General features: G+C 53.4%; 61 protein-coding genes (2 of these 61 cut by a window edge). 4 read left to right on the top strand and 57 right to left on the bottom strand.

Annotation, left to right across the window (positions count from 1 at the left end; translation table 11 throughout):
- Together bshA and bshB1 are read right to left on the bottom strand one after the other, a co-directional pair.
- Window positions 1-1000: the 5' portion of an N-acetyl-alpha-D-glucosaminyl L-malate synthase BshA gene (gene bshA / locus KNP74_RS07480; protein ID WP_214763917.1), read on the bottom strand. Its footprint begins 122 nt before the window's first position; only the first 1000 of its 1122 coding nucleotides appear in the window; its start codon is at window positions 998-1000; the stop codon falls past the left edge of the window.
- Window positions 997-1680 carry a bacillithiol biosynthesis deacetylase BshB1 gene (gene bshB1 / locus KNP74_RS07475; protein WP_138859555.1) on the bottom strand — a complete coding sequence of 228 codons (684 nt, stop codon included), beginning with the start codon at window positions 1678-1680 and terminating at the stop codon, window positions 997-999. The genes bshA and bshB1 overlap by 4 nt, the downstream gene beginning before the upstream one ends.
- A gap of 111 nt (window positions 1681-1791) precedes the next feature.
- Here bshB1 and KNP74_RS07470 point away from each other — a divergent pair, with 111 nt between their 5' ends.
- Window positions 1792-2667 carry a YitT family protein gene (locus KNP74_RS07470; RefSeq protein WP_138859556.1) on the top strand — a complete coding sequence of 292 codons (876 nt, stop codon included), beginning with the start codon at window positions 1792-1794 and terminating at the stop codon, window positions 2665-2667.
- Between the two features lie 46 nt (window positions 2668-2713).
- Here the strand turns inward: KNP74_RS07470 and KNP74_RS07465 are convergent, their stop codons facing one another.
- From KNP74_RS07465 to prsW, 27 genes are all read right to left on the bottom strand, one after another.
- Entirely contained in the window at window positions 2714-3181 is a 468-nt protein-coding gene (locus KNP74_RS07465) for a GreA/GreB family elongation factor (RefSeq protein ID WP_214763914.1), read from the bottom strand.
- Between the two features lie 59 nt (window positions 3182-3240).
- On the bottom strand, window positions 3241-3924 hold the full coding sequence (locus KNP74_RS07460) for a zinc metallopeptidase (protein ID WP_138859558.1): 684 nt from the start codon (window positions 3922-3924) through the stop codon (window positions 3241-3243).
- A 38-nt stretch (window positions 3925-3962) separates the two neighbouring features.
- Window positions 3963-4577, bottom strand: a complete 615-nt coding sequence (locus KNP74_RS07455) for a DUF1405 domain-containing protein (protein ID WP_214763912.1) — start codon at window positions 4575-4577, stop codon at window positions 3963-3965.
- 98 nt (window positions 4578-4675) lie between these two features.
- Window positions 4676-5470, bottom strand: coding sequence for a menaquinol-cytochrome c reductase cytochrome b/c subunit (locus KNP74_RS07450; RefSeq protein ID WP_021067210.1), 795 nt, complete (start codon window positions 5468-5470; stop codon window positions 4676-4678).
- 33 nt (window positions 5471-5503) lie between these two features.
- Window positions 5504-6175: a menaquinol-cytochrome c reductase cytochrome b subunit gene (gene qcrB / locus KNP74_RS07445; RefSeq protein ID WP_021067209.1), complete on the bottom strand. Its 672-nt coding sequence runs from the start codon at window positions 6173-6175 to the stop codon at window positions 5504-5506.
- A gap of 15 nt (window positions 6176-6190) precedes the next feature.
- Window positions 6191-6694, bottom strand: a complete 504-nt coding sequence (locus KNP74_RS07440; RefSeq protein ID WP_021067208.1) for a QcrA and Rieske domain-containing protein — start codon at window positions 6692-6694, stop codon at window positions 6191-6193.
- A gap of 110 nt (window positions 6695-6804) precedes the next feature.
- Window positions 6805-7245: a DUF2487 family protein gene (locus KNP74_RS07435; protein WP_214707512.1), complete on the bottom strand. Its 441-nt coding sequence runs from the start codon at window positions 7243-7245 to the stop codon at window positions 6805-6807.
- 165 nt (window positions 7246-7410) lie between these two features.
- Window positions 7411-7944, bottom strand: coding sequence for a ReoY family proteolytic degradation factor (locus KNP74_RS07430; protein WP_034777333.1), 534 nt, complete (start codon window positions 7942-7944; stop codon window positions 7411-7413).
- Between the two features lie 24 nt (window positions 7945-7968).
- On the bottom strand, window positions 7969-9240 hold the full coding sequence (locus KNP74_RS07425; protein ID WP_214763910.1) for a tetratricopeptide repeat protein: 1272 nt from the start codon (window positions 9238-9240) through the stop codon (window positions 7969-7971).
- A gap of 36 nt (window positions 9241-9276) precedes the next feature.
- Window positions 9277-10527, bottom strand: coding sequence for a 3-phosphoshikimate 1-carboxyvinyltransferase (aroA, locus tag KNP74_RS07420; protein ID WP_214763908.1), 1251 nt, complete (start codon window positions 10525-10527; stop codon window positions 9277-9279).
- 1 nt (window position 10528) lies between these two features.
- Window positions 10529-11575: a 3-dehydroquinate synthase gene (locus tag KNP74_RS07415; protein ID WP_214763907.1), complete on the bottom strand. Its 1047-nt coding sequence runs from the start codon at window positions 11573-11575 to the stop codon at window positions 10529-10531.
- On the bottom strand, window positions 11569-12729 hold the full coding sequence (gene aroC, locus KNP74_RS07410) for a chorismate synthase (protein WP_138859563.1): 1161 nt from the start codon (window positions 12727-12729) through the stop codon (window positions 11569-11571). The genes KNP74_RS07415 and aroC overlap by 7 nt, the downstream gene beginning before the upstream one ends.
- Window positions 12730-12739: 10 nt before the next feature.
- Entirely contained in the window at window positions 12740-13519 is a 780-nt protein-coding gene (locus KNP74_RS07405; protein ID WP_138860315.1) for a CheR family methyltransferase, read from the bottom strand.
- A 117-nt stretch (window positions 13520-13636) separates the two neighbouring features.
- Window positions 13637-14053 (bottom strand): nucleoside-diphosphate kinase, encoded by a 417-nt coding sequence (ndk, locus tag KNP74_RS07400; protein WP_034777324.1) that lies wholly within the window; start codon window positions 14051-14053, stop codon window positions 13637-13639.
- Between the two features lie 91 nt (window positions 14054-14144).
- Window positions 14145-15080: a polyprenyl synthetase family protein gene (locus tag KNP74_RS07395; RefSeq protein WP_251130110.1), complete on the bottom strand. Its 936-nt coding sequence runs from the start codon at window positions 15078-15080 to the stop codon at window positions 14145-14147.
- 30 nt (window positions 15081-15110) lie between these two features.
- On the bottom strand, window positions 15111-15812 hold the full coding sequence (locus KNP74_RS07390; RefSeq protein ID WP_034777322.1) for a demethylmenaquinone methyltransferase: 702 nt from the start codon (window positions 15810-15812) through the stop codon (window positions 15111-15113).
- A 20-nt stretch (window positions 15813-15832) separates the two neighbouring features.
- Complete coding sequence (locus KNP74_RS07385) at window positions 15833-16405, bottom strand: heptaprenyl diphosphate synthase component 1 (protein WP_214763905.1); 573 nt, start codon at window positions 16403-16405, stop codon at window positions 15833-15835.
- A 127-nt stretch (window positions 16406-16532) separates the two neighbouring features.
- Window positions 16533-16805 carry an HU family DNA-binding protein gene (locus KNP74_RS07380; protein ID WP_021067196.1) on the bottom strand — a complete coding sequence of 91 codons (273 nt, stop codon included), beginning with the start codon at window positions 16803-16805 and terminating at the stop codon, window positions 16533-16535.
- A 109-nt stretch (window positions 16806-16914) separates the two neighbouring features.
- A complete protein-coding gene (locus KNP74_RS07375) occupies window positions 16915-17625 on the bottom strand; it encodes a hypothetical protein (RefSeq protein WP_214763904.1) in 711 nt (236 codons plus the stop codon).
- A gap of 3 nt (window positions 17626-17628) precedes the next feature.
- Window positions 17629-17871, bottom strand: coding sequence for a DUF2768 domain-containing protein (locus KNP74_RS07370; protein WP_251127498.1), 243 nt, complete (start codon window positions 17869-17871; stop codon window positions 17629-17631).
- A gap of 38 nt (window positions 17872-17909) precedes the next feature.
- Complete coding sequence (locus tag KNP74_RS07365) at window positions 17910-18953, bottom strand: NAD(P)H-dependent glycerol-3-phosphate dehydrogenase (RefSeq protein WP_214763903.1); 1044 nt, start codon at window positions 18951-18953, stop codon at window positions 17910-17912.
- 17 nt (window positions 18954-18970) lie between these two features.
- The gene (gene der, locus KNP74_RS07360; protein WP_214763901.1) at window positions 18971-20281 is read right to left on the bottom strand and encodes a ribosome biogenesis GTPase Der; all 1311 of its coding nucleotides are present in this window, start codon (window positions 20279-20281) and stop codon (window positions 18971-18973) included.
- Between the two features lie 129 nt (window positions 20282-20410).
- Complete coding sequence (gene rpsA / locus KNP74_RS07355) at window positions 20411-21559, bottom strand: 30S ribosomal protein S1 (RefSeq protein ID WP_034777315.1); 1149 nt, start codon at window positions 21557-21559, stop codon at window positions 20411-20413.
- A gap of 140 nt (window positions 21560-21699) precedes the next feature.
- A complete protein-coding gene (locus tag KNP74_RS07350) occupies window positions 21700-22323 on the bottom strand; it encodes a lysophospholipid acyltransferase family protein (RefSeq protein WP_034777314.1) in 624 nt (207 codons plus the stop codon).
- The gene (gene cmk / locus KNP74_RS07345) at window positions 22320-22997 is read right to left on the bottom strand and encodes a (d)CMP kinase (protein ID WP_138860316.1); all 678 of its coding nucleotides are present in this window, start codon (window positions 22995-22997) and stop codon (window positions 22320-22322) included. The genes KNP74_RS07350 and cmk overlap by 4 nt, the downstream gene beginning before the upstream one ends.
- 74 nt (window positions 22998-23071) lie before the next feature.
- Window positions 23072-23737: a flagellar brake protein gene (locus tag KNP74_RS07340; protein ID WP_138859568.1), complete on the bottom strand. Its 666-nt coding sequence runs from the start codon at window positions 23735-23737 to the stop codon at window positions 23072-23074.
- A 20-nt stretch (window positions 23738-23757) separates the two neighbouring features.
- On the bottom strand, window positions 23758-24414 hold the full coding sequence (gene prsW, locus KNP74_RS07335) for a glutamic-type intramembrane protease PrsW (RefSeq protein ID WP_034777310.1): 657 nt from the start codon (window positions 24412-24414) through the stop codon (window positions 23758-23760).
- Between the two features lie 108 nt (window positions 24415-24522).
- Between prsW and KNP74_RS07330 the strand changes: the two genes are divergently transcribed.
- Window positions 24523-25494: an asparaginase gene (locus tag KNP74_RS07330; protein WP_021067186.1), complete on the top strand. Its 972-nt coding sequence runs from the start codon at window positions 24523-24525 to the stop codon at window positions 25492-25494.
- A 36-nt stretch (window positions 25495-25530) separates the two neighbouring features.
- Window positions 25531-26538, top strand: a complete 1008-nt coding sequence (locus KNP74_RS07325; protein ID WP_214763900.1) for a YpdA family putative bacillithiol disulfide reductase — start codon at window positions 25531-25533, stop codon at window positions 26536-26538.
- A gap of 54 nt (window positions 26539-26592) precedes the next feature.
- Here KNP74_RS07325 and KNP74_RS07320 read toward each other — a convergent pair whose 3' ends face one another.
- From KNP74_RS07320 to KNP74_RS07290, 7 genes are all read right to left on the bottom strand, one after another.
- Complete coding sequence (locus tag KNP74_RS07320) at window positions 26593-27861, bottom strand: Glu/Leu/Phe/Val family dehydrogenase (RefSeq protein WP_021067184.1); 1269 nt, start codon at window positions 27859-27861, stop codon at window positions 26593-26595.
- A gap of 151 nt (window positions 27862-28012) precedes the next feature.
- Complete coding sequence (locus tag KNP74_RS07315; protein WP_034777306.1) at window positions 28013-28930, bottom strand: D-alanine--D-alanine ligase; 918 nt, start codon at window positions 28928-28930, stop codon at window positions 28013-28015.
- A gap of 96 nt (window positions 28931-29026) precedes the next feature.
- The gene (locus tag KNP74_RS07310) at window positions 29027-29608 is read right to left on the bottom strand and encodes an adaptor protein MecA (protein WP_034777305.1); all 582 of its coding nucleotides are present in this window, start codon (window positions 29606-29608) and stop codon (window positions 29027-29029) included.
- A 61-nt stretch (window positions 29609-29669) separates the two neighbouring features.
- A complete protein-coding gene (locus KNP74_RS15105) occupies window positions 29670-30527 on the bottom strand; it encodes a MerR family transcriptional regulator (RefSeq protein WP_138859571.1) in 858 nt (285 codons plus the stop codon).
- A gap of 164 nt (window positions 30528-30691) precedes the next feature.
- A complete protein-coding gene (locus tag KNP74_RS07300) occupies window positions 30692-30895 on the bottom strand; it encodes a hypothetical protein (RefSeq protein WP_034777302.1) in 204 nt (67 codons plus the stop codon).
- Between the two features lie 41 nt (window positions 30896-30936).
- The gene (locus KNP74_RS07295; RefSeq protein ID WP_214763899.1) at window positions 30937-32364 is read right to left on the bottom strand and encodes a RecQ family ATP-dependent DNA helicase; all 1428 of its coding nucleotides are present in this window, start codon (window positions 32362-32364) and stop codon (window positions 30937-30939) included.
- Window positions 32348-33370 carry a YpbB family protein gene (locus tag KNP74_RS07290; RefSeq protein ID WP_232939409.1) on the bottom strand — a complete coding sequence of 341 codons (1023 nt, stop codon included), beginning with the start codon at window positions 33368-33370 and terminating at the stop codon, window positions 32348-32350. The genes KNP74_RS07295 and KNP74_RS07290 overlap by 17 nt, the downstream gene beginning before the upstream one ends.
- A 143-nt stretch (window positions 33371-33513) precedes the next feature.
- Between KNP74_RS07290 and KNP74_RS07285 the strand changes: the two genes are divergently transcribed.
- Window positions 33514-33762 carry a ferredoxin gene (locus KNP74_RS07285; RefSeq protein WP_021067177.1) on the top strand — a complete coding sequence of 83 codons (249 nt, stop codon included), beginning with the start codon at window positions 33514-33516 and terminating at the stop codon, window positions 33760-33762.
- 37 nt (window positions 33763-33799) lie between these two features.
- Here the strand turns inward: KNP74_RS07285 and KNP74_RS07280 are convergent, their stop codons facing one another.
- The 21 genes from KNP74_RS07280 to nusA form a co-directional block, all read right to left on the bottom strand.
- Complete coding sequence (locus KNP74_RS07280) at window positions 33800-34597, bottom strand: thermonuclease family protein (protein WP_214763898.1); 798 nt, start codon at window positions 34595-34597, stop codon at window positions 33800-33802.
- A 91-nt stretch (window positions 34598-34688) separates the two neighbouring features.
- On the bottom strand, window positions 34689-35648 hold the full coding sequence (locus KNP74_RS07275) for an ABC transporter permease (RefSeq protein WP_034777299.1): 960 nt from the start codon (window positions 35646-35648) through the stop codon (window positions 34689-34691).
- On the bottom strand, window positions 35645-36709 hold the full coding sequence (locus KNP74_RS07270) for an ABC transporter permease (RefSeq protein WP_138859573.1): 1065 nt from the start codon (window positions 36707-36709) through the stop codon (window positions 35645-35647). Before KNP74_RS07270 ends, KNP74_RS07275 begins: the two co-directional genes overlap by 4 nt.
- On the bottom strand, window positions 36706-38232 hold the full coding sequence (locus tag KNP74_RS07265; protein ID WP_138859574.1) for an ABC transporter ATP-binding protein: 1527 nt from the start codon (window positions 38230-38232) through the stop codon (window positions 36706-36708). Before KNP74_RS07265 ends, KNP74_RS07270 begins: the two co-directional genes overlap by 4 nt.
- Window positions 38233-38293: 61 nt before the next feature.
- Complete coding sequence (locus tag KNP74_RS07260) at window positions 38294-39379, bottom strand: BMP family lipoprotein (protein WP_214763897.1); 1086 nt, start codon at window positions 39377-39379, stop codon at window positions 38294-38296.
- Between the two features lie 128 nt (window positions 39380-39507).
- On the bottom strand, window positions 39508-40227 hold the full coding sequence (locus KNP74_RS07255; RefSeq protein ID WP_034777294.1) for a GntR family transcriptional regulator: 720 nt from the start codon (window positions 40225-40227) through the stop codon (window positions 39508-39510).
- Window positions 40228-40629: 402 nt separating this feature from the next.
- Window positions 40630-42807 (bottom strand): DNA translocase FtsK, encoded by a 2178-nt coding sequence (locus tag KNP74_RS15100; protein WP_214763896.1) that lies wholly within the window; start codon window positions 42805-42807, stop codon window positions 40630-40632.
- Between the two features lie 62 nt (window positions 42808-42869).
- On the bottom strand, window positions 42870-44537 hold the full coding sequence (locus KNP74_RS07245) for a ribonuclease J (RefSeq protein ID WP_034777292.1): 1668 nt from the start codon (window positions 44535-44537) through the stop codon (window positions 42870-42872).
- 95 nt (window positions 44538-44632) lie between these two features.
- A complete protein-coding gene (locus KNP74_RS07240; RefSeq protein WP_138859577.1) occupies window positions 44633-45286 on the bottom strand; it encodes a M15 family metallopeptidase in 654 nt (217 codons plus the stop codon).
- A complete protein-coding gene (locus KNP74_RS07235; protein WP_034777290.1) occupies window positions 45283-46536 on the bottom strand; it encodes a lipid II:glycine glycyltransferase FemX in 1254 nt (417 codons plus the stop codon). Before KNP74_RS07235 ends, KNP74_RS07240 begins: the two co-directional genes overlap by 4 nt.
- A gap of 3 nt (window positions 46537-46539) precedes the next feature.
- Complete coding sequence (locus tag KNP74_RS07230; protein ID WP_232939398.1) at window positions 46540-48000, bottom strand: UDP-N-acetylmuramoyl-L-alanyl-D-glutamate--2,6-diaminopimelate ligase; 1461 nt, start codon at window positions 47998-48000, stop codon at window positions 46540-46542.
- A gap of 83 nt (window positions 48001-48083) precedes the next feature.
- Window positions 48084-49301, bottom strand: a complete 1218-nt coding sequence (locus KNP74_RS07225; RefSeq protein WP_138859579.1) for a M16 family metallopeptidase — start codon at window positions 49299-49301, stop codon at window positions 48084-48086.
- Between the two features lie 50 nt (window positions 49302-49351).
- A complete protein-coding gene (pnp, locus tag KNP74_RS07220) occupies window positions 49352-51568 on the bottom strand; it encodes a polyribonucleotide nucleotidyltransferase (protein ID WP_138859580.1) in 2217 nt (738 codons plus the stop codon).
- A 132-nt stretch (window positions 51569-51700) separates the two neighbouring features.
- Window positions 51701-51970: a 30S ribosomal protein S15 gene (gene rpsO / locus KNP74_RS07215; RefSeq protein WP_015881433.1), complete on the bottom strand. Its 270-nt coding sequence runs from the start codon at window positions 51968-51970 to the stop codon at window positions 51701-51703.
- 124 nt (window positions 51971-52094) lie between these two features.
- A complete protein-coding gene (locus tag KNP74_RS07210; protein WP_034777286.1) occupies window positions 52095-53021 on the bottom strand; it encodes a bifunctional riboflavin kinase/FAD synthetase in 927 nt (308 codons plus the stop codon).
- 15 nt (window positions 53022-53036) lie between these two features.
- Window positions 53037-53945 (bottom strand): tRNA pseudouridine(55) synthase TruB, encoded by a 909-nt coding sequence (truB, locus tag KNP74_RS07205; protein ID WP_214763895.1) that lies wholly within the window; start codon window positions 53943-53945, stop codon window positions 53037-53039.
- 48 nt (window positions 53946-53993) lie between these two features.
- Window positions 53994-54344, bottom strand: a complete 351-nt coding sequence (rbfA, locus tag KNP74_RS07200) for a 30S ribosome-binding factor RbfA (RefSeq protein ID WP_034777282.1) — start codon at window positions 54342-54344, stop codon at window positions 53994-53996.
- Between the two features lie 18 nt (window positions 54345-54362).
- Window positions 54363-56597: a translation initiation factor IF-2 gene (infB, locus tag KNP74_RS07195; protein WP_138859583.1), complete on the bottom strand. Its 2235-nt coding sequence runs from the start codon at window positions 56595-56597 to the stop codon at window positions 54363-54365.
- 21 nt (window positions 56598-56618) lie between these two features.
- Window positions 56619-56915, bottom strand: a complete 297-nt coding sequence (locus tag KNP74_RS07190; protein WP_021067159.1) for a YlxQ family RNA-binding protein — start codon at window positions 56913-56915, stop codon at window positions 56619-56621.
- The gene (gene rnpM, locus KNP74_RS07185; RefSeq protein ID WP_167491800.1) at window positions 56912-57190 is read right to left on the bottom strand and encodes an RNase P modulator RnpM; all 279 of its coding nucleotides are present in this window, start codon (window positions 57188-57190) and stop codon (window positions 56912-56914) included. Before rnpM ends, KNP74_RS07190 begins: the two co-directional genes overlap by 4 nt.
- Window positions 57187-57671: the end of a transcription termination factor NusA gene (gene nusA, locus KNP74_RS07180; RefSeq protein ID WP_214763893.1), read on the bottom strand. Its footprint extends 682 nt past the window's final position; only the last 485 of its 1167 coding nucleotides appear in the window; its start codon lies off the right edge, out of view — the gene reads right to left on this strand; it ends in the stop codon at window positions 57187-57189. Before nusA ends, rnpM begins: the two co-directional genes overlap by 4 nt.

The raw sequence follows: 57671 nt of genomic DNA, 5'->3' as shown, positions 1-57671 counted from the left end.
AGATCGCTTCGAGCGCTTTCGTCGCCGCGGGCGCGTCGCCGCGTTTGACGACGAACCCTTCTACGCCGTCGGTGATGACTTCCGGCAATCCGCCCGCATCGCTGACGACCGACGGCACACCCGTCGCCATCGCCTCGAGGGCGACGAGGCCGAACGCCTCTTTATCCGACAACAGGATATGGACGTCGCACATCGATAGAAGTGCCGCCACTTGCTCTTGCTTCCCGGCGAAGATGACTTGCTCTTCGAGCCCCATCTCGCTCACGAGACGGCGCATCGCTCCCATGAGCGGACCGTCACCGACGAGGAGCAGTTTTTTGTGCGGCACGTTCATCTGCTGGAACGATTCGAGCACGAGGTCGATTCGCTTCACTTGACGGAAGTTTGAGATATGGATGACGACCCGGTCCTGTTCCGATAAACCGTATCGTTCGCGAAGCGATGTATCGGCCTGTGGTTGATAGACGGCCTCATCGATAAAGTTATGGATGACGTCAATCGACAAATCGGACCCGATCCGCTCGAGCGTCTCTTGTTTCAAGCTGTTCGAGACGGCCGTGATCGCGTTCGATTGGCGCAACCCATAAAGGATGGCCGGCTTGAGTTCTTCGTCTTCCCCAAGCACGGTGATATCGGTCCCGTGGAGCGTCGACACGATTGACGTCTTCGTCCCGGCCATCTCGCGCCCGAGGGCGGCACAGACAGCGTGCGGCACCGCGTAGTGGGCATGAATGACATCAAGGCCGAACGCCTGGATGACGCTCGCGATTTTCGAGGCGAGCGTGATGTCGTACGGCGGATAGCGGAACACCGAGTACTGGTTGATCTCGACTTGGTGGAACGTGATATTCGGATGGTAGGCGTTCAGTCGGAACGGGATGCTCGACGTGATGAAATGAACGTCATGCCCCCGGTCGGCGAGTTTCATGCCGAGCTCGGTGGCGAGTATGCCTGAACCTCCGACCGACGGATAACAAAGGACCCCGATGCGTAGTTTCATGCGAGCTCACCCGCCTTCGTGACAACGTACGGACGGGTCGTCATGAGCCCTTCGGCGTACTCCGTTCCGATCAAACTGCCGAAATGCCGTTCCCGTGCCAACACCCGATCGAGATAGGCGTCCGTGAGCGGTGTCGCCACACCGTCGACCGGTGTGAACTGACTGGCATAAGCCCGTAAAGCGTTTAGTTTATGTTCGATCGTCGCCGTGATGTCGATGCAGACGTCAGGCGTCGTATGGGCGTTGATCATATATTGATAGACGCTCGCCGGTCGATACGCGGCGACGTCCGGCATAAATTTACGGATTCCCGCGTTAAAGAGCGCCTCCTCGACGAGTCGGGCGCAAGCCCCGTGGTCAGGATGGCGGTCGACGCCGTATGGATAGAAGACATGTGTCGGACGTTCGGTCCGAATCAAACGGACGAGCGCCTCGACTTGTTCATTGTCCCCTGTCAAACCCCGGTCCGGAAAACCGAGGTTCACACGCCGGATGCCGAGCACACGGTCGGCCATCTCGGCTTCTTTCCCCCGGGTGACGACGTCCCCGTTCGATGACAGTTCGGCTCTCGTCAAATCGACGTATAGGACCTCGACCCCGTCCTCGGTCCATTGGGCGGTCATACCGGCGATGCCGATCTCAATGTCGTCCGGATGGGCCCCAATTGCTACTATTTTCATAAAATCACCTCTTCTGTGAAAAGTATATCGGACTCCGTCTCGATTGTCATATGTTCAGGGTAGGCAATCGAGAGGTTTTTCGAGTACGCTACTAGATGGGAGGTGAACCAGATGACGGTACAATTACCGATTCGGTTTCGCAATATATTCTTCATTTTGATTGGTTCCTTTATTTTCGCGTTCGGCGTCTACCACTTCAACGTCCAGAACAACTTGGCGGAAGGCGGCTTCACAGGCATCACCTTGATTCTGCGGGGCTTATTCGATTGGTCGCCATCGATCACGAACTTGGCGCTCAACATCCCGCTCTTCTTCGTCAGCTATAAGCTGCTCGGGCGGACGACGTTCATCTACACGCTCATCGGGACGTTCAGCTTCTCGCTCTGGTACGCCCTCATTGCCAAGTACTCAAACCTCGTCATCGATTTGACGGACGACATGGTGCTCGCGAGTTTGTTCGCCGGCCTGTTCATCGGTGTCGGTCTTGGGATCATCTTCAATAACGGCGGTACGACCGGAGGCGTCGACATCATTGCCCGGCTCGTGCAACGTTACGTCGGCTGGTCAATCGGCAAGACGTTCCTCGTGTTCGACTTTTTCGTCATCGTCCTCAGTTTGACGTATCTCGATATTCGCGAGGCGATGTATACGCTCCTCGCCGTCTATATCGGGGCCCGCGTCATCGACTCGATGCAGGAAGGGACGTATGCCGGGAAAGCCGCTATGATTATCAGCGACCATCGCACGGCCATCGCCGACGGCATCCACGCCACGATGAACCGCGGGACGACCCGTCTTCTCGCCAAAGGCGGCTATTCGAACAAGGAACTTGAAGTCCTCTACGTCGTCGTCGGGCGGAACGAAGTGAACCGGTTGAAAACGATCGTCAAACAGATCGACCCGCACGCCTTCGTCACGTTCCACCACGTCTATGAGGTCGGTGGTGAAGGCTTCACGTTCGATGAGAACCGGATTCCTTTGAAATAAGTCACGACGCACAACGCCCCGTTCGAATGAACGGGGCGTTGTTTCATTATCGTTCGATGCGGACAATCTCAAACGTGAGCGTGCCGCCCGGTGAAGCGATGGAGACGGTTTGACCGACGGTAGCTCCCATCAAACCACTGCCGAGCGGTGATGTCGCGGAGATCGACCCGTTTGCCAGATCAGCCTCGAGCTCGCCGACGATTTGGTACGTCTCGGTGTCACCATCCGGCAGTTCTCGCAACGTCACCGTGTCGCCGAATCCAACCTCTCCGGCAGTCGCTTCCTCTTCCACGACGACGGCATCGGCGAGCGTCCGCTCTAGTTCGCTGATTTTCGTCTCGATCCGCTCTTGTTCACGCACTGCGTCGAAATACGTCACATCTTCTCGAAAGTCACAAAATTTCCGGGCCGCCTTGACACGTTCGAGCGCTTCACGCCGACCCTCGATGCGAAGCGTCTCGAGTTGTTCGATCAGACGCAGACGACCCGCCCTCGTCAACTGTGGTTTTGACATCTCGGTCCCCTTTCCAAACATGATAAAAAAAGTCCCGTCGCGAGACGGGACCGTTGATTCTACTCATCACGTGGCATGAAGACGATGAGTGCCAAGCGGATCAATTCGGCGACGGCGACGAGCGTTGCCGCCACGTACGTCCATGCTGCCGCGTTGAGCACTTTGCGCGCACCCGACTCTTCGGTTGCCGTGACGATTCCGTGGCTCGTCAGTTCAGCCATGGCCCGTTTCGAGGCATCGAATTCGACTGGGAGTGTGACGAGTTGGAACACGACCGCCCCGAGCATCATGATGACACCGAGTTGGGCGAGGCCCATCGCGCCGAGCAAGAAACCACCTAAGAGAAGCGGGAACGACAAGTTCGACGTGATGTTCACGACCGGGACAAGACGGTGGCGGACACGCATCATCTTATAGTCGGTCGCATCTTGAATGACGTGGCCGATCTCGTGGGCCGCAATCGCAGCCGATGAAATCGTCGAGCCTTGATACACTTCACGTGAGAGACGGACGACTTTATTGACCGGATCGTAATGGTCACTCATCAGTCCGTCGACCATCTCGATGCGGACGTTGTTGACGCCGTTTTGTTTCATGATGAAGTCAGCGACTTGGGCGCCGGTGACGCCGCTTTGAATCGGTTGTTGAAGAAATTTTTTGTACGTACTTTTCACTCGCATCTGGGCCCATAATGGGATGAGCATAATCAGTGCAAGATAGAAAATATAGCCACCTAATGACATGTTCTCTATCACCTCTGCGTGTATTTGATACCCTGATTTTACATTCTTATGAACTTATTATCAAGTGAAGTGCGCAGGATGAGGTGGTATCCCATAAAAAAACATATTCCCGTCAACCAGAACGAACCGTAGCCGATCCAGGCGATATGCTCGGCGAGCGACGGATAGCGCGGCCATTGGCCGAGCACATAATCGACGACGTCGTTGTGGACGACCCAGATGAGCGTCAAAACGAACGAACGAACCGTCCATGTCATGAACGGTGCATACAACAGCGCCTGGAACGCCATCGCTCCGTGCGACACCATCAGCATGACGGCCATGAGCACGGTGAACGTCTCCGCATCAGGACCGAGCTCTCGTAAGAACAAGATGTTCATGATGACGGCCCATACCCCGTATTTGATGAGCGTCACGAAGGCGAGCGTCTCCATGAGGGGCGACTTCTTCCCGGCAATCCATAGACCGAGCACGACCGTGAAGAAAAGCGAGGCCGTCGGACTGTCCGGCACGAACGGCCAATAAAGGAGCGGCGTGTCACGGAGCTGGGGCTCATACCAGATGTACCCGTAAATCGAGCCGAACAAGTTGATGATGAACAAGAGCACTAAGACGATTCGATGAGTGAGAATCGGTCGTAACATATGTATCATGCGTGTATTCCATCCTTTTTTCTCTATTGTAGCGCAACGGAGACGAAGTAAAAAGAAGCGTGACCCGTTAAACGGGCCACGCTTCTTGAACCAATCGATTATTGGTTGTTTTCGCCGCCTTCACCGTATGACGCGATGAATTCAGACATGGCTTGGAGGTCTTCATCCGAACCGTCCCATTGACCGGCTGGCATCGTACCGACACCGTTGACTGCGATATCCGCGATCTCTTCGGCCGTATACTGTGTGCCGACGAGTGCTGGAGCTGCTGCCCCGCCTTCGAGGTTTTGTCCGTGACAGTTCACACATGACTGAGCCGAGTAAATCTCGTAGCCAGGTGCGGCCGTATCGATTTCAGGGCCTTCGCCCGGAACTTCCAAAATCCCTTGTTCATGAACTTGATCCCAGTGTGTCGTTTGAACCGATTCCCACGTCAAGTAGAAAATCGACAACACGCCGAGCAACATGAAGCTGATGGCGACCGGACGTTTCGCCGGACGGCGTTCAAGTCCTTGGTCGAGCCATGGTGCGATCAAGAGCGCCGTGAAGGCGACCCCTGGCAAGATGACCGTCCCAAGAAGGATCCAGTCCCCTGCTGCGAATTGGTATTTGAGCAATTGATACAAGAACAAGAAATACCAGTCCGGTAACGGAATGTAAGACGTGTTCGTTGGATCGGCGATGTTTTGGAGCGGTGGTGCCTCGACGATCGTCAAGGCGATGAATCCGATCAAGAAGACCGAACCGACCATCCACTCTTTCAACAAGAAGTTCGGCCAGAACGCCTCAGTGCGTCCTGGGTATTCAGAATAGTCTTTTGCAATATTTTGTTTCCGATTCGAGATTCCTACTCGAGAGTCGGTTACAAATTTCATCCCTTTACCGCGATGCATATCGTTTCTCCCCCTTTATATCTTCGAATCGGCTTATAGCGGTCCTGAAATCCCTTGTTTACGAATCATCAAGAAGTGGGCTCCGAGGAGTCCGAACAAGGCCGCCGGTAAGAAGAAGACGTGAATGGCGAAGAAGTTCGTGAGCGTCCGTGCGCCGACGATCTCACCACCGGCGAGAAGCGTCTTGGCAATGCCACCAATGACCGGGACACTCTCGGCAATTTGAAGCGTAACTTTCGTCGCGAACAACGCTTTCATATCCCACGGCAACAAGTACCCTGTAAGACCGAGCGCCAAGACGACGAAGAACAAGAGAACACCGACGACCCAGTTGAGTTCGCGCGGTTTCTTATACGATCCGGTAAAGAATACGCGGAGCGTATGTAAGAACAACATGACGATGGCGACCGATGCGCCCCAGTGGTGCATCCCACGAACGATTTGTCCATGTGCGATCTCGTTTTGTAAATAGTACACCGACGCGTGCGCGTTGATGATGTCTGGTACGTAGTACATCGTCAAGAACATCCCTGACAGAATTTGAATCACGATCGTGAAGAACGTCAGACCGCCGAAGCAATAAACAAATGCTGAAAAGTGATGGGCAGGGTTGACGTGTTCTGGAACTTCATGGTCAGCGATGTCGCGCCATAACGGCGTGATGTCGACGCGTTCATCGACCCAATCATAAATTTTTTGTAACATCGACTATTCCCCCTCTCACAACTGTGCGACTGGACTGCCCAAGTATAGGAAGCCGTCTTTTTCTTCTTTTTCGTAGCGTGCAAGTGGTGCAGTCGGAGGCGTACCAGGAATGTTCGTTCCATCTTTCTCATAGCGACCGAAGTGACACGGGCAGAAGAACTCTGTCGGTCGAGTCGGGTCTCCACCATATCCTACTTGACAGCCGAGGTGCGTACAAATTGGAGACAAGGCGATGATCTCGCCGCTCTCATCTTTAAATACCCACGCCGAAAGCGTTTCTTCAAATTCATACCAAGCATCTTGCGTTTGTTTCTTAAAGTCGACACGTTGCGGCTCAGTCGTGATGTCGTCGAGACTGATGACTTTTACTTTATCGCCCGCTCCCGATTTTTTTAAGACCGGATCGATCGCAAAGTTGACCATCGGACTGATCAATGTTGCCGCCATAAAGCCACCTACACCAGTCAACGTATACGTTAAGAACTGACGGCGTGTGACTTTTGACCCATTTTGAGCCATTTCGTTCCCCCCTCATTCGTGTGCATAACCCCATAATTCTTTATGCATTCTTCACAAAAATTTCTCACTCAACAAAATAGTATATCAATAAAACCTCCACGTCAACCGCTTCATGTCGCCATCCAACGGCTCGAAAGCTCGGTAATGACTTGCGTCGCAAAATTTTGAACCATCGTGTGCGACTGCTCGCCGGACATGCCTTTTAAAGCAAGCGGCGGAACAAACATAATCGGCAGTTCAGACCCTTTGAAACGCAAATCCGAGGAGATGAACAACACGTGGGAAAACCCAGAGGACACCGCTTTCGTGAGTACCGCTTCTGCCGTCGCTCGGCCAGCGTCCACGTCGACGTAACTAAGTGTCGGGCTGAGCATCGTCCGTCCCGACAGTTGCCGTTCGGTCTCAAGTGCCACCGCCTGAATGACTTCGTTCCCTTCGGCTTTACGCACCATGTCCTCATCAAACGCCAGTTCGACGAGTGGGACGACGAGCGTGTCGACGTATTGGCGTTCTGTCAGCGATTTCATCGCGTCTATGCCATCGAACCTCATCTTCCTCCTCCTCTCCTCCAGACATACATCATCATGTCCATTGTAGCGTACCTACAAACGTTCCCTATGCGAAACTTATGAACGAAATGTGAAATTATTGTGTATTCCTACGTCATTAATATACCAAAAAACAAGCGCCGACCATAACGGAAGCGCTTGTTTTTATTAAAATAATTTTGAGGCTCGCACTTGATGCAGCTGACTCGTCAAATTGCGGAACAATTTCTCGTCACGCCGGTCGAGCGCCTTGTCGATTTCGACGAGCAGACGTTCTTCCTCGAACTGGGCGACCGAGGCCCGGATGACCGTTTGCGCGGACGTCGTCACTTCATCCTTAAGTTCGGCCACGGGTTCGAACGGGTTCAATTCAACGATGTCGATCCACATTTCGTCGATCATCATCCCTTGGAAGTTGAGCTCCACGTAGATGGCGCCGTCATGGAGCCGGATGTCGTGATACGCCTTCTCGGGATTGACCGTGATGAGGTCACCCCGGCGGTAACGGAACGGTTCCCCGTCAAAACCGTACGCCGTCATGATCAGGCTACGCGGTGAGACCGAGGCGTTCGTGACGAAATGAACGTTCCCGAGTTTTTCTGGATGTCTGAGCCAGTAGTCGATAATCCACTTGGCTTCTCGTTTGCGAAGCGTATGATGAGCGAGGAATCGCTTTAAGAACATCTTTTTCCGCTCGACCATATGACCCCATCTCCTTTGTATCGATTAATCGTGGTCCGTCAACCGTTCGAGCCGCTCCTCCAGAACTTGGCGGTCGTCGACATCGACGGTGAGCGCAAGCGTTTGCTCGAGCACTCGTTGCGCTTCGGCACGCTGTCCTTCTTCTATCAATAGTGTAGCCCATTCGATGGCAAATAACACGTCCTCTTTATAAACTTGCTCGATCGACCCGTATAACGTGACGGCTTGATCGTAGTCCTCGAGTTCATAGGCCGCCTTCGCTTTGTACCAGGTCACTAGCGGAGACGTCGAATGCTCTTCGAGCGTGTCGATCGTCTCGAGAACGGCCTCCATGTCACCCGATTCGAATAAGACAGATAAGAGGAGCTCGGTCGCCTGGAGCGATTCCGGGTTTAGCGCGAGCGCTTCCCGGAGTTCCGTGACCGCCTCGTCCGTCCGCCCTTGCTTCAAGAACAGCTTCGCCTTCACCGTCCGCAACTCGTCGTTGTAGTCGTCACGGTCGATTCCCTGATCGATCACATCCAATGCCTCTTCGAAGCGGCCGAGCGCGTCGAGCGCTTCCGTATAAGGCAAGTAGAGCGACGTGAAGTCCGGGTCCATCGCCCGGAGTGACTCGAACTGCTTCACGGCGATTTCATCGCGACCGATGCGATGGGCGGTCATCGCGTGACCGAACACGGTATTCAAGTTGCGGTCGTTTGCTTTCTCATACTCATTGAGTGCCTCTTCGAACGAGCCGATCATCGTCAGCGCCTCGGCGTAGTCCGCCTGATAGTCGAGTTCTTCCGGCAAGCGCAAGTGCGGCAGACGGGCATAGAGCGGGACCGCCTGTTCGAATGAACCGATCGACGCATACAACTCGGCTAGGCCATAGATGAGGAGCGGTTCGTCTGGATTCGCCTCAAGCGCCTCCATCAATTTCTTCACCGCGACCTCATCCAACCCTTGAGATTGATAGAGATCAGCGAGCAAGACGAGGCTGCGCATATGCGCTTCCTTGTCTGTCGTATCAATCTTTTCGAGGACGGCGATCGCCTCTTCTTCCCGGTCGCTGTCCAAGTAAGCCTCGGCGAGTGACAAGGCGACGTGCGGATTGCCCGCGTAGTCGACGTAGAGTGCCGCGAGTACGTTCACGGCCCGATCGGCGAGCCCGAGTTCGAGGTAGATGTCGGCGATGGCCAGACGGTCTTCGTCCGACCCTTCCTTCTCGAGCGACTCGAGATGCATGAGGGCATGCTCGGTCTCACCTTTCTCGAGCATCTCAATAATATGATTCAATTCTATTTCGTCTAACATGTTTATAATTCCTCCTACCGGCAACTCGTATTGACGTTATTCTATCTCACGGCCGAGGCGTTGTAAATCGTCACGGAATCGTGGGTAACTTACATCAGCTGCCTCAACATGTTCAATCGTCACACGGTCCGTCGTCAATAAGTCTGCGATTTGGAGCATCATCGCCAAGCGATGATCCCCGTGCGAGGAGACATGACCCCCGTGCAACCGGCTCGGATAGACGTCAAATCCGTCCTCGGTTTCGCGCACATCGACCCCGAGTGCCGAAAGTTCGTGCACGACCGTCTGAATCCGGTCCGTCTCTTTCACTCGGAGTTCGCCCGCGTCCCGGACCGATGACGGACTCGTCGCTTGCGACGCGACGAGAGCGAACAACGGCAATTCATCAATTTGGTGCGGGATGGCATCCCCGTCCAAGCGGATGCCGTGAAGTGTACTCGTCGACACAGTCACGTCGCCGACCGACTCTTCCCCGAGCAAACGAACGTTCGTCACTTCCGTCTTCACACCCATCCGTTCGAGCGTACGTAAAAATCCGATTCGTGTCTCGTTCAAACAGACGTCGGTCGTCGTGACGCGACTGCCCGGGACGAGCGCCGCCCCGGCCCACCAAAAGGCAGCCGAAGATGGATCGGCCGGAACGGCCACCGTGGCCCCCTTGAGCACGGATGGAGCTAACCGGATCGTTCGGACACCGTCCTCTGCCGTGATGTTCAATTGCCCACTGAACAAAGGCAGCATGCGTTCCGTATGGTCCCGCGATAAGACGGGCTCGCGCACGATTGTCGGTCCGGTCGCACGAAGTCCCGCAAGCAGGACCGCTGACTTCACTTGCGCGCTCGCGACAGGCAACGTGTAATCGATGCCCGCCAGCGTCCGGCCGTGAATTTGGATCGGGGCGAACTTCCCGTCGAGGTCCGCGCCCATTTGTCGGAGCGGGTCCGTCACCCGACGCATCGGACGTTTTGAGAGCGAGGCGTCTCCGGTAAGCGTGAACTCCCCATCGTAACCCGCGAGAAGCCCTGTCAAAAGACGCATCGTCGTGCCCGAGTTCCCGCAATCGAGTTCGGCCGATGTGAGCGTCTTCGCCCCCGTGATGAGGAGACGGTCCGGCTCTTCGATGACGTCCGCTCCTAATCGCCGGATCGCCTCGAGCGTCGACCGGCAGTCCTCGCCAAGGAGTGGATCATAAATCGTCGTCTCCCCGGTCGCCACGGCCCCGAACAAGAGAGCGCGATGCGTGATCGACTTGTCACTCGGTACCCGTATGAATCCATTCAATCCCATGTCAAAACCACCCTTTCATTTGATGGAACGCTCCAGTGAGTCGCTCGGCCGTGACGCTCGCAACGGTCACCTCAGCGCCGAGCAGGACGAAGCGGATCTGCCCGTCCCGATTCTTTTTATCGTGTCCCATGCCTGCGAGATACGTGTCAAACGATTGCCAGTTGACCGTTGTGATGCCTTCCCGCCTCATGAATGAAGCGAGGGTTTCGGCCCGTTCCTCGTCGCCGGAGACGAGGAAGGCGTACACCATCCCGTAGAGAATCGCTTCCCCGTGCGACAACCGGTATGCCTCAGCCGACTCCAACGCATGGCCGAACGTATGACCGAAATTCAGCCACGCCCTCACGCCTTGTTCGCGTTCATCGGCCTCGACGACTAATCGCTTCACTTCGATTCCTCGTGCGAGCCACGTTTCCCAATCGAGCGGTCCTTGTGCCAAAGCTGTGAACAACTCGGTCTCAAACGAGTGACCGAGGACGTAACGTGACAGATAGGCGTGCTTAATCAATTCACCGAGCCCGCTCAAGACGTCCCGCGCGGACAACGTCTCGAGACGGTCCACGTTATAGTGGACGCCCGCCGGTTGATAGAAGGCACCGATCGCATTTTTCGCGAACGGATGGTTCACCGCCACTTTCCCGCCGACGGCCGAGTCATGCGCGAGAATCGTCGTCGGCACTTGTATGTAACGCACACCGCGCATATAGACGCTCGCTAAAAAGCCGGCTAAATCCCCGACCATGCCACCTCCGAATGCCACGACGAGCGTATCCCGGTCACAACCGCCCGTCAATCCGTCCGTGACGAGCCGTTCGATCGTGTCGAGCGACTTCGAGCCGTCACCCGGGCGGACGACCGACCAGACGACGTTCCGATGTTTATGCGCGAGCCGGTCCCGGAACTCACTTCCGTGCAACCGGTCGACCGTCTCATCTGTGACCACCCAGACGGTGGAGCACGAGAAGTAAGGGACGCGGTCGAGCCAGGCGTCCCCTCGTTCAATTGTGACGTCGTACGGGGTCGAGGCGTTCACATGGAGCGTCACCACGTCCGAATCTCCTCTCGGTATGCGGCGACACGTGACTGGATCCGGTTGACCGTGTCATGTCCGAACGTCTCGCATAACTCGCGGGCGAGCTCAAACGCGACGACGGCCTCGACGACGAGCGAGGCGGCCGGGACGGCACAGGCGTCACTCCGTTCGATTTGTGCGAGAAACGGTTCTTTCGTATCGATATCGACGGATTGGAGCGGTTTATATAGCGTCGGGATTGGCTTCATCACAGCCGTACAGACGATCGGCATGCCCGTCGTCATCCCGCCTTCGAAGCCACCGAGATGGTTGCTCAGCCGCGTATAACCGTCCGGGCCATAGGCGATCGGGTCCATGACTTCAGAGCCTGGTCGATACGCCATCTCGAACCCATCCCCGAACGCGACCCCTTTAATCGCGTTGACGCTCATGACGGCTCGGGCGATGGCCGCGTCGAGTTTTCGGTCGTATTGGACATACGACCCGAGGCCTGGGATGACGCCATGCACTTCCGTACAGACGACACCGCCGAGCGAATCACCGGCAGCTTTCGCCTCGTCGATTCGATTCATCATCGCCTGACCTGCCGCCTCATCCATCGTCCGGACCGGCGACGCCTCAATCGCGGCGTGTAACGTGTCGAGCGACTCGTATGATGTCTCGGCCGTGACACCGCCGATCACTTTGACATAGCTCACGAGTGACATGCCGACCGCAGCGAGCAGTTGCTTGCTGAGTGCCCCGACAGCGACACGGGCCGCCGTCTCTCGAGCGCTCGAACGTTCGAGCACGTCTCGCAGGTCGCGATGGTCATACTTCAGTCCGCCGACGAGGTCGGCATGACCCGGCCGTGGCCGGACGACGCGACGCTTGATTTCAACATCCGCGTCGACCGGTTCGGCCTGCATGACGTTCCGCCAATGAGTATGGTCCTTGTTCTCGATCCAAAACGAAATAGGGGCCCCTGTCGTCACCCCGTGACGAATACCGGCCCTCACCTCGATTCGGTCTGATTCAATTTGCATGCGACGGCCACGACCATAACCCGATTGCCGTTTGGCGAGCTCGTCATTGATTGCCTGCACGTCGACTTCAAGCCCGGCCGGCACACCCTCGATGATGATCGAGAGTCCGGGACCGTGCGATTCTCCTGCCGTCAAATAACGCATGTGCGCCACCTCACTCTTCAAATTTTTCGTAGAAGAAACTTTGTTTCATCTTGTAGCCATACCGTTTCGGTTGAAAGATTTGCTCCGTGCCCCCGACGAAAAGGATCCCACCCGGGCGAAGCGAACGGTGGAATGATTTATAAACTTTCTCTTTCGCTTCCTCGGTGAAATAAATCAAGACGTTGCGACAGACGATCAAATCAAAATTCCGCTCGTACACGTCGGCCAACAAGTTATGTTTTTTAAACGTCACCAACTTCTTGATGTCTTCTGTGATGTAATAGTCGTCCCCACGGCGAGTGAAATAACGCTGCCGAAAATCAGGGGGCAAGTCGACGAGCGCCCGCTCATGGTACTTGCCTTGCTTCGCTTTTTCGATCACCACATCATCTAGGTCCGTCGCCATGATCGTGAACTGGGCGGGTGACAAATGTTTCGATAATAGCATCGCTAACGAGTACGGCTCTTCTCCGGTCGAACAGGCCGCGCTCCAGACACGCAATTTGCCTTGGCTTTTTCGGATGAGCTCGGGTAAGATATCCGTCTCAAGCTGCTGCCAGCGGACGGGGTTCCGATAAAACTCGCTCACGTTGATCGTCATGCGGTCTAAAAATTCATCGTACAATCCTCGATCCGCTTCCATCGCTTTGAAATACTCGATGAACGTGGCATACCCTTTCTTCTCACGAAGCGCGATCATCCGCCGCTTCATCTGAGCCTCTTTATATAAATTCAAGTCGATCCCTGACTTCAAATAAAACTTTTTAACGAAGATGGCATAATCATTTATCACCAGTTCCAACCTCAATTCTTTCTCTTCTCCTAGATCATGTCGTGCCAAAACGAGTGAGAGCGCTTCAATCCCAATATAAAAAGGGACAGGAGGCCCCCGTCCCTTTTATCGTCATCAAACGTGTGATGCTTCAGTGGCGAACCAGAGTGACAATTCACGCTCTGCGCTCTCCACGCTATCTGAACCATGGATGACGTTTTGTGACATCGTCGAGGCCAAGTCGCCACGAATCGTTCCAGGTTGTGCGTCAAGCGGGTTCGTCTTCCCGATCATCAACCGAGAGACGGCGACGATATTCTCGCCTTCCCATTCCATCGCCACAACAGGACCAGACGTTAAAAAGTCGACTAGCTCTCCAAAGAACGGCTTTTCCTTATGTTCCGCATAATGCGATTGTGCAACTTCCACTGATGGTGTCAACAATTCAAGACGATTCAACGTATAGCCTTTTTGTTCGAAGCGCGAGATGATTTCCCCAATCAATCCACGTTTCACGCCATCCGGTTTCACCATTAAAAATGTTTTTTCCATTTCCCTAATCCCCCTAAATCGATCTGTGTACCATGTACGTTATTAGTTTACACGGTCATCACCATTATTGAAAGGGTTTACAAGGTGCCGATTACCATTTTCGTTTCCCGATGTACTCGGCAATCTCGATGAGGGAGCGTTTGTCGACCACGTCCGGTAACCCGTCAAGACGTCGGATCGCCCGGTTCACATAACGGTCGATCGTCCGTTGGCTCCGCTCGAGCGTCCCGTTGCGTTGCACTTCACGAACGAGCGTGTGCGTCAAAGCATAATCAGACGAATGACTGACTTGTTGCAACCGATCGAAAAATTCCGGATTTTCCGCTGAATAGAAGAGCGGTAGCGTTTTATGGCCGTGTTTCAAATCTTCACCGACCGGTTTTCCGAGTTGGAAACTTTTTGCGGTGAAGTCGAGCAAGTCGTCCGTCATTTGAAACGCCATCCCGATATCATAGCCGAACAACCGCAGCTGTTTGACAACGTCAGGAGAGGCTCCCGAGACGACGGCACCAGCCGCACAACTCGTCTCGATCAACAACGCCGTCTTGCGGGCGATGCGGTCGAGATATCGTTTCGGAGACTGGGCCCAGTCATATTGATCTTGGATTTGATTGATCTCCCCGACACAGATCAGTTCCATCGTATCAGCCATGATTTGCATCACGTCTGGGGAATCGATCTCAGAGACGAGCCGAATCGCTTCACCGAACAACGTATTACCGGTGTACATCGCGACCCGTTCATCGTAACGTTCCATGACGGTCGGTTTGCCGCGGCGCAATGTGGCGTCATCGATGACGTCGTCATGAACAAGCGAGGCCATATGAATCAATTCTAGACTCGCCGCCACTTTCGTCAATCGGATGTCTTTCGTCTGTCCGAATCCGGCGCTAAGCAGGACGAACGCCGGCCGAATCCGCTTCCCGCCCGCTTCTAACAGTTGTTTCGAAGCCGCTTCGATGACCGGATGATCGGTTTGGACTCGCGTCGACAAGAACCGGTCAATCTGTTCAATCTCTCGGTTCATGTGGCGATAAAGTCGCTTCAAAGACATCGGTCACCACTTCTTTCCTAAGTGCATGGCACACGCACCGCCGGAGAACGCCTTCACTTCGACTTGTTCGAATCCTGCCGTCTCAAACATCCGTTTTAGCGTCAACCGGTCCGGGAATTGATCGGTCGATTCTTGGAGCCACTTATATTGATCATACGAGCCGGCAAACACTTTACCGAACAGTGGCATGACCGATCCAAAGTAAAATCGGTATAGCTCGCTGAAGAGTGGTGCCGTCGGTTGGCTCGTCTCGAGACAGACGACCGTACCACCCGGCTTCAACACCCGGTGCATCTCACGGAGCACCGTCATATAGTCCGGAACGTTGCGAAGACCAAAACCGATCGTCACATAGTCGAACGAGTGATCGCCGAACGGCAATGCCATCGCGTTACCATGGATGAGTTCGATTGTCGGATATTCTTCCACTTTCTCTTGTCCGACCGCGAGCATGTTCTCGGAGAAATCGAGACCTTTGACGACACCGGTATTCCCGGCCGCCTCGGCGAGTTGAATCGTCCAATCTGCCGTCCCGCAACAGACGTCGAGACATTTAGCCCCTGGGAACACTTGCATGCGACGCATTGTCGCTTTGCGCCACCATTTATGCAAACGGAAGCTGATGATCGAGTTCATCGTATCGTAGCTCGGTGAGATTGATTGAAACACGTCATATACTTTTTGCTCTTTTTCTTTCGGTTGCAATACGTAACATCCTTTCCGTTCTAAGCGACAGCGTGCGCCAGGAGCGTCGATAGCTGTTCTCGTTGTTCTTGGCGCAGTTCCGCCGCCTTTCGTTCGATGATCGTTTTTCCGTATGCGGTCAAGTAAGCCTGACCGATCACTTCAGAAAACGTTTTGATCAATCCGAAGTTCGCTTTCATCCACGTCGTGACAGGTACGTCTGCGTCTAACGCAAGTGTACATTTCGCCCCATTGACGAGCTGGACCGTCCGGCCGAAGCGATTGCTATAATCGGCAGGAAACAGGGCCAGAATTTTATAAAATTGAGCCGAGGCATAATCGCCGGCGAGCACTTTCAATTGCCGCTCGAGCGATCCGTTCGGACTATCCTTTACTTGATCGTGCAGTTCGAGCGCTTGGTGCGCAAAATACGTCGCAAGCACGAGCTGACGTTGTTGATTCGATTCGATTTCAATCATCTCGACCATCCAACGAAGTAAAGGCATGTCGACTGCGGGTACAATCTCGTGTCTCGTCAAATACGGATGGGTCATGCGTTCTTCGATTTGACGAGCAAGGTCGGTGACAACGGTTTCGTATGTCATCTGTTCCATGCTATTCCCCCTCGTCCTCTTCGTTGTCATTCTGACATAGTATAGCACATTTTTGTCACATTCACGCCATGTGAACTCGCTTTCCACCACAAAAAAAGCCGCCTTTCGGCGACTTATGTATTGCACATTATTTGACCGCATCTTTGAGCGCTTTACCTGCTTTGAAGGCAGGAACTTTGCTCGCCGGGATTTCGATATCTTCTTTCGTACGTGGGTTACGGCCTTTACGGGCAGCACGTTCACGAACTTCAAAAGTACCAAAACCGATCAATTGAATTTTATCACCGTTTTGGAGTGCTTCAGTGATAGATTCGAATGTAGCTTCTACAACTTGTGTAGCTTCTTTTTTCGAAACGTTGGCTTTCTCCGCAACCGCTTGGATCAATTCAGTTTTGTTCATCACGATTCACCTCCTCTCACAGGGAGTTTACGGGATTAATCATATCGTACAAACGTTGATATGACAACATTTTTTAAGTGAAAAGCCTATATTCGACCCGTTCCGACGATCAGTTGTTTAAAAACTCGACCTCACCTTGTTCATTAATCGTGTACCCTTGCGAATAAGCAGGGGCGAACGGGGAGTCATTATAGAGCAAATACCGAATGTCTTCCCCGACTTTCGGCTCTACATCCGTGTTCTTAAGGGCGGCTTCAAGGTCGGTCCGGTAATCGACAAATAATTGCCCGGTCCCGTCGACATAGATTGGCAACTCGGTATCGGTGTATGGACTCGGGACCGTCGGTTCTTCTGAGACGAAGATGAGATCATAATCGATCGTGAATTGATTCTTGCCGACCGACCCGTCAAACGGAAATTTCCCTTCTTTGGCCCGAAAGGCGTTAATGTTCGTCTGTAACGTTTGCAACCGTTCGGTCACGCGCAAATCAATGAGCTTGACGGTAGGGTCGGTCTCGGCGTCGACAAGGACATATAAGAACAAACCGCCCCCTTCGAAACTGTTCACCGGCGGATCGGCCAAATAACCAGGCACGAGACGGGCGAATTCGATCGGGTAACGCTCCATGAGAGGCGTTTCAGCCGGTTTCGTTTTGATTGGCAAGACACCGGTCGTCTCTTTGAACGAATCAACGGCCGTCTGGACCGATGTCAATTGATCTTCATACGGCACGTTATCGACCCGGTTCGAGTCCGGGAACATACATCCACTGAGCACGGTCGCCGCCAAAAGACTAGCGACCAACAAAATCCGTTTCACGTGTTATCCTCCTGTCGGTCCTGAAGCGACCACATAAATCATGATGATCGTTCCAAATAAAAATATGACGAACGCGATGACGCGGACGAGCGCCGCGAACCATCCCGATAGCTTCGTATGGCTGATTGCCACCATAAGCGCGGCGATGGCAAACGCTCCAATCCCCGCAAATGAAATCCACATCTTGATGAGTGACGGTGTCACGTCTATCCCCTCGACTTTCTCTTTAATTCTTTCTCCGTACATAAGTGTAGCAAAAAAAACAAAGGAACTGAACGAAAACGTCAGTCCCTTTGCTCTTCGCCGCCTTCGAAATGAAATACTTCTTCCATCTCATGCTTTTGCGGGCGTCTCATTAACTTTTGTACTTCATCATGCGGGCTCTTGCCTTCGAACAATACGTTGTAAAGGGCTTCCGTGATCGGCATCTCGACACCGGCTTCCCGAGCGAGCGTATGCGCCGCCTCACAGGCACGAACACCTTCGACGACCATTCCCATATGACCGAGCACGTCCTCGAGTTTTTCACCACGGCCGATCGCATTCCCGGCACGCCAGTTACGGCTATGCTGGGACGTGGCCGTGACGATTAAATCCCCAATCCCGGTCAATCCCGAGAACGAGGCCGGGTTGGCACCGAGTTTGACCCCGAGTCGCGCGATTTCAACGATCCCGCGCGTCATGAGCGCCGCTTTGGCATTATCGCCGTAACCGAGGCCGTCCGTCATCCCCGCTGCGAGCGCGATGATGTTTTTAAGGGCACCACCATACTCCGCTCCGATGACGTCCGAGTTCAAATACACCCGGAACTGATCGTTCGTGAGCAACTCTTGAATCTCATCGGCCACGTCCAAATCCTCGCAGGCGATCGTGATGGTCGTCAATTTACGGACCGCCACTTCTTCCGCGTGGGTCGGGCCGGTCAAAACACCGATGGCCCGGCGTTTCGCCGGATCGATTTCTTCGGCGATGATCTCCGACAGACGTTTGTGCGTCTTCGGTTCGATCCCTTTAGCGGCGTGGACAAGAACGGCCGGCTCTGTGAGAAGTGCGTTCAACTCACGAGACACCGGACGAATCGCCGAGCTCGGGATGACGAGGAACACGATGGAGCGGCCGGCGACCGCTTCTGCCAAGTCCGTCGTCGCTCGAATCGAGGTCGGTAACGGCGCATCTTTCAAATACGTCGAATTCGTATGGTCGGTATTGATTTCATGCACATGCTCTTCTTCACGTCCATAAAGCAGGACGTCGTGTCCGTTGTCAGCGAGGACGAGTGATAACGCCGTTCCCCAGCTCCCTGCGCCGATGACAGCAACTTTTGCCATAGAAGGCACCCCCATTACTAGTTTTTCTGACGCGCCACGATATGAATCGGTGTACCAGTGAAGTCAAATGCGCGGCGAATCTGGTTGTCTAGATAACGTTTGTACGAGAAGTGAAGCAACTCTGGGTCGTTGACGAACAACACGAACGTCGGCGGCTCGATGGCCACTTGCGTCGCGTAGTTGATCTTGAGTCGCTGTCCTTTGTCCGTCGGTGTCGGGTTCATCGCGACCGCGTCGACGATGACGTCGTTCAACACGCTCGTCGAGATCCGACGACGGTGCGACTCGGCCACTTCCTTGATGACCGGAAGCAACGTCTGAAGACGTTTCGACGTGAGAGCCGACAAAAATACGATCGGCGCGTAGTCGAGGAACAAGAACTCTTTACGAATCTTCTCTTCCATCTTCTTCATCGTCTTATCGTCTTTGTCGACGGCATCCCACTTGTTGACGACGAGCACGATGGCTTTCCCCGCTTCGTGGGCGAGGCCGGCGACGCGTTTGTCTTGCTCGATGATGCCTTCTTCGCCGTCGATGACGACGAGGACTACGTTTGAACGTTCGATTGCCTTTTGGGCACGCATGACGCTATAACGCTCGGTTGATTCATACACTTTTCCGCGTTTACGCATACCGGCCGTATCGATGATGACGTACTCTTGCCCATCCCGTGTGAACGGTGTATCGATCGCATCACGAGTCGTCCCCGCGATATCCGAGACGATGACGCGTTCTTCACCGAGAATCGCATTCGTCAAGCTCGATTTCCCAACGTTCGGACGTCCGATGAGCGAAAACTGGATGACTTCTTCATTGTATTCATAGTCATCTTTATCTGGCGCCAAATCGAAAACTTTGTCGAGCAAGTCTCCAAGCCCGAGTCCGTGTGTCCCCGAAATCGGGAACGGATCGCCGAATCCGAGCGAATAGAACTCATACATGAGTTCGCGCATCTCGAAGTTATCGACTTTGTTGACGGCGAGGACGATCGGTTTGTTCGAACGGAACAACAAGTTCGCCACTTCTTCGTCTGCCGCTGTAATGCCTTCGCGTCCGTTCACCATGAAAATGATAACGTCCGCCTCATCGATCGCAAGCTCAGCCTGGTGGCGCATTTGAACGAGAAGCGGCTCATCACCGACCTCGATCCCGCCTGTATCGATTAAATGAAACTTACGGTTCAACCACTCACCCGTCCCATAAATGCGGTCGCGTGTTACCCCCGGTTTATCATCGACGATCGACACGCGATCTCCGATAATCCGGTTAAAAATCGTGGATTTCCCAATATTCGGGCGGCCTACGATGGCCACTGCTGGAATTCCCATATAAACACCTCTCTAACTTTCATTCAATAACTGATCGTTTCTAATTGCAACTGTACTATCATATCACAGCGCTATTTCCGTGACCATACAAAAAGAAGCGGGAGTCTGGCTCCCGCTTGAACGACCGTCTTATTTAGAATCGTCCGAGGTCTCTTCTCCTGTCAATTCAGAGACAGAGAACCCTCCTTGGTCACTATACTCGTCAAGCAGCGATTGGTCCGCGTCTTCACGCGTCGAATCACTCGACTCGAGCGCACGCATCGAGAGTGAGATTTTCTTCTCATCAAGATGGACATCGAGCACTTTCACTTTCACGTCTTGGCCTTCTGACAACACTTCAGACGGCGTCGCGATGTGTCGGTTCGCAATCTGAGAGATGTGCAGCAAACCTTCGACTTGCGGCGCGACTTCGACGAAAGCACCGAACGTCACGAGACGTTTGACTTTCCCGTCGATCACGTCGCCCGGTTGAATTTTACCTTCCACCGATTCCCACGGTCCAGGTTGCGTCTCTTTGATCGACAACTTCACTTTCTCGTTGTCGAGGTCAAGTCCAAGCACTTTCACTTTGACTTTGTCTCCTTCAGTCACAACATCGCTCGGTTTCTCTACCCGGCTATGGGCCATTTCCGAAATGTGGACGAGTCCGTCGACGCCGCCGATATCGACGAATGCACCGAAATCAGTGAGACGTTGAACCGTCCCTTCGATGATTTGACCGACCTCGAGCGATTCGAGCGTCTCCGCTTTCTTCGCGCTCATTTCAGCTTCAGCAACCGCTTTATGCGACAAGATGACGCGATTTTTCTCGCGGTCAATCTCGACGACTTTAACCGTAATCGGTTTATTCAAGTAGGATGAGAAGTCTTCGACAAAGTGGTTTTCTACGAGCGAAGCCGGGATAAATCCACGGATACCGATGTCAACGACAAGACCACCTTTGACCTTGTCTTTTACCATGACCTCGAACACTTCGCCAGATTCGAATTTCTCGACGATTTGATCCCAAGCTGCCTCGGCATCCACGTCTTTCTTCGAAACGACCACCTCTTCGTCCGTGACCTTTTTCACTTTGACACGGATTTCGTCGTTAACATGGAGTGATTCGTTTAAATCGTCTAAATGCATGCTTGATACTTCGCTGATTGGTAAAATTGCCTCGGTCTTATAACCAATATCGATCAACGCTTGTTTGTCCTCGATTTTGACGACAGTACCGGTCACAATTTGACCTCGATTAATCTCAAAATCAGGCATATCTTTCATTTCTTCGACCATTCCAACACTACCCCCTCACGATGAGTACAAAAAGGAACGCCCTAAGGCGCTTACACCTAGTATAAACTTCTTATAATTCGAAAGATTTGTCAAGGTGTTATCAGGTTAGTTCCTTTCCTAGCGCGAGATTAAACCTGAAATTAACGAACGTTCCGTGAATGCTGCATGTACAAATCACCGATCGTCGCCATAATCAAATCGGCCGCGGTTTGAGCACTCGCCTTCTCCGCTTTTAGCCCGCTCAAGTCGACTGGCTTGCCGATCACGACTTTAAGCTTCGAACGGAACTTATATGTGCCGATGATGGCTACCGGAAGCACCGAGGCGTCCGAGCGGAGCGCAAAGAACCCGACTCCGGCCTGGGCTTTGCCGAGCGTCCCGTCTTTCGAGCGTGTCCCTTCCGGAAAGATCGAGATGACCTCGTCTTCCTTCAACTTTTGCAAGACGACACGGAGTGCCTGGCGGTCGCCTTCTCCGCGTGACACAGGGATTTGACCAGCGCGGTTCAAGATATGTTTCAATACCGGGACTTCAAACAACTCTTTCTTCGCAAAGAAGCGGAGCTGGCGTTGTTTCGGCATCGCCCCGGCGAGAAGTACCGGGTCCCAGTTCGATTGATGGTTTGAACAGACGATCATCGACCCGTCGAGCGGGACGTTTTCCCGTCCGATATATTCGACGCGGAAACTCAACCGGCGAATGATATTGACGACGCCCACCGCGAGACGATACATGCCGAACGGCCCATTGTTGAGTGGTCTCATCGTTCAATCACCTGCTTCATCAATTGCTCGATCGCCTCGACGACCCCGTCGATCGACAACTCGGTCGTGTCGAGATAGTGCGCGTCGTCCGCTTGGCGAAGCGGAGCGACCTCTCGTTCCGAGTCGCGCTTGTCGCGGAGGGCAATCTCAAGCTGTAACTGTCCGAGGTCGCTCGGCAACCCTTTCGCCACGTTCTCTTCGTGGCGACGGCGGGCCCGTTCTTCGACCGTCGCCGTCATGAACACTTTCAAATCGGCTGACGGCAAAACGTGGGTCCCGATATCGCGGCCGTCCATGACGATTCCGCCTTTACTCGCGAGGTCGCGCTGTAAATCCATGAGGGCAGCCCGTACTTCCGGCTGGCGTGCGACGAAACTGACGTTGTTCGTCACTTCGCTCGTCCGGATGACGTCGGTCACTTCGTCGGCGCCGTCGAACACACGTTGTCCGTTCTCGGACGGGACGAGCCGTAAATCCATGTTGCCGATCATCTCGGCGAGTTTCGGCCCGTCTTCGAGACCGACCCCGTCTCTGAGGGCACGATACGTGACGGCACGATAAATCGCACCCGTATCGATATAGACATACCCTAGTTTTTTAGCGAGCGTTTTCGCGATCGTACTCTTCCCGGCTCCGGCCGGTCCATCTAATGCAATCTGTAACGGTTTATTCATAAAAATTGGGTATCGGCTCATCCCGATACCCGCCTCCTCTCGGTCATTTGTTCCGAGAACATCATACCAGTTTTTTAACGTGAAGAAAATACAGAGCCCGTCCGTTTTCTCGCTTCGAGTTGGGCCCGGAAGCAATAACGTAAAATCGTTTCCTGGTCCCGGTGCGATAATTCTTCGAAACGAAGCGACAACTCTTGTTTCGCCGCCTGTTCGTGAATCCGTACGAGGCGGCTCTTGACGCGGAACGTCTGCAGCACGCCCCGGTCATCATTAATATGGAACGTGACGATGATGGCCTCGTCGACCGCGACCGGGGCTCGATTGGAGATGATGCGCATACCGCCGGCCGACACGTCGAGCGACGTCGTCTCAAACGATGGGAACGCCTGGCCGTCCTCGGCGGATACGGTCACATTGATCATTTCAGGGACACGTAAATATTCACGGCGCTGCACGCGCTTGATTTTCTTTTCATCCGGCATCGGGAATGCATAGCGAAGCGTCAGTTGCGCATCGCTCACCCGTCTCGTTACGACCGTATCAAACGCATAGAGCTGCTCTTCTCCTACGAAGAAATAGACACGCATCGATTCGTCCTCGTGCAAGAAAAACGTCTTTAAGGTATCCGTCTCACTCGGGGACTCAATCCAGACGACTTGGTCGTTGATAGCCGCGATTTTTGTCTTTCCTTCTTTTCTCCCTTCGACTTCTACCCGTAACTCTTGTCCTACTTTTAACATGAAACGATTCCCCTTTTATTCTATTTGTACTGGCGATGGTTGGAGCGATTGGCGGTCCGCACGAGCAAAAGCGCGACCATCCAAAGAACGACGATGTAGACGACAGCCGGCACTTTGTTCATCGGTTCGACGAGCAAGATATAGTCGAACATGCCATGCAACAATGTCGCCGCCATGACGGCTGTGAACAGCCAGAAGCGCTCATGGGCGGAATGTTTGGCCCGGCCGAGGCAAAACCCCATCACGACAGCGAAGAGCGCATGGCCACTCACCGGCAACACAGCACGCCAAATGGCGATTTCAATCGAGTCGTACACCCATAAATATAGAAAATTCTCTAACGTGGCAAAGCCGAGTGAACAGGCGACCGCATAGAGAATCCCGTCGTAGTAATCATCAAAGACTTTATGTATGTATATTGTATAATAAATCATGAACCACTTAAAAAACTCTTCTAATAGCGCGGTGGCCACGAACGCCTTCCAAAACGGGCCCACGAGCACCCCTTCTTCCACGAACGCATACTGGACGAACATGATCGGAAAGACGAGAATGGCCCCGGCGACGAACGACCGGATCACATAGCCGAGCGGTTCCGCTTCCAGTTCATGCCGGAGATAGAAGTAGGAAAGAAGGGCGAACCCTGGCGCAACCGCAGACAAGGCGATTGCAATCATGATGCATCTCTCCTTTCTCACGTTAAGCATACACTGAAATAGAGGAAAGAAAAAGTAGGGCACGCCTAGAAATTGGAAGAAACGAACAAAAAAGTTGGAGGTCTGTTTATGAACCATTTATTACTGATCCACACCGGCGGCACAATCGCCATGTCTCAATCGGGGTCGGGACATGTCATGCCGAGCGAAGTCAATCCGATCGATGCGACGTTGCCGAAAGCGACCGATATCGCCAACATCACGACGAAACACTTCTCAAACATCCCATCGCCGCACATGACGCCTGAAAAAATGCTCGAGCTCGCCCAGTTCATCAATCAACAACTGACGCAAGACACGTATGACGGGGTCGTCATCACCCACGGGACGGACACACTCGAAGAGACGGCCTACTTCTTACAAATCACACTCGGTGCACCGGTACCAATCGTGTTGACCGGAGCGATGCGCTCGTCAAACGAGGTCGGCTCGGACGGCGAATTCAATCTCATCACGGCGCTTCGGGTCGCCCAAAGCGATGTCGCGCGTGGCAAAGGAGTACTCGTCGTCTTCAATGGCGAGATTCATTCCGCCTTCAACGTCACGAAAACGCATACGTCCTCGGTCGACACGTTCAAATCGGTCCACTTCGGGAACGTCGGCATGGTGACGAAAGACCACGTCCTCATCTATAGCCAACCGACGACGAAGCAACCGAAGATGATTTCGACAATCACAAAACGGGTCGCGGTGCTGAAAGTCGTTGCCGGGATGGACCCGGACTTGATTGAGGCGGTACTCGCGCTCGGCTATGACGGACTCGTCCTCGAAGTGCTCGGTCAAGGCAACGTCCCGCCGTCGATTGTTCCCGCGCTCGAACTGCTCGTCGAACGCATGCCGGTCGTCATCGTCAGCCGCTGCTTCAATGGAATCGTTCAGGACGTCTACGGCTACGTCGGCGGTGGCCAGCAACTGAAAGAGATGGGCATCATCTTCTCGAACGGCTTGAACTCACAAAAAGCGAGACTGCGCCTTCTCGTCGAACTCGAGTCCGGTTCGTCGCAAGCGGTCATGGAACACAGCTTCAGTTTCCAACAATGAGTTGGCGACTTGCCAACCGATTCGTCCTTCCATACAATGAGGGATGAGGTGATTTCATTGAATAAACACGCTATCGTCGTCGGCGCCGGACCGTGCGGGCTGTCGGCTGCGATCGAATTGGAACGCATCGGCATCTCGTGCACGATTATCGAGCGCGGCAATATCGTCGATGCCATCTATCGGTATCCGACCCATCAGACGTTCTTCTCGTCTGCCAATCTGCTTGAAATCGGGAATATCCCGTTCATCTGTAAAGATTTGAAGCCACGCCGGCAAGACGCACTCGTCTACTATCGGGAAGTCGTCAGCCGGACTGGGCTCGATGTCCATCCGTTCGAGACGGTCGAGGCGGTCGAGCGAACCGAGAACGGTTTCGTCGTGCGGTCCCGACACGACCGGGACGGTGCCAAAGAGCGCCAGGCCGACTATGTCGTCTTGGCGACGGGCTATTACGGACGCCCTCGTCGGCTTGACGTGCCCGGTGAAGAGTTGCCGCACGTCGCCCACTATTTCAAAGAGGCGCATCCGTTCTATCGGCAACGCGTCACAGTCATCGGTGGGAAGAACTCCGCCGTCGACGCGGCCATCGAGCTCGAGAAGGCCGGTGCCCACGTCACGGTACTTTATCGCGGGGACGGCTACAGTCCGTCCGTCAAACCGTGGGTATTGCCGACGTTCGACTCGCTCGTCCGTCATGACAAGGTGCGGCTCGAGCTCGAAGCGGAAATCGTTCGCATCGAACCGCATCACGTCGTCTATCGTCAGCATGGTGAAGAACATCGGCTCGAGACCGACCACGTCCTCGCCATGACCGGCTACTTGCCCGACCATGGGCTGTTCGCCGATGCCGGGGTCCAAGTCGATGAGGAGACCGGTGTGCCGGCGTTCGATGAAGCGACGTACGAGACGAACGTCGACGGCTTGTTCATCGCCGGTGTCGTCGCGGCCGGAAACGATGCCAATAAGATCTTTATCGAGAACGGACGTTTCCATGGCCAAGCGATCGCCGAGACGCTTCGGGAGCGCAACGGTGTGACCACGTAATCGACAAAAAGAGGGAGAACCTGGCGCCAGGTTCTCCCTCTTTTTGCTGTTTAATTATACCCAACCGCGGAAACGCGATGCTTCCGCCATCTTGCGTACACCGACCATATAGGCGGCGAGACGCATGTCGACCTTACGGGCCGACGAAGTATTGTATACCGTATTGAACGAGTGAACGAGCACTTTCTCAAGCTTCTCTTCCACTTCCTCTTCCGTCCAATAGTATCCTTGGTTGTTTTGAACCCATTCGAAATACGAGACGGTTACCCCACCGCTCGAAGCGAGCACATCCGGGACAAGCAGGATGCCGCGCTCTGTCAAGATGCGGGTCGCTTCGTTCGTCGTCGGTCCGTTGGCGGCCTCGACGACGATGGACGCCTTGATGTTGTCGGCGTTGTCTTCGGTGATTTGGTTCTCGATCGCGGCCGGGACCAAGATGTCGCAGTCGAGTTCTAACATTTCTTTGTTCGAGATCGTGTTCTTGAAGAGCGTCGAGATCGTCCCGAACGAATCTCGACGATCGAGAAGATACGGGATATCGAGCCCGTTCTCATCGTGGATTGCACCATATGCATCGCTGACGGCGATCACTTTCGCCCCGGCGTCATGCATGAACTTCGACAAGAAGCTACCAGCATTCCCGAACCCTTGGACGACGACACGTGCCCCTTTCAATTCGATTCCACGGCGCAGCGCCGCTTCCCGGATCATGATGGCGACACCTTTTGCCGTCGCCGTCTCACGTCCATGCGAGCCACCGAGCACGAGCGGTTTACCAGTGATGAAGCCCGGCGAATTGAATTCATCGATGCGGCTATACTCATCCATCATCCACGCCATGATTTGCGAGTTCGTGAACACGTCCGGCGCTGGGATATCTTTCGTCGGTCCGACGATTTGACTGATGGCTCGGACATAACCCCGGCTCAATCGTTCGATTTCACGGAAACTCATCTCACGCGGATCACAGACGATCCCACCTTTACCGCCACCGTATGGAAGGTCGACAATTCCGGCCTTCAAGCTCATCCAGACCGACAACGCCTTCACTTCGACCTCCGTCACGCTCGGGTGGAAGCGAATCCCACCTTTCGTCGGTCCGACCGCGTCATTATGTTGCGCCCGGTATCCTGTGAAAATCTTTGTCGATCCGTCATCCATACGTACCGGGATGCGGACGGTCAACATCCGAAGTGGCTCTTTCAAGAGCTCATACATCTCTTCTGGATACCCGAGCTTATCAAGCGCCTCGTGTATCACTTCTTGTGTCGATTCAAGGATGTTTTTTCGTTTTTGATGACCTTTTTCTTGATCCGTAATCATGAAGGTTTCCTCCCCTAAATTGTCAATTCTCCCCCAAGAATCAACCTCGTATTCGTTTAAAAGTATAGCTGATACGCGCCCAATTTGAAAGGCTTTTACAAAAATAATGAAAGCGTTTTCTAAAATGAAAAAAGAAGGGGGAATTCCCTTCTTACTTTTCTAGTGCCAGTTCGATGAATCGCTCTAACAGCTCACCGTACGAGATCCCGACGGCCCGGGCGCTGTCCGGGAACAAGCTGAGCGGTGTCATACCCGGAAGCGTGTTCGTCTCTAAAATATAAGCGAGCCCATCTTCAGAGACGAGGAAGTCCGAACGAGAATAACCGCTGCAACCGAGGGCACGGTGCGCTTTGATGGCAGCCGTTTGAACTTCTTCAGTCAACGCGTCCGGCAACTCGGCCGGACAAACGTGAATCGATCCACCTTCTGAATACTTCGACTCATAGTCATAAAATTCATTTTTCGGGATGATCTCGATGACCGGGAGTGCGGCCTCAGCCCCGTGATTCCCAAGGACAGGTACCGTCAACTCACGGCCTTTAATATATTGCTCGACCAAGACAGCCGTATCGCACGCGAACGCTTTATCAATCCCTTCACGGAGCATCGCTTCGTCCATCGCGATCGTCAATCCGTTCGATGACCCTTCTTGGGCCGGCTTGACGACACATGGAAACTCACTGCCCCACTCGACAATTTTTGCGTCGATGTCGTCGCCCGACTCGATGAGGACGTCACGGGCGATGCGAATGCCGGCAGCGGCGAAAATAATTTTCGCACGGGCTTTGTCCATCGCAAGCGCTGATGCCAAAACGCCCGACCCCGTGTACGGCAATCCGGCCATCTCTAAGAGCGACTGAACACGGCCATCTTCGCCGTATTTGCCATGCAGGGCGCTGACGACGACGTCGGCTTGAAGCGTCAACAGCTCATTGGCCCGGTCCGGGTGAAAATCAATCGCCACGACGTCGTGACCCCGTGCTTCGAGCGCTTCAATCATTCCTTTACCACTCGTGAGCGACACTTCCCGCTCACCTGATACACCACCATATAATACCGCGACTTTCATCAAATCTCTCCTTCGGCTAACTTCTCAAAAATTCAAGTTTTATCATACCATGTGTCGGCCGAAAACAATAGAAACAGAACAGTAAAAAAGCCATACTTACGCGAACGTATCGTACAGCTGTTTCACGGCTTGTTCAGTTTGAATCGTCTTGCCATACTCCATCATGACGTAAGGGCTGACGGTCGTCGTGCGGCCGTATTCCGACAAGATGGCGGCCAACCGCTCTTCGACGTCCGGTTTGAGCACTTCGACGAAGTGTAAATAATAGTGTCCGTCATAATGGTAGAGCGCCCCGCCCTGTTCTGTATCCTGCATGTGCGGGAACAGACGGACCGAGGCGTTGATGACGTCCTCGATATCATCAAACTGATAAATCAGATGATGAATCACATCGATCGTCAAACGGATCTCGACTTGTTCTTGATCCGCATCCGGGACGGCTGCCTCGACTTTTTGGACGTCGATGACGAGCCCATCACGGGGAAACATTGTCACGTTCAAGTCGACGGTGCCTTGGGGCATGAAACCGAATTCCGCTTCCGCCGTCTCGAGCAATTCCCGCCACAAGTCTTGACCACTCTCGCCAACGATCGTATCGATGGCAATCCCTCGAATCGAAAGGTCACTCGCCGTCAAATATACCCTTAAATGTTCTTTAGTTTGCTTTTCAAATCTCAAACGAAAACCTCCAAAGATTAATCAATCCTACTTTATAAGCTACTCTCGTTTGTGCAACCTGTCAAATAGTTGACAACCACTCGGTCCATGCCTCGGGCGTATCTCCAAGGAAGGCCGACTCAAACTCGGACGCGTGAAGGCTGACGGCATATCCGCCGGCCCCGATGACGAGATCGGGATGATCCGCTTGGATAAATCGCATCGCCTCTTTCAGGTCCTCGAGATGTTCCGTCAACGTACAGGAGAAGATCAAGCACTTGGCGTGGATATCGTGCAACGCCTCATTTAAATCCTCTTTCGGGAAGCCCGCACCAAGGAAAATCACGTCGTATCCATACTGACGCAAATAAAGCGTCACGAACAACAGACCGATCTCGTGCATCTCACCCGGGGCACACACACAAATGATCCGCGGTAAAAATGGATTCATCGGCATCTGCAGCGAGAGGGTCGACAATCGGGCCCGCAAAAAAGCGGTCGCAAAATGCTCATGCGCGATCGTGATGTCCCCATTCTCCCAACGCGTCCCGATCTCCACCAACAACGGACCAATGATATCTTTCGTGACCTTCTCAAAGCTGAACGTATTAAAGGCACGATTGATCAAATCGTGCGCCTTGCGTTCGTCAAATGAAAGTAACGCCTCGAGCAACCCGTCCATGAGCTCCTCGTCATAGAGGCGGGCAGGCTTCGGCTTCGGGGCTTCATGAAGTTGTTGAATCGCTTGGGAAACGGTCAAGCCTTCCCGTTGTTTTTCAACGACCCATTTGATTTTCTCGACGTCTTGGTCGGAATACAATCGATGACCGGATTCGGTCCGGCTTGGAACGATGAATTGATAGCGTCGTTCCCACGCTCGGATCGTGGTCGGGTTGACTCCGGTGAGTGACGCGACCGTCTTGATGGAGTACTTCGGCACAGCAGCCCCTCCTTTCCTACAAGTTCTTCTTATTTAGTATAGACCCATCTGAAGCGCTTTACCTGTTTTATTGTGCAATTCCTGTGAGAAATTGGTGAGATTGTGCGATTGGTTCGACAAAACAGAGATTGCTCATAAAAAAATACGACGTCCCCGTCGTATTGTCAGAAAAATATTGTATGACGACCTATATATAAAAATACGAGAATAATGGCAAACATCGTCAATGTCAGCATCATAGCGAGCGGCCGTTTCAGCCAATTGTCGTTCAATTTTTCTTTCCGCTCATGCTCTTGTCTTTCAGCGCGAGACGGCAACGTGTCCACCACTTGTTCACGAAGTGAGTCCGCTTGGTTCCGATGTCGCAACGTGTGCCCTCCTTTACCTTTTTTATCATTTTACTATGATATCAATCAAAGGAGAAGATACGAGATAAACGATGTTTCCAATCTGTCACATTTTTAGACACAATTTGAACCGACGGCGGGAATACGATCTCCCCACACACGTCGCAACAATCGGCTTGTTTGACCGGTTGTTCCGAGAAATAGTTCAACAAGTAATCGCGCCGGCACGTCTTGATGAGGGCGTAGTCCATCATCTGTCCGAGTTGGCGATAGCGGGCCCGCTTTCTATCTTTTACCCAATCGATCGCCTCGGCAAGCGTCCGCTCGGCGAGCATCTGGTTCAACAATCCCCAGACCGGGTCTTCCTCGTTCAACCGCAAAAGACGCGGCAGTTGGGCCAGACTCGTGCCGTTGTCGCGTTCCAAATACGCGAGACGGATGTCTTTGTCTTTCGGATATTGTTGGTCGATCAAAAACTGTTGGATGCGTTCGTCGCCTTCGGCATAGAGCAAGACGGCAAATGCGGGTTCACCGTCTCGTCCGGCACGACCGATCTCTTGCATGTACGCCTCGAGCGTGGCCGGGATTTGATAATGGATGACCGAACGGACGTTGTCTTTATTCACACCCATCCCGAACGCACTCGTACATACCATGATGGCGACTTCATCTCGCAAAAATTGCGATTGTACGAGCCGGCGGTCCTCAGTCGACATGCCACCGTGATAAAACAAGGCGTCGTCAAGATGAAGCGCGAGTGCTTCGGCTTCACGCCGTGTCGCCGTATAGATGACGGCCGGTTTCGGGACGTCATGGACGAGCTCGCTCAACCGCCGCATCTTGTCCTCGGACTCGAGACGTTCGACGATGAGTCGAATCTCAGCCCGGTTTGCCGAATGGACGAACTGCGCCGGCGAGAACAACGCCAACTTCTCGATGATATCCCGTTTCACCGTTTCCGGAGCCGTCGCGGTGACGGCCATGCACTGCGGGCTACCGAGTTGTTTACGCAACTCGCCTAGACGGGCATACTCAGGTCGGAACTCATGGCCCCACTGCGAAATACAGTGGGCCTCGTCGACGACGAGCATTTGAATCCGCGTCCGAGCGAGCGCCCGCGTCACGTGCGGCACGGCGAGTTGTTCGGGCGATAAGTATAAGAAGCGATAACGCTTCAAATGGTTCAAGATGTCTTGTTTCTCCTCGAGCGTCTCCATTGATGTCAATCGCGCCACTCCCCGCTCGCCCCGTTCACGGATGTGGAGCATCTGATCTTCGATGAGCGACAAGAGCGGTGACACGATGATGGTCAGCCCGTCATTTTTAAGATAAGACGGGAGTTGGAACGTCAACGACTTGCCCGCTCCGGTCGGCATGATGGCCAACACGTCCTGGCCGTCGGCGACCGCTTCGATCACATCCCGTTGCCCGGGACGGAAGCTGTCGTAGCCGAACACCCGCTTCAACGTCTTCTCAAACAAATGTCTCACCTCGTTTCAATCTCGCGAACACCAATCGGATTTGATAGTAACTGATCCCGTCGATTTGTTCAAAAATCGGCTTGAGCGCCCAGCTCGACTCGTCACGCAACTGCTCGACTTGCTTGATTTGCTCAAACGGAACAAATTGGTCGAGCGGGAACTCATCTAAATACATCGCCATCTCGACGACGTGGTCTTCAATCGTACTCGTGCGCAACCGTCGCTGGGACTGGACTTGTTGGAACGTTCGACCAGCCGAAAACTGCTCATACGACTCGCGCGCCGACAACGTCATCCGCTCGCTCGACAAGCCGTGCGCGAAGCCAAGCAACTTGGCATCCCTTGGCAATTTCCACAGGAGCGCATTCCACCCGGCCAAAAAATAGAGCCGCGCCGTGCGCGCATCGACATCGAGAAGCGAGGCGATTTGTTCATACGTGTATCCTGTCTCGAACGCACCGGTGAACCGATAGACGACGGCGGTCGCGTACGGGTCCCCCACTTCTTCAAGCGCCGTTTCAAGCTCCTGGTGAAAGCTGTGGATCAGCGGTTGCCACTCCCGCTCGGTCCGGACGATCTGTTTGACCCAGCGTTCGGCCAACCGATCGGCCTGCACCGGATAGAACGTCCGCTCATGCTCGAGCGACATGAACGTCTGGACGAACAAACTGAGCCGCTTCCACGTCATCGTCGTATAGTCCCGATACTCACCGCCGAGACGGTCGAACAGCTCACTGACCGCCTCCGGCGAAGCGAGCATCTTGCCGGCCTCGGTCAACGTGAAGCTCGAACGGTTGAGCCAGCCTCGCTTCTCGAACGAGGCGAGCAGTTTCTCATAGTCGTACTTCGTATAGGGGAACAATCCGAAAATTGGTTCCAAGTCATAAAAAAAGGCATCTTGCAGTGTCGTCGCCGAACGTTTGCCGTTCAACACATGAAACAAACTGCGCTCGCTGCGCTCCCCTTTCAAGCGCTCAATCGAAAGCAACAACACCCCGTCCGCTAAATGAACCATCGTTCCACCTCCTCGGTCAAAATTATGCTTCCAAAACGTTATTCGTTTCCTCATTGAAATATTTGGGTATGTAGACTACAATTACTCATAGTCAGTAGAAAATCATTTCTATGCAGAGAGACGAAACGTATGGAGGGTTACAAATGGCAAAATTTACGATTGTTGATAAAGATACATGTATCGCATGTGGGGCCTGCGGAGCAGCCGCCCCAGACATCTTCGACTATGACGACGAAGGCCTCGCGTTCAACTTGATGGACGACAACACGGGCACGATCGAAGTCCCGGACGAATTGTATGAGGACTTGATGGACGCATTCGAAGGATGCCCGACCGACTCAATTAAAGTCGCGGACGAATCGTTCGACGGCGACGCACTCAAGTACGAATAAGAGAGACATGTGTGCCTGAAGGGCGCACATGTCTTTTTTATCGCGTCGCTTTCCGGAAACCCGCTTCACGCGCCTCTTCCTCTGTACAGAACATCTCTTCTGGAATCGTTCGTTCATAGCTCGCCCCGCCCGGAACGTGATAAATCTTCTCTCCGTCCCGATTGATATTCCCTTTAATGTCACATCCATCCGTGTCTCGTTTCGGCTGGGCCGGCTCGGTCGCCTCATGGTCGAAGCCGTTGCCGGTCACGTAGTCCTCAAGACTCCAAATCCCGAGCAATTCCTGACGCGCGGCCCGCTCGACCTCCCGAAACGCATCGACGTGTTGCGTGTTCGGCGCGTACACATAGGCGACACGCGCCAACCCGCGGCGCAACAATTCCTCGTTCAACATCACTTCGTCATACCAGACGTAGGCGAGTGTCCGTTGATAGCGATCGTAGCGCCCGACGTCATATTCGAGCGTGATCGTATCTCCTTCTGGCAGCCAACGCTCGACGAATGATTTCGCATCCTCCCCGAACGGTTGGACCGGCAGCGTCGGATGGCTCGTCTCTGGCGTATCGACGAGCAAGAGACGAATCGATTCGGTCGCCCCGTTCTCAAACTCGACTTTGAGCGTATCTCCATCGATGACGCGGTCGAGCGTGACCGTCTCGGTCTTGCCGAGCGGCCGTGCGACTTGTTGCGCGACCGACGCCGACGGAAAATCGGACTCGAGTTCGACGAGCGATTCTGGCGGGTCGATTTGTTCGGCGAACCAGTCATCGACGGAGCAGCCCGCGAGCGAAACGCTCAGCACGACGGCGATCAGCAGTTGCCACCATTTTTTCAATTATCTCACCTCTACACCAGTATAACAAAAAAGGTTGTTTGACTTAAGCGTCAAACAACCTGGATGAAATGGACATTTGTCCTTTTGATGATTAGCGTTTCCCTTTAATATATGGGATACCGACCGATTTCGGTGCATCCGCACGTCCGACGACACCTGCGAGGGCAAGGATCGTGAGCGCATACGGCGCAATCAAGAGCAACACTTGCGGCACATTGCTGATGACCGGCAAGTTGCTACCGATGATCGACAACGCTTGGGCGAATCCGAAGAACAGACCGGCACCGAGCGCGCCGAGCGGATTCCACTTCCCGAAAATCATGGCGGCGATGGCCAAGAAACCTTGACCGACGATCGTCGTCCCGCTGAAGTTTGTCGTGACGGTGACAGCGTACACTGCACCAGCGAGTCCGCCGAACGCTCCTGAGAGCATGACGCCCATGAAGCGCATTTTCGTGACGTTGATCCCCATCGTGTCAGCCGCCATCGGGTGTTCCCCGACCGAACGGAGACGAAGACCGAACGGTGTCTTGAAGATGACGAACCAGACGACGAACGCGAGAATGATCGCGATGAACGACGTGTACTGCACGTTGATGAAGAACATGCGAAGCACCGGGATATCCGATAGAATCGGCACGTTCTCTTTGGCAATCCGAAACTCGATGAAGTCGGTCTGCCCTTTGTTGTAAAGCACACGGACGACGAAGATGGCGAGTCCGATCGCGAGCATGTTGATCGCGACCCCGAGTACCGTCTGGTCAGCCCGCCAAAGGATGGCCGGCACCGCCAAGAAGAGCGAGAAGAGCGCACCGACGACCATAGCGACCAAAAGTGAGATCCATGGACTGAGACCGCCCAGCCCCATATCTGTCAACGTGAGCGTCGTGATAATTCCTGTCGCAGCACCGATGACCATGATGCCTTCTAAGGCGATGTTGACGACACCCGAACGTTCACTGAAGATGCCGCCGAGCGCCGCGATGATGAGTGGAGTCGCATAGGCTAAGGCAACCGGCACGACGATGTAGAGGACTTCTAAGAAGCTCATTTTTTCTCCACTCCTTTCTTACGATTTCCTTTGAATTTGTCAATCACGTAGTTAAAGGCGTAACCTGAAGCCACGAAGATGACAATCGCGGCGATGATGACTTTGACGAGCTCAGATGGGATGTTCGCACCGAGCTGCATCGCGAGTCCGCCGATATTGAGTCCAGCGAACAAGATAGCTGCCAAGACGACACCGACGGCCGTGTTCGCACCGAGGAGCGCGACGGCGATCCCGTCAAAACCGACTCCGGTGAACGAGGCGCTGAGCGTCATGCCGTTGAACGTACCGAGACCTTCCATCGCCCCTGCGAGTCCTGCGAACATACCCGAGATGACGAATGAGAGAATGATGTTCCGGTTGACGCTCATTCCTGCGTACTGTGATGCGTGTTTGTTGAAACCGACGGCACGAAGCTCATAACCGAGCGTCGTCCGTTGCAAGATGTAGTAATAGACGATCGCTGCGAGCACGGCGATGAGGACACCCCAATGCAAGCGCGAGAACGTCGTCAATTCTTGAAGCATCGGTGACGCGAGCGACGCCGAATCTTTAATGGATTCGGTGCGTTCGTTCGTTACCCCGATGACACTGCGCAAAATCGCATTCGTCGTGTACAAGGCGATATAGTTCATCATGATCGATGTGATAACTTCGTGGACGTGGAACTTGGCTTTCAAGAAACCAGGTACGAACGCCCAGAGCGCTGCTGCGAACATGGCCGCGAGAAGCGCGAGCGGCAAGTGGATGAACATCGGCAAGTCAAAGTTGATCCCGACATACACCGCTGCCACCCAGCCAATCAACACTTGGCCTTCGACGCCGATGTTGAAGAGGCCGGTCCGGAACGCGAACGCGACGGCCAAACCTGAGAAGATGAGCGGTGCCGCGGCGCGAAGCGTCTCACCGATTGCGTACGGGCTGCCGACCATGCCTTCAAACAACGACGAGAACCCTCGAATCGGGTCATAGCCACCGATGAGCATGACGATCGCCCCGATGAGGAGACCCATCAAAATCGACAAGAGTGGGATGAGCAGTCGATTAAAACTTAGCTTATTCATACTGTTTCTTCTCCTCTCTTACCGCCGGCCATCAAGAAGCCGAGTTCCTGCTCCGTCGTCTCTTTCGGATCACGGATTCCGACAATCTTCCCTTCATACAAGACGGCGATTCGGTCCGCGACGTGTAAAATCTCTTCGAGCTCGAACGAGATCAACAAGACGGCGCGTCCTTTTTCACGCTCTTTGATGAGCTGTTCATGAATGAATTCGATTGCCCCGACGTCAAGACCTCGCGTCGGTTGCGCCGCGATCAACAAGTCAGGTGACCGGTCGACTTCACGGGCGATGATGGCTTTCTGTTGGTTACCACCCGACAAGGCACGGGCAGGTACGTCGACCGAAGGAGTTCGGACGTCAAACTTCTCAATCAACGCTTTCGCTTTCTCAGCCACGGCTTTATAGTTCATCAAACCGCGCTTCGAGAACGGCTCTTTATAATACGTTTGGAGCACCATGTTGTCGCGAATCGTATAATCGAGGACGAGGCCATGTTTATGCCGGTCTTGCGGGATGTGGCCGACACCAGACTCCGTCACTTTGCGCGGCGTGAACCCGGTCACGTCTTTCCCGTTCAACATCACTTTTCCAGACTCGGGTTTCTTCAAGCCCGAGATGGCTTCAATCAATTCGGTCTGTCCGTTCCCGTCAATCCCGGCAATCCCGAGGATTTCCCCTGAACGAATCTGTAAATCCAAGCCGTCGACGGCTTTGAGCCCGCGACTGTCTTTGACGACGAGTTTTTGGACGTCGAGGACGACTTGCTGTGGATCTGCCTTGGAATATTCCGCATCAAAATTAACTTCACGTCCGACCATCATTTCAGCCAAACGGTCTTCGTTGACCGTCTCATCGATATCGACGGTGCCGATATAACGTCCGCGACGGATGACCGTACAGCGATCGGCGACTTGCATGATCTCTTTCAGTTTATGCGTGATCAAGATGATCGATTTGCCTTCTTCAATCAAACGCTTCATGATTTGAATGAGTTCTTGAATCTCTTGTGGCGTCAATACAGCGGTCGGCTCGTCAAAAATCAAGATCTCAGCGCCCCGATAGAGCGTCTTCAAAATTTCAACACGTTGTTGCATCCCGACCGAGATATCTTCGATTTTGGCATCCGGATCAATGCGGAGGCCGTATTGTTCCGAGATGTCCATCACTTTTTTACGCGCCGTGGCCCGGTCGACCGTCAATCCACTCTTTGGCTCTGAGCCGAGGATGATGTTCTCGGTCACCGTGAACTTCTCGACGAGCATGAAGTGTTGGTGTACCATACCGATTCCAAGGTCGTTGGCGATGTTCGGATTCTCAATGTTCACTTTCTCCCCGCGCACGCGAATCTCCCCGCCTTCCGGCTGATAAAGACCGAATAGGACGTTCATGAGCGTCGATTTTCCGGCACCGTTCTCGCCGAGCAACGCATGAATCTCGCCCTTGCGCAATTGGAGGGTGATATTGTCGTTGGCAACGAACGTTCCGAACTCTTTGCGAATATTGAGCATTTCAATTACATATTCCAAGAAAGTCCACCCCTAACTTTAAGTAAAGGGAGACCGCATGGGTCCCCCCTAACTCAATGAATTATTTTACTGTTTTCATGAACTCTTCGAACTCAGCGTCAGTCGCTGGAGCCGTGATGTCTCCATCGATCAACTGTTGACGGTACTCATCAACTTTTGTGAGGACGTCAGCTGCAACGTTCTTATCCGAAGTCTCAGCAATCCCTACGCCATCATCTTTCAACGAGAACTCAACGATTTCGCCGGCAGGGAACTTATCTTCCATTGCAAGTTTCGATACTTCGTAAGTAGCCGTGTCAACACGTTTTACCATTGAAGTAAGCGTTACGTTTTCTGGAAGACCTTCTTCGTACTGGTCACGGTCAACACCGATGACCCATACATCTTCGCCGTTCTTCTTACGGTTTTTCGCTTCTGTGAATACCCCTACCCCTGTACCACCTGCTGCGTGATACACGATATCAGAACCTGCTCCATACATACCCGAAGCGATGGCTGTACCTTTTTCAGCTGAGTTGAAGTCTTCCGCGTACTTCACGTCGATTGTCGCATCCGGGTTAACGGCCATGACGCCAGCTTTATAACCGTTCTCGAACTTCTTGATCAAGTCAGACTCAACGCCGCCGACGAATCCAACTTTGTCAGTTTTCGTAGTAAGACCTGCGACAACACCGACGAGGAACGAACCTTCTTGCTCTTTGAACGTGATCGATGCGACGTTCGGCGCATCGACGACCATGTCGACGATCGCGAAGTTGTTGTCTGGGAACTGATCAGCAACTTTTTTGATGTCTTCGCCCATCAAGAAGCCGATTCCGTAAATCAAGTTGAAGTTATCGCGTGCCAATTGCTGCAAGTTTGGCTGATAGTCCGCTTGTTTTGATGATTGAAGATATTTGAAGCCTTCGTTTTCAGTCAAGCTGTTGTCTTTCCCGAACTTCGTAAGACCTTCCCAAGCTGATTGGTTGAACGATTTATCGTCGACACCGCCAGTATCGGTTACCATCGCTACTTTGAAGTCGCTACCTTCGCCGCCGCCTTCGTTGTTTGAAGCACCTTCATTGTCATCCCCGCCACATGCTGCGAGTACTGTTGAGAGTGTGAGACCTGCTGCTAAAGCTGAGAGAATCGTTTTTTTCTTGTTCATCGTCGTGTTTCCCCTTTCGGATTATAACAATTAAGGTTGTCATGTCATCAGTAGTCTTTACACCGGTATAAGAAAGCGCTTTCACGCTGTTCCCCAAAAATAACCGTTTCCGGATAAAACGAACGTGCTTAGACGCGTTTGCGAACGACGTGGAAGTCGAAGCGGTCCGCTCGGAAAAAGTTCGCCGAATCGAGCAGCGGTAAGTCGCTCTCATCGTAATGCAATTGTTTCAATGCCAGTAACGGTTGGTCCGTTTGAAGTTGCGTCGAAATTTCAGCGTTCACACTCGGTTCGATGTGCGTGATCGCATATGCGACCCGACGTCCTACCTCTTTTTCGAGCGCATCAAACAATGACTTTCCTTCCGTCAACGCCTTCGGATTCGAGACGAGATGGGCTGGGATTTTATCGACACAGTAGACGACTGGTGTCTCATCCGCATATCGAATCCGGACGATCCGATAAATCGGTGAGTTCGGTTCGATTTTTAAACGCTCGGCTTCTCTCTCGGTCGCTAGAACCTTTTCGGCCACCAACACTTTCGTTCCTGGTGTCATTTTGGCGCGCATGATCATGTCCGTGACGCTGAACAGCTCTTCAATCCCTGAAGTAAACGGGGGTTTTGAACTGATGAATGTCCCGACGCCATGTTTCCGCACGACAAATTTCTCGTCTTCGAGAATACGAAGTGCTTCCCGGAGTGTCGCTCGACTGACTCCTAGTTGCTTCGATAACTCGAATTCTGAAGGAAGTTTCTCTCCTTCACGATAGACACCATCGTCGATATCTTGCTTGATTTTCTCAATCACGCGAAGATAGAGCAAGCGATGATCGAGCTTGATCGACATGGGCCTCACCACCTTTACCTATTTCTTACCAGTGCTCAGACATCTGACGTATGAATGTCCTTGCCAATATTAAGTATAGGGATTCGAGAAATAGAACGCAATACTTTTTGTTCGGAATCAGGGAAATATTTTAAAGTGAAGGGATTATGTACACTTCATAGTCTATATTACCTGTTCTGGCAGGCTTTGAAAAGAAATCGTAAAATGAAAACGGTATTAAAAAATGAAAGCGGTTCAACATTTTTAGTAGTATGTCCTAATGAATCAAATAGGTCAGATGTGCTATATTAGTTCGCCCCAACATGACGTCGACCCCGATCGTCACGTTTGAACCGGATTATCTAAAATTAGATAAAAAACGAACGATTAGGATTTGTTATACCTAATCGTTCGTTTGATTTTTTAACCCTCAGGTTGGTTGATGAGCACTTTCCGCGGCTTCGAGCCTTCTGACGGCCCGACATATCCGGCTTGTTCGAGTGAATCGATCAAGCGGGCTGCCCGGTTATAACCGATGCGGAATCTTCTTTGAATCATCGAAGTGGAAGCCGTCTCTTGCGTCAAGATGAATTGAACGACTTCTTCGAACAATGAATCGTCCGAGTCGATCGTCGTGACTTCCTCTTCTTTCGGCATCATCGCCTCGACATACTGGGCCCGTTGTTGGGCGATGACGTGATTGACGACCGTCTCGACTTCTTGATCCGAGACGAACGCACCTTGGACACGAATCGGTTTGTTCATCCCGTTGGCGAGCATGAGCATGTCACCCCGTCCGAGCAGTTTTTCCGCCCCACCACCGTCAAGAATCGTCCGTGAATCCGTTTGCGACGAGACCGCGAACGCGATCCGTGACGGGATGTTCGCTTTAATGACACCGGTGATAACATCGACCGATGGACGCTGCGTGGCAAGTACCATATGAATGCCAGCTGCCCGAGCCATCTGGGCGAGACGCATGATCGCGTCCTCGACGTCGTTCGAGGCGACCATCATCAAGTCGGCGAGCTCATCGACGATGACGACGATGAACGGCAGACGCTTCGCGTCCTCGTCGTCCGACTTATCGACGAGTTCGTTATAGCCTTCGATGTTCCGGACGCCGTATCGACTGAACAGCTCATAGCGCCGCTCCATCTCAGCGACGACTTGTTTGAGCGCTTGCGCCGCTTTCTTCGGATCCGTCACGACCGGCGTCAACAAGTGCGGGACACCGTTATAGACGTTCAACTCGACCATTTTCGGGTCAATCATCATGAGCCGGACTTCATCAGGACGCGTCCGCATCAAGAGCGACACGATCATCCCGTTGATGCAGACCGATTTCCCCGAACCGGTCGAACCGGCGACGAGCAAGTGCGGCATCTTGTTCAAGGCGATCGTCACCGTCTCGCCACTGATGCTGCGCCCAAGGGCGACGAGGAGCGGCGACTGCTCCCGCTTGACCGGATCGGCCTCAAGCACTTCACGGAGACAGACCGGGGCCACTTCCTGGTTCGGCACTTCAATCCCGATGGCGGCCTTTCCTGGGATCGGTGCCTCGATCCGGATATCTTTGGCGGCAAGCGCAAGGGCAAGGTCATCGCTGAGCGACGTGATGCGGCTCACTTTGACCCCGATATCCGGTTGCAGTTCATATTTCGTCACGGTCGGACCAAGATGAATCTTTAACACCTTCACACCGACGCCGAACGATTTGAGCGTTTGGACGAGTTTTGTCGCATTTGCTTTCAAACGGGCGTTCTCGCCGGACAAGTCGGTCACGACCGGTTCGCTGAGGATGGTGAACGTCGGCAATTCATACGTGTCCGACACGTCTTGTGGCGCCGTCATCATCATGTCCTCGGTCGGTAGCTCCGTCACTTCCTCCGTCGAGGCCACTTCTTCCGTTTTCGGACGTTTCTCGGCGACGACTTTCTCGCTGAACCCGACAATCGGGATGTCATGCATCGTCACCGCGTCTGCTTCAGGCTCGGCTTCGACCGGCTTCGATTCAACTTTTGCCGGTGCCGAAACCGCCTTCTTCCGATTGGACACCGGAGCCGGTTTGACCCGCTCCCGGTCGTGCCACTCTTGTTTGATGGCCATACCGGTTTCGAGCAGGCGCGACCCGATCGTCCGCCAAATCGTTGGCGATAAGAGCGAGATCCCGATGATCATGCAGAGCACGCCTAAAAAGATGATCCCAAAGTCGGAGAGCAAGTATTGGTTGAGCTGATACAGCGCCCCGTTAATCGTCCCTCGTTCCGCTCCCCATACCAAATCTCCGAACATGAGAAACGAGACGAACAGGAACTGGATGCCCGTCCGTTGCATCGGACGAAATTCGTTTAAAAAGACGAGCAACGTGAATGCGATTGCCAAATACGTGAGTGCCCCCCAGCCTCCGAATAACGTCGTCGCGAGGAGTGACGTCTGATTCCCGACCCAACCGAAGTCGAACAAGGAGAAGATGAACGCCGTGATCGACATGACGAACATGACCCAGCCATATGTACGTAGTGGGATTGGCTGTTTTTTCGCACGCCTTGTCGTCGGTCGCTTCCGCTTCGCCGGAGTTTTTCTCGATTTTTGTGCCACCTTAGATTCCTCCTAAAAAAACGAGGCAAAAGTCTGATGACTTTTGCCTCAATCTCAATTCCTTAAATCTCCATGATGATCGGCAAGATCATCGGACGACGTTTCGTCTGTTCGAACAAGTAGACGCTGAGCCGCTCGCGGATATTTGATTTCAACTCGGTCCAATCACTTCCAGCCTGGAGACTCTTCTCGATCTGTTTCGTGACGATGCGGTTCGCTTCTGAGATCATCTCTTCGGATTCACGCATATAGACGAATCCGCGCGAGATGAGTTCAGGTCCTGAAATCAATTTCTTCTGTTTCCGGTTCAACGTGACGACACAGAGGACGACACCGTCTTGTGACAAGAGACGACGGTCACGGAGGACGATGTTCCCGACGTCCCCAACGCCAATTCCATCGATCAAGACGTTGCCGGCCGGTACTTTCCGGCTCATCCGAGCTTTACGTCCCGTGAACTCGACGACATCCCCTTTTTCGACGATGAAGATGTTGTTCGATTTCACACCGACTTGCTCGGCGAGTTTCGAGTGGGCCATCTGCATCCGGTATTCTCCGTGAATCGGAAGGAAGTACTTCGGTTTGACGAGGTTCAGCATGAGCTTGAGCTCTTCGGCCGAACCGTGTCCCGAGACGTGTACTTTCCGTTGGTTATAGATGACGTTCGCTCCTGAGCGGAACAAAAGGTCGATCGTCTTCGAGACGGACTTCTCGTTCCCAGGAATCGGTGTCGCCGCGATGACGACCGTGTCGTTCAAGCGGATGTTCACTTGCTTATGGGCGTTGCGCGCCATGCGCGTCAAGGCCGCCATCGGCTCGCCTTGCGAACCGGTCGTCAAGATGACGACTTTGTTGTCAGGCAAGCGATTCACTTGCGACAGCTCGACGAGCGTCTTCGGCTTGAAGCGAAGGTAGTTGAGCTTCTGCGCCACTTCGACGATATTGACCATGCTGCGACCGACGACGGCGACTTTGCGGTCGTTCGCCTCGGCTGCCGCGAACACTTGTTGAAGACGGTGCACGTTCGAAGCGAAAGAGGCGACGATGACGCGGCCCTCAGCTTGATAGATGACATCGTTCAACTCGGCGCCGACGAGCGACTCCGAACCAGTTTGGCCAGGGCGTTCCGCATTCGTCGAATCTGACAATAAGCAGAGGACGCCGCGTTGGCCGATGGCTGCCAACTTGTTAAAGTCCGACTGTTTCCCATCGACTGGCGTGTAATCAAACTTAAAGTCGCCCGTGTGTACGATGGCGCCTTGTGACGTTTGAATGCAGACACCGACACAGTCCGGGATTGAGTGGTTGACGCGGAAGAAAGTGATGAAATGATCAGCGATAGTCAATTTCGTTTTGGCGTCAATCAATCGGAGGTCGACTTCTTTTAACAAGCCCGCCTCTTTCAATTTGAGCTCGATTAAACCGAGCGTCAATTTCGTCCCATACACGGGAACGTGCTTCAAATCACGGAGTACGTAGCTGAGCCCACCGATATGGTCTTCGTGACCATGGGTGATGAAAATCGCGCGTACCCGATCTTTATTTTCTTTTAAATACGTAATGTCTGGGATGACAATATCAATCCCGAGCATCTCATCGCCTGGAAACATAAGGCCGGCATCGATGACGAAGATGTCGTCGTCTAGTTCCACGACGTACATGTTCTTCCCGATTTCGCCTACGCCTCCAAGCGCAAAGACGCTAACGTTCTCTGTCTTCTTCTTTGACACTAACAAAAACCTCCTAGATGTTGCATATTCTGTTTCGTCCACTTATCGCTACTGAATATTGTATCGGAAAACTGCTGATATGCCAACATTTCCGTTCAATTGACGAGAGGTTTCATCACATCGGCGAGTGGCATCGTCGCTTTGTCGTCCGGACGTTTCCCGGAAGCGAGTTGGCGAATCGACAAGCCGAAGTCCATTTGTAAATGCGGGTAATCCGGAAAACTTCTCCAATCCCCGCCCCATTCGAAGCCGAGTGCTTTGCCGAGTTCTCCTAACTCTTGCCAATCGGGTTCGTCCGATCGGTTGTGGTCCGACTCGAGATTGTAATCGGCACGGTTATTGTGGATGATGACGAAATCGACGGCGAGCCCATAGTTATGGTAACTTTGTCCCGCCTTGGCGTTCGTCACGACTTGTCCCGGTTTCGAGCGCCCTTGGGCATAGAGCGCGTTCTGCTCATCGGCCGACCGATACCCCGACGTCAGACGGACCTCGAGGCCGAGGCAAGAGTAGGCCAGGCGCACGAACGACTCGCTCCGCTCGCGGACGTGCGGATGAAGCTTCGCGAACGCCTTTTCACTTCGCTCGACGACGACATCTTCCGAGCCCGGGTTGCGTTCACACATTCCCGTTTCAAATGTCGGTTCATCGACCCATGGCATCGGGCCCGGACGTGACAACGTGTACGCTAAAAAGATTCCGACTAAAAACGCCGTCATCGCGAACGTCAAAACGCCGGTCCATTTCATCGGCGCAACCGTTTACGGAGTCCTTTGACGAGCGGTAATCCCGTCTCGAGGGCGAAATAGAGCGGACGATTCAAGACGAGGTCGAACTCGCCGACTTTCTCGATCAAATCGCTTCCCCAGCCCGACTTGAACGCATAAAGCCCTGCATACTCGTCATCAGGCTCCGTGCTACCCGATACGCCACCGAAATCGTAGCGTTCGGCCCCGCTCGCCTTGGCTGCTTGCATCATCGTCCATTGCATGAGGTGGTTCGGCATGAACTCACGAAACTCGTTCGAGGATGCCCCGTACAGATAATACGAGCGTCGTCCGGCAAGCGTCAACAGACCGCCCGACAAGACGAGACCGTTCGGGTATTTCTCGTGTAACTCCGTCAGTTCAGGTAACGCGGCTTGAATCTTCTCGATTTGCTCACGTGTCTGCTTTTGACGGTTCAACAAGCTCGTCCGTTTCTTCTCGACCGTTTCCGTCTCGAGTGACCGTTCGATTTTCCCAAGGTCACGCTCCGCTTTTTCGAGTGTGGCCATCTGTTGGTCGAGTGCGAGTTTCGGCTCGAGTTTCGTCAAGAACAAACGGGCGTCATCAGGTTGCAGACAATCGTATAGGTTCTCGAAATAGTCAAGTCCACGAATGGCAAAACCGTCACGCTCGCCCGTCACTTTCATCAAGTCGGCGAACGTCTTAAGCCCGTCGCGCCCGACTTCCGTGCAGACGATCCCTTTCCGTTCGGCCAAACGAACGTTATAGCGGAATTTATGATGGAATTTGCCGAAGATGTCTTTCTCGCTCGGGCGTAAATCCGTCTCCATCGTGAACCGCGGTTGGGCGTAATCAAACCCACCGCCGTATCCTTTATGGGCGAAGCCGAGACTCGCCATCTCGGTCAATAGACCTGGCACTTCATCTCGATCGATATTCGGATCGATTTTCACGACGATCGCTTTGTTCGCCTTGGCGACCCGCTTCGCCTCCTCGGTCAATGCCCGTAAAGAAGCCACATCGTCATAGTCGACGACGAAGCCGCGTGGCGCATAGCAGAGTGTGAATGGGAGCTTCGGTACACGTTTGAATAAGAGTAACGCCACCCCGCTCGTCACCCCATCGTTCGCGACGGCGACCCGCTCGGCGAACCAGCCGTTTTGTCGTTTGACGTCGGCCCAACTCGAAAGCTGAAGCAAGTCCCCACGGTCGTGTGTTTTGACGAAATCGTCATGCTCTTTCTCTGTCAAGGTGATCGGTTGTACTGCCATAAATCATATTTCCTCCGTCTTCAAAATTGTCGCTCGGACGATTGCTTCTTCATCTAGCGGAATTTTCTCATTACCGATGATTTGATATTTCTCATGCCCTTTTCCGGCCAAGACGACGATATTGTCTGGTTCGGCCAACCGAGCCGCATAACGGACAGCCTCTTCCCGGTCCCCAATCTCGACGAAATTGTCGTGGGTCATCCCGGCGGCGATTCCGCTCGTGATCGAGTCGTACGCTTCAAAACGCGGGTCATCCGTCGTGATGACGACCGTCCCCGCATATTTCGAGGCCATCTCTCCCATCGTCGGCCGCTTCGTAACGTCACGGTTCCCGCCTGTACCGATCAAGAACACAATCTTCTCTTTCGGGACACCGACGAGTGATTTCAAGCATTGCTCGATGCCGTCCGGTGTATGCGCATAGTCCGCATAGACGTTATACCCTGGTACGTCGAGACGTTGCATCCGCCCTTTGGCAGGATGAATCGACTCGAGTGCCTGGACGATCTCGGGCAAACGATAGCCGGCAGCGATCAAACACCCGGTCGCGAGCAAGATGTTGTACACGTTGAACCGGCCGATGAATTGAACGGTCAACGGATGACTCTCCCCTTGGTAGTTGAGGCTAAAACTCGTCTCTGACAGCGTCTGAACGATATCTGATGCCGTCACATCGGCCATCTCGTCGATTGCATACGTGATCACTCGGGCGCCCGTCATCGTCTCGTACAGCTTGCTGTACGGATCATCCGCGTTCAACACGGCAACTTTGTGACGCGACGCCATCTGTCCGAGTTGAGCGAACAATAAGCCTTTCGCTCGCGCATAGTTTTCGAACGTACCATGGAAATCGAGATGGTCATGCGTCAAGTTCGTGAAGCCGACGATATCGAAATCTGTGCCGATGACGCGACCGAGTTCGAGTCCGTGCGATGACACTTCCATCATCACATCGGTGACGCCTTCTTCGTGCATCCGGGCGAGCAACTGTTGCAGCTCAGAGCTTTGCGGTGTCGTGTTTTTGCTCGGGACGACCGTATCGTTAATGCGTACCTCGACCGTGCCGATCAAGCCGGTGCTATGTCCGAGCTCGGTGAGAACATCACGTAAAATGGTCGTCGTCGTCGTCTTGCCGTTCGTTCCCGTGATCCCGAACAGACGCATCTGCTCAGACGGATATTGATAGAACGCGGACGCCAATAGACCGACCGTACGCGTGCTGTCACGCACGATCAAGTTCGGCACACTCAAAGAGAGTGGCCGTTCACTGACGACGGCGACTGCGCCTTTTGTGACTGCTAAATCAGCGTAGTCGTGACCGTCGACTGTATAGCCTTTAATGGCGACGAACAGCGTCCCTGGGACGACTTCGCGCGAGTCGGTCGTCACATGGGTCACCGTGATGCCTTGTAGGTTTGGTTGATTAATCAATTGTATGTGGTTAGCTAAATCCGTTAAGTTCAAGTCTTTCCCTTCTTTCACCTGTTCCTGTCCAAAGTAAAGAATACCTCTTAATCAGTGTAGAGAACTTACAATTCGGTTTCAAGTCAGTCTTCGGACGGAAGGACATATGATTTGGCAGGGGCGTGGCCGAGCACCTCATTGATGAGGGTGTTGACGTCACGCGTTTCAATGCGATCAACTTTGTCGAGCACTTCGTTCAACTCCTCGACTTCATCGAGCAGGACGAGGTTGCGCCCGTTGCGGTTCATCCGTGCGTTCGTGCTCTCGTTCCCAAGGACGAGCGACCCTTTCAGTTGTCGTTTCCCTTTCTCGACTTCCTCATCGGACAGCCCATCCGCTTTTAACGTTTCGAGCTCACGCGTCATGATCGTCTCGACTTGCGCGAGCGTTTCTGGTGACGTTCCGATATAAATGGTGAACGTCCCGTGGTCGTCGAACGTCGTATAGTACGAGTAAATCGAGTAGGCGAGGCCTTCCTCTTCTCGAATCGACTGGAACAGCCGTGACGACATCGTCGCCCCGATCGCATTGTTCAACAAGGCTAAATGCGGCAATCGATCGTCTTTGGCGGCAATCGCCTCGAAGTTCCAGCACAGGTGCGCTTGCTCCGTCTCTTTCTGTTTCTTCACCACGTCGCTATACAAGATCGGCGTCGTCGATTCTTTCGGTGATTCCCCTGATGGAAGGTCGGCAAACCTTCTCGTGACCGCCTCGACCAACTCTTGCGGCACGTGGCCGGCGATTGAGACGACGACACGGTTGCCTGTATACGTCGAAGCGACGTAGCGGAGCAATTGCTCCCGAGATAGTCCAAGGACGCTCGCTTCCGTCCCGAGAATCGGTTCGGCGAGAATATCATCTTTATAGACGGCTTTCGCGAGCAGCTCGTGGACGAGATCTTCCGGGGTGTCCTCATACATTTTAATCTCTTCTAAGACGACCCGCTTTTCTTTCTCGAGCTCCGTCTCATCAAACAACGAATCGAATAGCATGTCGGCGAGCGCGTCGAAGGCGATGACCGCGTGCTCGTCAAGCGTCTTCACGTAATAGCACGTATGATCTTTTGACGTGAACGCGTTCACGCTTCCGCCAAGTTCATCAAAGAACGACGCGATCTCTTTTGCCGTTCTCGTCTTTGTTCCTTTAAATAGCATATGTTCAATCAAGTGGCTGATGCCGATCTCGGTCATGTCTTCGGTCCGAGTGCCGGCTTTGATAAAGACACCGGTCGACGTGCTGCGGACATCCGCCATCGGTTCAATCACGATGCGGACGCCGTTGTCTAATGTGATCCATTCCATGTTATCACTCCTATGAAAAAGGCCATCGCACCAGACGATGGCCATCATGATTAGTTTGTCGGGCGTGGCGGACGACGGTCTCCGTCACGACGCGGCGGACGGCTGTCACGTGGTGGACGGCTCTCGCGCTGCGCTTTACGTTTCGCTTCGTATGCTTCGCGTTCTTCCGGTGACAATCCTTCAAGGATGAGCACTTTGTGCGAGGCATTGACTCGGCCTTTGTCATCGATTTCCGTTACGCGGACTTTAATTGTATCACCGAGTTTAACGACGTCTTCGACGTTCGCGACGCGATCAAGACTGAACTCAGAGACGTGGACGAGCGCGTCCTTGCCTTTGAACAACTCAACGAAAGCGCCGAATTTCTCAATACGACGAACCGTCGCATCGAACTCTTCGCCGACGACGACTTCGCGGACGATGTCGCCGATGAGCGCCATCGCCATGTCGATGCCTTCTTGATCGGTCGACGCGATGAAGACTGTACCGTCTTGCTCGATATCGATTTTGACACCCGTTTGGTCGATGATGCTGTTAATCATCTTCCCGCCCGGTCCGATCACGTCGCGGATCTTGTCCGGATTGATCGTCATCGTCACGATTTTCGGTGCATACTTCGACAACTGCGGACGCGGTGCGTCGAGCGTCTCAAGCATATGGTTCAAGATATGGAGACGGCCTGAACGTGCTTGTTCGAGTGCCTCTTCCAAGATCTCACGCGTGATCCCGGCAATTTTGATGTCCATTTGGAGCGCCGTGATCCCGTCTTTCGTTCCTGCTACTTTGAAGTCCATGTCTCCGAGATGATCTTCGAGACCTTGGATGTCAGTGAGGACCGTATAGTGTTCGCCTTCCATGATGAGACCCATTGCGATCCCGGCAACTGGTGCCTTGATCGGCACACCTGCGTCCATGAGGGCGAGTGTCGAACCACAGATTGACGCCTGTGAACTCGAACCGTTCGACTCGAGTACTTCCGAGACGAGACGAATCGTGTACGGGAAGTCGGCTTCTTTCGGGATGATTGGAAGAAGTGCACGTTCTCCTAGGGCACCGTGACCGATTTCACGACGACCTGGCGCACGCACCGGACGAGCTTCTCCGACCGAGAACGGCGGGAAGTTATAGTGGTGCATGAAGCGCTTGTTCTCTTCTAACCCGATGCCGTCGATGATTTGAGCATCTCCGATGACGCCGAGTGTCGCGACCGACATGACTTGTGTTTGTCCACGTGTGAACAACCCAACGCCGTGGGCGCGTGGCAACAAGCCCGTTTCTGATGCGAGCGGGCGGATGACTTCCGGGCGACGACCGTCCGGACGAACTTTGTCGACTGTGATCAAACGGCGGACTTCGTCTTTGACGAACTTGTTCAAGATGCCAGATACTTCTTTCAACTTGGCCGGTTCGTCAGCGAGTGATTCTTCGTATGCAGCTACGTATTTGGCAATCACTTCGTTGATTGCTGCGTCACGTGCATGCTTCTCTTCGACTTGAACCGCGGCGTTGATTTCTGGACGTGCTGCTTCGAGCTCAGCCGACAAAGCGTCGTCAAACTTCGATACCGTATATTCGAACTTCGGTTTCCCGACAGCTTCGACGATCTCTGTTTGGAACGCGACCAATTTCTTGATCTCTTCGTGACCGAACAAGATTGACTCGAGCATGACGTCTTCCGGTACTTCGTTCGCGCCTGCTTCAACCATGTTGATCGCAGTTGCTGTTCCGGCGACTTGGAGCTCAAGGTCCGTCTGTTCGAGTTGAGCTGTCGTCGGGTTGACGACGAACTCACCGTTGACACGTCCGACTGTCGCTCCGGCGATCGGCCCGTCGAACGGGATGTCCGAAATCGAGAGTGCGATCGACGTTCCAAGCATACCGGCCATTTCAGCCGAGCAGTCTGGATCGTTCGACATGACGTAGATCATGACTTGAATATCGTGACGGAATCCGTCAGGGAAAAGCGGACGGATCGGACGGTCGATGAGACGTGATGTCAAAATCGCGTTCTCTCCAGGACGTCCTTCCCGACGGAGGAAACCTCCTGGGATTTTACCGACCGAATATAATTTTTCTTCATAGTTGACCGTGAGCGGGAAGAAATCTAAATCCTTCGGCGCTTTCGATGCTGTGACCGTGGCGAGCACGACCGTGTCCCCATAACGGACGAGTGCCGAGCCGTTTGCTTGTTTCGCAAGTTGCCCGACTTCTACAGATAGCGGACGACCGCCCCATTCAGTAGAAAAGACTTGTTTCGTACCTAACATGAACATTCTCCTCTCAAACCTTATCTAGTTTATTATGTAACTCATTCATATGAATGTCTAATGATTTTCCTCCCAAAAAAGAAGAAACGGACTAGGAACAAGTGTCCCAGTCCGTCACATGGTCCGTTCGGATTAACGACGGAGACCAAGGCGTTGAATCAATTCACGGTAACGTGTAACGTCCTTGTTACGAAGGTACGTAAGCAAGTTGCGGCGACGTCCAACCATTTTCAAAAGACCGCGACGTGAGTGGTGGTCTTTCTTGTGTGTACGAAGATGATCGTTCAAAGTGTTGATTTGTTCAGTCAATACTGCAACTTGAACTTCCGGTGAACCAGTGTCACCTTGTTTTGTCGCGTATTCCGCGATGATTTCGTTTTTACGTTCTTTTGAGAGTGCCATTGCCTCTCCACCTCCATTTAATAGAAAATTGCCGCGTTGCCGAGCCGTCGTTGGTGAATCGTCCAGCCAAGCGAAGCGGTGTACTTTGCGTACCAAATTAGGATACCGTACCACCCATTCAAAGTCAAGACAGGATTGCCCGGGCGGCTGTCTCATCTTGCTTGAGTTGAGCGATGAGTGCGTCGAGCCCGTCGAACGCCCGCTCGTCACGCAAGTAATGCATCCATTCGATCTCGATCAGTTGCCCGTATAGATCCTCTGAGAAATCGAACAAGTGGCTCTCGATCGAGACGTCCCCGGTCGCATAAAACGTCGGACGCCGCCCGACGTTCGTCATCGCGTCGAACGTCCGACCGTCCTGAAGCCGTACACGTGTCGCATAGACGCCGAGGCGCGGCATGACGTATGACGCGTCCATGACGACGTTCGCCGTCGGGTAGCCAATCGTCCGGCCCCGGGCGTCGCCGTGGATGACTTCCCCGCAGATGACATACGGCGTACCGAGCAGCTCGCTCGCCACATCAACGTCTCCGGCACCGAGCAACTGACGAATCCGCGTCGACGACACTTTTTCGCCGCCGCTCGTCTGTTCAGCGACGACCGAGGTGGTGAAGCGACCGCGCGCATGATACGGCAGCGTCTCCATCGTCCCCTCACCGAATTTACCATACGAGTAGTCGAATCCTGCCGTCACGTGGACCGCACCGGCACCGATCAAATAGTCATCCACGAATTGTTGCGGTGACAGGCTCGCCAACTCTTTCGTGAACGTGATGACGATACACCGTTCGACACCGAGTCCGGCAATTCGGTTCAATTTCCGCTGGAGCGGTGTGATATAACGGACCGCATCCGGTTTGTTTGAGAGCACTTGTTTCGGGTGCGGGTCGAACGTGATCACGGTCACGGGTACATCGAGCTGTTTCGCTTGCGCCTGTGCATGCCGAATCACGGCCTGATGTCCGGTGTGGACGCCGTCGAAAAATCCGAGCACCATGACCGAAGGGACCAGGTCTGGTGTCTCAGGATACGTCAGATGGATCGTTTCCATACTTCAATCTCCCCTTTAGTCGATGGTCAACATGACCTCGACATTTGCGTCTGTTGTTCCGTCAAGCCGTCGATAGAGGGCAAGTGGAATTCCTTCTTCATTATAGACAGTAAACAGTTCAAATTCGAGCGAGACGTCGTTCAAACGCCCCCCGTTTCGAATATACCGCTCCCGATTGGCCGGAATCGTCATGGCAGGCCAACGCTTGATGACCTCTTCGAGCGGGATGAGGTGGTTCATGCGTTCCTCGACCGTCTCGAGGTCGGCGAGTTGTTGCAACGTGACAGCGGCCGTCTCCTCGAACGAACCAGACCTCGTCCGCCGCAGGTCGCTCATATGAGCCGGATAGCCGAGACGCTCCCCAATTTGGACGGCGAGCGTCCGGATGAATGTGCCTTTGCCACACTCGACGTCGACACGGAAACGGCAGACACCGTCTTCGATGACCGGGTCATTCGTCCGGACGAGGCGATGAATCTCGACGATGCGGCGCGGTCGTTCCACCGTCTGACCTTTCCGGGCGTATTCGTACAATTTCTTGCCGTTCACTTTGACGGCAGAGAAGTACGGTGGGATTTGCTCAATCTTTCCTGTCAACGTCTCGAGGACGCGATCGATGTCTGCAGCAGTGAACGCCTCTGGACCGACTTCGCGCGTCTCGACGACCTCGCCATGAGCATCCTCGGTCATCGTCGCCGTCCCAATTGTAATCTCGGCGGCGTACCGTTTGCCTTCATCGGTCAGAAAACGTGACAGCTTTGTTGCCCGGCCGAGACAAATCGGCAGGACACCGGTCACTTCGGGGTCGAGCGTGCCGGTATGACCGACTTTCTTCGTTTGGAACAATTTACGGAGCTTGAACACGCAGTCGTGGCTCGTCATGCCGCTGTCTTTATCTAAAATCAATACACCTGTTGGTTCCATCTGGATTCCTCCCATCAAAAAAGGGGAGACGCGAGTCCCCCCTTCAATTTATTGGTCGTTCCGATTTAAATCACGAATCAATGAATCGATATGGCTACCATATGCGACCGATGAATCGTATTCGAACGACAATTCTGGCGTTTTCCGAAGACGGATGCGGCTCCCGATCTCGCGGCGAATAAATGCGCTCGCCTTATCGAGACCAGCTTGCGTCTCAGCCTTCACTTCGGCGTCGTCTCCAAGCACCGTGTAGTAGGCTGTCGCTTGCTGTAAATCTCCCGTCACATCGACGCTTGTAATTGTAGCGTTCTTCGTACGTGGGTCGTTGACTTCACGGAGCAAGATATCTGTAATCTCTTTACGCATCTGCTCTGCGACGCGTTGGGCACGAATGTTCATACGTGTTCCCTCCTCGCTTTATTTACGTTCGACTTCTTTCATGATGAACGCCTCGATGACGTCCTCCACTTTGATGTCGTCGAACTTCTCTACTTTAATCCCACACTCGTAGCCTGCCGCGACTTCTTTGACGTCGTCTTTGAAGCGACGGAGCGTATCGAGTTTTCCTTCGTACACAACAATCCCGTTACGGATGATGCGGACGCCGGCGTCGCGTGAAATTTTACCTTCTGTGACGTAACAGCCGGCAATCGTACCGACTTTCGAGACTTTGAAGACGTCACGGACTTCAACTTGTCCTGTAATTTCTTCAACGAACTCAGGGTCGAGCATCCCTTTCATCGCGCTCTCGATTTCATCGATGGCGTTATAGATGATCCGGTGCAGACGCATTTCAACATGCTCTTGCTCGGCCATCGACCGGGCGTTCCCATCTGGGCGGACGTTGAATCCGATGATGATCGCATTGGCTGCCGAAGCGAGGATGACGTCACCTTCTGTGATGGCACCGACACCTTGGTGAACGATGTTGATTTTAACGCCTGCGACGTCGATTTTACGGAGTGAACCAGCGAGTGCTTCAGCCGAACCTTGAACGTCTGCTTTGATGATGACGTTCAAATCTTTGACTTCGCCTTCTTGAATACGGCTGAACAAGTCGTCGAGACTCACTTTAGCCGATTCGCGACGCTGTGACTCGAGGTAACGTTGGTAACGTTTTTCCCCGATTGCACGTGCTTTCTTCTCGTCTTCAAACACGATGAACTGGTCACCAGCTTGTGGGACGTCGTTCAATCCTGTGATCTCGATTGGAGTCGATGGACCGACTTCTTTCACACGACGACCGATATCGTTGACCATGGCCCGGACGCGTCCGAACGTGCTACCGACGACGATCGAGTCACCGATGCGGAGTGTCCCGTGTTGAACGAGAAGCGTAGCGACAGGACCGCGGCCTTTGTCGAGCTTCGCTTCGATGACCGAACCGCGAGCTGGCATTTCCGGCGTCGACTTGTACTCTTCGACTTCTGAGACGAGTAAGATCATCTCGAGCAACTCATCGATTCCTTCGTCCTTCAAAGCTGAAATCGGTACGAAAATCGTTTCGCCGCCCCACTCTTCCGGTACAAGACCAAACTCTGTCAATTCTTGTTTGACGCGGTCAGGGTTTGCGCCTTCTTTATCCATTTTGTTCACCGCGACGATAATCGGCACGTTTGCCGCTTTCGCGTGTGAGATGGCTTCTTCTGTCTGTGGCATGACGCCGTCATCCGCTGCCACAACGATAATCGCGATATCCGTCACTTCGGCTCCGCGGGCACGCATCGTCGTAAAGGCGGCGTGACCTGGTGTGTCAAGGAACGTGATCTTTTTACCGTTGACTTCAACTTGATAAGCACCGATGTGCTGCGTGATCCCGCCGGCTTCACCAGCAACGACTTTCGTGTTGCGGATCGAGTCAAGAAGGGTTGTCTTACCGTGGTCGACGTGACCCATGATCGTCACGACAGCTGGACGCTCCACAAGCTCATACGGAGAGAAGTCGATTTCTACTTCTTCAAAGTCCGTCTCGTCGATGAGGACTTCTTTCTCGACTTCGTAACCGAATTCAGTTGCAAGCAACTCAATCGTCTCGTCATCAAGTGTTTGGTTGATTGTCGCCATGACACCAAGACCCATCAACTTCATGATGATCTCGTTTGGCTTTTTATCCATCTTCGCAGCGAGGTCCGATACGCTGAGGACATCCTCGTACTTGATGACGTTGCCCATTTCAGACTCTTGCGCTAAACGAGCCGCTTTACGTTGACTCGTTTTCGAATTTGGATCCGCTTCTAATGGCACGGCTGCTTTCGCAGGTTTACCTTTGAATTTACCGCCGCGCTTTTTGTTGCGGTTGTCGTTGCGGTTGTTGCCGAAACGGTTGCCACCACGGTTACCCGCTTGGTTGCTTTGACCGCCAGACGCTTGTGGGCGTGCTTTCGGTGCTTCTTGTTTGCCAGCAGGCTTCGCGTCAGCCGGTTTTGACTTGGCAGACTTCGTTTCAGCTTGTTTCGTTGCAACCGGCTTGTCTTGCTTGTCAGCCGAACGGTATTTCTCAGGGTTGAAGACACGGTCGAGTTGCTTGACCGATTCCTCATCTAAGACAGCCATGTGATTTTTCACTGGCTTGTTCATTTTTTCGAGCTGAGTAATGACTTGTTTACTTGTTACATTCTGTTCTTTTGCAAATTCATAGACGCGTTTTCCCAAAGCATCCACCTCCGTTAATAGTTAAGAGAGAAGTTGCTTAAGCTTGTTCGCAAATCCGGATTCTGTCACAGACACGACGACTCGCATGTCTTTACCTAAAGCAGCCCCGATTGTATATCGGTCGCTCACTTCAATCAATGGAACACCATACGATGTACATTTGTCGGTAACCCGTTTTCTCGTAGACGCTCCTGCATCTCCGGCAAGGATGACGAGCTTGGCTCGGCCAGCTCGCACATCCTTCAACACAAACTCTTCTCCCATCGTTACTTTCCTCGCCCGTGCGGCAAGGCCTAACAATGATTCCCACTGACTCATGATTCGGCTCCTGTAACAGCTTGAAGTAGCTGCTCATAAAGCGCTTCACTTGTCTTCACTTTTAAATGATGATCGAGTGTCCGTTTTTTCTCTGCTAAACGAATCACGTCCGCATCTTTCGACAAATACGCCCCACGTCCGTTCAATTTACCGGTCGTATCGATGACGACATCGCCTTCCGGCGTCCGAACGACACGAATCAACGCTTGTTTCGGCAACATTTCTTGCGTGACCACACATTTGCGCAAAGGAAGTTTCTTTTGCTTCATGGTCATTCCTCTTCTTTCACCGTTGTCGGCTCGAGAGCGACGTCAACCGAGTCAGTCTGTTCCATTTCATTGTGAACATTTTCTGGCTCCGGTTCAACTTTTTCGGCGTACGTATCATACAAGTCCATGCCTTCAGCATCCGTTTCGCTCTTGATATCAATTTTCCATCCCGTCAATTTCGCGGCAAGACGGGCGTTTTGACCGCGCTTCCCGATGGCGAGTGACAATTGATAGTCTGGCACGACGACCGTCGTCGACTTGCTAGGTTCATTGACGTACACGTCAACGACTTGAGCCGGGCTGAGTGCGTTTTTCACGAACTCTTTCGGGTCGTTCGACCAACGGACGATATCGATTTTCTCACCGTTGAGCTCATCGACGATCGTTTGAACACGCTGCCCTTTCGGACCGACACAAGCGCCGACCGGGTCGACGATATCCGAATGGACGGCAATCTTCGAGCGATCGCCCGCTTCACGTGAGACCG

This window comes from Exiguobacterium sp. s141 (assembly GCF_018618085.1).
GTDB classification, from domain to species: Bacteria; Bacillota; Bacilli; order Exiguobacteriales; family Exiguobacteriaceae; genus Exiguobacterium; species Exiguobacterium mexicanum_A.
The sequence above is the reverse complement of the archived record's forward strand: the minus strand, read 5'-3'. Positions and strand labels throughout refer to the sequence as shown.

Excerpts from the sequence above, each read along its gene's own strand:
- bshB1 (WP_138859555.1), bottom strand. The coding sequence starts at position 1,680 with ATGAAAATAGTAGCAATTGGGGCCCATCCGGACGACATTGAGATCGGC.
- KNP74_RS07470 (WP_138859556.1), top strand. The coding sequence starts at position 1,792 with ATGACGGTACAATTACCGATTCGGTTTCGCAATATATTCTTCATTTTG.
- KNP74_RS07465 (WP_214763914.1), bottom strand. The coding sequence starts at position 3,181 with ATGTCAAAACCACAGTTGACGAGGGCGGGTCGTCTGCGTCTGATCGAA.
- KNP74_RS07460 (WP_138859558.1), bottom strand. The coding sequence starts at position 3,924 with ATGTCATTAGGTGGCTATATTTTCTATCTTGCACTGATTATGCTCATC.
- KNP74_RS07455 (WP_214763912.1), bottom strand. The coding sequence starts at position 4,577 with ATGATACATATGTTACGACCGATTCTCACTCATCGAATCGTCTTAGTG.
- KNP74_RS07450 (WP_021067210.1), bottom strand. The coding sequence starts at position 5,470 with ATGCATCGCGGTAAAGGGATGAAATTTGTAACCGACTCTCGAGTAGGA.
- qcrB (WP_021067209.1), bottom strand. The coding sequence starts at position 6,175 with ATGTTACAAAAAATTTATGATTGGGTCGATGAACGCGTCGACATCACG.
- KNP74_RS07440 (WP_021067208.1), bottom strand. The coding sequence starts at position 6,694 with ATGGCTCAAAATGGGTCAAAAGTCACACGCCGTCAGTTCTTAACGTAT.
- KNP74_RS07435 (WP_214707512.1), bottom strand. The coding sequence starts at position 7,245 with ATGAGGTTCGATGGCATAGACGCGATGAAATCGCTGACAGAACGCCAA.
- KNP74_RS07430 (WP_034777333.1), bottom strand. The coding sequence starts at position 7,944 with ATGGTCGAGCGGAAAAAGATGTTCTTAAAGCGATTCCTCGCTCATCAT.
- KNP74_RS07425 (WP_214763910.1), bottom strand. The coding sequence starts at position 9,240 with ATGTTAGACGAAATAGAATTGAATCATATTATTGAGATGCTCGAGAAA.
- aroA (WP_214763908.1), bottom strand. The coding sequence starts at position 10,527 with ATGGGATTGAATGGATTCATACGGGTACCGAGTGACAAGTCGATCACG.
- aroC (WP_138859563.1), bottom strand. The coding sequence starts at position 12,729 with ATGCGTTATTTGACGGCAGGAGAATCGCACGGTCCCGGACTCTCGATC.
- ndk (WP_034777324.1), bottom strand. The coding sequence starts at position 14,053 with ATGGAAAAAACATTTTTAATGGTGAAACCGGATGGCGTGAAACGTGGA.
- KNP74_RS07395 (WP_251130110.1), bottom strand. The coding sequence starts at position 15,080 with ATGAACCGAGAGATTGAACAGATTGACCGGTTCTTGTCGACGCGAGTC.
- KNP74_RS07385 (WP_214763905.1), bottom strand. The coding sequence starts at position 16,405 with ATGGAACAGATGACATACGAAACCGTTGTCACCGACCTTGCTCGTCAA.
- KNP74_RS07380 (WP_021067196.1), bottom strand. The coding sequence starts at position 16,805 with ATGAACAAAACTGAATTGATCCAAGCGGTTGCGGAGAAAGCCAACGTT.
- KNP74_RS07370 (WP_251127498.1), bottom strand. The coding sequence starts at position 17,871 with ATGTACGGAGAAAGAATTAAAGAGAAAGTCGAGGGGATAGACGTGACA.
- KNP74_RS07365 (WP_214763903.1), bottom strand. The coding sequence starts at position 18,953 with ATGGCAAAAGTTGCTGTCATCGGCGCAGGGAGCTGGGGAACGGCGTTA.
- der (WP_214763901.1), bottom strand. The coding sequence starts at position 20,281 with ATGGGAATTCCAGCAGTGGCCATCGTAGGCCGCCCGAATATTGGGAAA.
- rpsA (WP_034777315.1), bottom strand. The coding sequence starts at position 21,559 with ATGGTCGAAGAAATGAAAGATATGCCTGATTTTGAGATTAATCGAGGT.
- KNP74_RS07350 (WP_034777314.1), bottom strand. The coding sequence starts at position 22,323 with ATGAGACCACTCAACAATGGGCCGTTCGGCATGTATCGTCTCGCGGTG.
- cmk (WP_138860316.1), bottom strand. The coding sequence starts at position 22,997 with ATGAATAAACCGTTACAGATTGCATTAGATGGACCGGCCGGAGCCGGG.
- KNP74_RS07340 (WP_138859568.1), bottom strand. The coding sequence starts at position 23,737 with ATGTTAAAAGTAGGACAAGAGTTACGGGTAGAAGTCGAAGGGAGAAAA.
- prsW (WP_034777310.1), bottom strand. The coding sequence starts at position 24,414 with ATGATTGCAATCGCCTTGTCTGCGGTTGCGCCAGGGTTCGCCCTTCTT.
- KNP74_RS07330 (WP_021067186.1), top strand. The coding sequence starts at position 24,523 with ATGAACCATTTATTACTGATCCACACCGGCGGCACAATCGCCATGTCT.
- KNP74_RS07325 (WP_214763900.1), top strand. The coding sequence starts at position 25,531 with ATGAGGGATGAGGTGATTTCATTGAATAAACACGCTATCGTCGTCGGC.
- KNP74_RS07320 (WP_021067184.1), bottom strand. The coding sequence starts at position 27,861 with ATGATTACGGATCAAGAAAAAGGTCATCAAAAACGAAAAAACATCCTT.
- KNP74_RS07315 (WP_034777306.1), bottom strand. The coding sequence starts at position 28,930 with ATGAAAGTCGCGGTATTATATGGTGGTGTATCAGGTGAGCGGGAAGTG.
- KNP74_RS07290 (WP_232939409.1), bottom strand. The coding sequence starts at position 33,370 with ATGGTTCATTTAGCGGACGGGGTGTTGTTGCTTTCGATTGAGCGCTTG.
- KNP74_RS07285 (WP_021067177.1), top strand. The coding sequence starts at position 33,514 with ATGGCAAAATTTACGATTGTTGATAAAGATACATGTATCGCATGTGGG.
- KNP74_RS07275 (WP_034777299.1), bottom strand. The coding sequence starts at position 35,648 with ATGAGCTTCTTAGAAGTCCTCTACATCGTCGTGCCGGTTGCCTTAGCC.
- KNP74_RS07270 (WP_138859573.1), bottom strand. The coding sequence starts at position 36,709 with ATGAATAAGCTAAGTTTTAATCGACTGCTCATCCCACTCTTGTCGATT.
- KNP74_RS07260 (WP_214763897.1), bottom strand. The coding sequence starts at position 39,379 with ATGAACAAGAAAAAAACGATTCTCTCAGCTTTAGCAGCAGGTCTCACA.
- KNP74_RS07255 (WP_034777294.1), bottom strand. The coding sequence starts at position 40,227 with ATGTCGATCAAGCTCGATCATCGCTTGCTCTATCTTCGCGTGATTGAG.
- KNP74_RS07240 (WP_138859577.1), bottom strand. The coding sequence starts at position 45,286 with ATGAAATGGACCGGCGTTTTGACGTTCGCGATGACGGCGTTTTTAGTC.
- KNP74_RS07235 (WP_034777290.1), bottom strand. The coding sequence starts at position 46,536 with ATGGCAGTACAACCGATCACCTTGACAGAGAAAGAGCATGACGATTTC.
- KNP74_RS07225 (WP_138859579.1), bottom strand. The coding sequence starts at position 49,301 with ATGGAATGGATCACATTAGACAACGGCGTCCGCATCGTGATTGAACCG.
- pnp (WP_138859580.1), bottom strand. The coding sequence starts at position 51,568 with ATGTTAGGTACGAAACAAGTCTTTTCTACTGAATGGGGCGGTCGTCCG.
- rpsO (WP_015881433.1), bottom strand. The coding sequence starts at position 51,970 with ATGGCACTCTCAAAAGAACGTAAAAACGAAATCATCGCGGAATACGCG.
- KNP74_RS07210 (WP_034777286.1), bottom strand. The coding sequence starts at position 53,021 with ATGGAAACGATCCATCTGACGTATCCTGAGACACCAGACCTGGTCCCT.
- truB (WP_214763895.1), bottom strand. The coding sequence starts at position 53,945 with ATGGAACCAACAGGTGTATTGATTTTAGATAAAGACAGCGGCATGACG.
- rbfA (WP_034777282.1), bottom strand. The coding sequence starts at position 54,344 with ATGAACATTCGTGCCCAACGCGTCGCAGAGCAGATGCGTAAAGAGATT.
- KNP74_RS07190 (WP_021067159.1), bottom strand. The coding sequence starts at position 56,915 with ATGAGTCAGTGGGAATCATTGTTAGGCCTTGCCGCACGGGCGAGGAAA.
- rnpM (WP_167491800.1), bottom strand. The coding sequence starts at position 57,190 with ATGACCATGAAGCAAAAGAAACTTCCTTTGCGCAAATGTGTGGTCACG.